This is a genomic window from Streptomyces sp. NPDC012769 (assembly GCF_042901205.1).
Classification (GTDB): Bacteria; Actinomycetota; Actinomycetes; order Streptomycetales; family Streptomycetaceae; genus Streptomyces.
Genome location: NZ_JBIBCP010000001.1, coordinates 308,842 through 363,415 on the forward strand (window position 1 = coordinate 308,842; position 54,574 = coordinate 363,415).

The 54,574-nt window shown below is 73.9% G+C and carries 56 protein-coding genes and 1 pseudogene (1 of these 57 cut by a window edge); 26 read left to right on the forward strand and 31 right to left on the reverse strand.

Annotation, left to right across the window (positions count from 1 at the left end):
• Positions 1-144 precede the first annotated feature (144 nt).
• From ACFY7C_RS01440 to ACFY7C_RS01455, 4 genes and pseudogenes are all read right to left on the reverse strand, one after another.
• Entirely contained in the window at positions 145-900 is a 756-nt protein-coding gene (locus ACFY7C_RS01440; protein WP_389645862.1) for a chitosanase, read from the reverse strand.
• Positions 901-948: 48 nt separating this feature from the next.
• Positions 949-1,377: pseudogene (locus ACFY7C_RS01445) on the reverse strand (discoidin domain-containing protein); the annotation flags it as partial.
• Between the two features lie 214 nt (positions 1,378-1,591).
• Positions 1,592-2,965: a carbohydrate-binding protein gene (locus ACFY7C_RS01450; RefSeq protein ID WP_389641987.1), complete on the reverse strand. Its 1,374-nt coding sequence runs from the start codon at positions 2,963-2,965 to the stop codon at positions 1,592-1,594.
• 194 nt (positions 2,966-3,159) lie between these two features.
• A complete protein-coding gene (locus ACFY7C_RS01455) occupies positions 3,160-4,095 on the reverse strand; it encodes a LysR family transcriptional regulator (protein ID WP_389641990.1) in 936 nt (311 codons plus the stop codon).
• Between the two features lie 176 nt (positions 4,096-4,271).
• Between ACFY7C_RS01455 and ACFY7C_RS01460 the strand changes: the two genes are divergently transcribed.
• Positions 4,272-5,174 carry an arginase family protein gene (locus ACFY7C_RS01460; RefSeq protein WP_389641993.1) on the forward strand — a complete coding sequence of 301 codons (903 nt, stop codon included), beginning with the start codon at positions 4,272-4,274 and terminating at the stop codon, positions 5,172-5,174.
• Between the two features lie 335 nt (positions 5,175-5,509).
• Here the strand turns inward: ACFY7C_RS01460 and ACFY7C_RS01465 are convergent, their stop codons facing one another.
• Together ACFY7C_RS01465 and rpmG are read right to left on the reverse strand one after the other, a co-directional pair.
• Complete coding sequence (locus ACFY7C_RS01465; protein ID WP_389641996.1) at positions 5,510-5,728, reverse strand: hypothetical protein; 219 nt, start codon at positions 5,726-5,728, stop codon at positions 5,510-5,512.
• A gap of 93 nt (positions 5,729-5,821) precedes the next feature.
• Complete coding sequence (gene rpmG / locus ACFY7C_RS01470) at positions 5,822-5,986, reverse strand: 50S ribosomal protein L33 (RefSeq protein WP_389641999.1); 165 nt, start codon at positions 5,984-5,986, stop codon at positions 5,822-5,824.
• 275 nt (positions 5,987-6,261) lie between these two features.
• Between rpmG and ACFY7C_RS01475 the strand changes: the two genes are divergently transcribed.
• Complete coding sequence (locus ACFY7C_RS01475; protein WP_389642002.1) at positions 6,262-6,726, forward strand: helix-turn-helix domain-containing protein; 465 nt, start codon at positions 6,262-6,264, stop codon at positions 6,724-6,726.
• Positions 6,723-7,085, forward strand: coding sequence for a DUF4180 domain-containing protein (locus ACFY7C_RS01480; protein WP_389642005.1), 363 nt, complete (start codon positions 6,723-6,725; stop codon positions 7,083-7,085). The genes ACFY7C_RS01475 and ACFY7C_RS01480 overlap by 4 nt, the downstream gene beginning before the upstream one ends.
• Here ACFY7C_RS01480 and ACFY7C_RS01485 read toward each other — a convergent pair.
• Both ACFY7C_RS01485 and ACFY7C_RS01490 read right to left on the reverse strand, forming a co-directional pair.
• A complete protein-coding gene (locus ACFY7C_RS01485; protein ID WP_389645865.1) occupies positions 7,075-8,067 on the reverse strand; it encodes a sigma-70 family RNA polymerase sigma factor in 993 nt (330 codons plus the stop codon). The two genes, ACFY7C_RS01480 and ACFY7C_RS01485, sit on opposite strands and share 11 nt — an antisense overlap.
• 90 nt (positions 8,068-8,157) lie before the next feature.
• Positions 8,158-8,544 (reverse strand): DUF4440 domain-containing protein, encoded by a 387-nt coding sequence (locus ACFY7C_RS01490; RefSeq protein WP_389642008.1) that lies wholly within the window; start codon positions 8,542-8,544, stop codon positions 8,158-8,160.
• Between the two features lie 159 nt (positions 8,545-8,703).
• Here ACFY7C_RS01490 and ACFY7C_RS01495 point away from each other — a divergent pair, with 159 nt between their 5' ends.
• The 4 genes from ACFY7C_RS01495 to ACFY7C_RS01510 all read left to right on the forward strand — a co-directional run bounded on the left by ACFY7C_RS01495 (position 8,704) and on the right by ACFY7C_RS01510 (position 13,052).
• A complete protein-coding gene (locus tag ACFY7C_RS01495) occupies positions 8,704-9,618 on the forward strand; it encodes a diiron oxygenase (protein ID WP_389642011.1) in 915 nt (304 codons plus the stop codon).
• Positions 9,619-9,713: 95 nt separating this feature from the next.
• On the forward strand, positions 9,714-11,354 hold the full coding sequence (locus tag ACFY7C_RS01500; RefSeq protein ID WP_389642014.1) for an FAD-dependent oxidoreductase: 1,641 nt from the start codon (positions 9,714-9,716) through the stop codon (positions 11,352-11,354).
• Between the two features lie 110 nt (positions 11,355-11,464).
• On the forward strand, positions 11,465-12,445 hold the full coding sequence (locus tag ACFY7C_RS01505; RefSeq protein ID WP_389642017.1) for a universal stress protein: 981 nt from the start codon (positions 11,465-11,467) through the stop codon (positions 12,443-12,445).
• A 193-nt stretch (positions 12,446-12,638) separates the two neighbouring features.
• The gene (locus ACFY7C_RS01510; protein ID WP_389642020.1) at positions 12,639-13,052 is read left to right on the forward strand and encodes an STAS domain-containing protein; all 414 of its coding nucleotides are present in this window, start codon (positions 12,639-12,641) and stop codon (positions 13,050-13,052) included.
• Positions 13,053-13,090: 38 nt separating this feature from the next.
• Here ACFY7C_RS01510 and ACFY7C_RS01515 read toward each other — a convergent pair whose 3' ends face one another.
• From ACFY7C_RS01515 to ACFY7C_RS01550, 8 genes are all read right to left on the reverse strand, one after another.
• Positions 13,091-13,816, reverse strand: a complete 726-nt coding sequence (locus tag ACFY7C_RS01515) for a GNAT family N-acetyltransferase (RefSeq protein WP_389642023.1) — start codon at positions 13,814-13,816, stop codon at positions 13,091-13,093.
• A 261-nt stretch (positions 13,817-14,077) separates the two neighbouring features.
• The gene (locus tag ACFY7C_RS01520) at positions 14,078-14,779 is read right to left on the reverse strand and encodes an RNase H family protein (RefSeq protein WP_389642026.1); all 702 of its coding nucleotides are present in this window, start codon (positions 14,777-14,779) and stop codon (positions 14,078-14,080) included.
• Positions 14,780-14,808: 29 nt separating this feature from the next.
• Complete coding sequence (locus ACFY7C_RS01525) at positions 14,809-15,780, reverse strand: adenosine kinase (RefSeq protein ID WP_389642029.1); 972 nt, start codon at positions 15,778-15,780, stop codon at positions 14,809-14,811.
• Positions 15,781-15,855: 75 nt separating this feature from the next.
• Positions 15,856-17,562, reverse strand: coding sequence for a serine/threonine-protein kinase (locus ACFY7C_RS01530; protein WP_389642032.1), 1,707 nt, complete (start codon positions 17,560-17,562; stop codon positions 15,856-15,858).
• Positions 17,563-17,608: 46 nt separating this feature from the next.
• Positions 17,609-18,925, reverse strand: a complete 1,317-nt coding sequence (locus tag ACFY7C_RS01535) for a radical SAM protein (protein ID WP_389642035.1) — start codon at positions 18,923-18,925, stop codon at positions 17,609-17,611.
• Positions 18,926-19,078: 153 nt separating this feature from the next.
• The gene (locus ACFY7C_RS01540) at positions 19,079-19,810 is read right to left on the reverse strand and encodes a DUF2993 domain-containing protein (RefSeq protein WP_389642038.1); all 732 of its coding nucleotides are present in this window, start codon (positions 19,808-19,810) and stop codon (positions 19,079-19,081) included.
• Between the two features lie 99 nt (positions 19,811-19,909).
• On the reverse strand, positions 19,910-20,824 hold the full coding sequence (locus ACFY7C_RS01545; RefSeq protein ID WP_389642041.1) for an AAA family ATPase: 915 nt from the start codon (positions 20,822-20,824) through the stop codon (positions 19,910-19,912).
• A 2-nt stretch (positions 20,825-20,826) separates the two neighbouring features.
• Entirely contained in the window at positions 20,827-22,044 is a 1,218-nt protein-coding gene (locus ACFY7C_RS01550; protein WP_389642044.1) for an RNA ligase, read from the reverse strand.
• A 263-nt stretch (positions 22,045-22,307) separates the two neighbouring features.
• Here ACFY7C_RS01550 and ACFY7C_RS01555 point away from each other — a divergent pair, with 263 nt between their 5' ends.
• Together ACFY7C_RS01555 and ACFY7C_RS01560 are read left to right on the forward strand one after the other, a co-directional pair.
• Positions 22,308-22,475 carry a hypothetical protein gene (locus tag ACFY7C_RS01555; RefSeq protein ID WP_345483793.1) on the forward strand — a complete coding sequence of 56 codons (168 nt, stop codon included), beginning with the start codon at positions 22,308-22,310 and terminating at the stop codon, positions 22,473-22,475.
• 16 nt (positions 22,476-22,491) lie between these two features.
• Positions 22,492-23,172, forward strand: a complete 681-nt coding sequence (locus ACFY7C_RS01560) for a class I SAM-dependent methyltransferase (protein WP_389642047.1) — start codon at positions 22,492-22,494, stop codon at positions 23,170-23,172.
• 82 nt (positions 23,173-23,254) lie between these two features.
• Here ACFY7C_RS01560 and ACFY7C_RS01565 read toward each other — a convergent pair whose 3' ends face one another.
• The gene (locus tag ACFY7C_RS01565) at positions 23,255-25,270 is read right to left on the reverse strand and encodes a prolyl oligopeptidase family protein (protein WP_389642050.1); all 2,016 of its coding nucleotides are present in this window, start codon (positions 25,268-25,270) and stop codon (positions 23,255-23,257) included.
• Positions 25,267-26,169, reverse strand: coding sequence for a hypothetical protein (locus ACFY7C_RS01570; protein WP_389642053.1), 903 nt, complete (start codon positions 26,167-26,169; stop codon positions 25,267-25,269). Before ACFY7C_RS01570 ends, ACFY7C_RS01565 begins: the two co-directional genes overlap by 4 nt.
• A 192-nt stretch (positions 26,170-26,361) precedes the next feature.
• Between ACFY7C_RS01570 and ACFY7C_RS01575 the strand changes: the two genes are divergently transcribed.
• From ACFY7C_RS01575 to ACFY7C_RS01585, 3 genes are all read left to right on the forward strand, one after another.
• Positions 26,362-27,243 carry a DUF2382 domain-containing protein gene (locus ACFY7C_RS01575; RefSeq protein ID WP_389642056.1) on the forward strand — a complete coding sequence of 294 codons (882 nt, stop codon included), beginning with the start codon at positions 26,362-26,364 and terminating at the stop codon, positions 27,241-27,243.
• A 236-nt stretch (positions 27,244-27,479) separates the two neighbouring features.
• Positions 27,480-28,484, forward strand: a complete 1,005-nt coding sequence (locus tag ACFY7C_RS01580; RefSeq protein ID WP_389642058.1) for an SGNH/GDSL hydrolase family protein — start codon at positions 27,480-27,482, stop codon at positions 28,482-28,484.
• 208 nt (positions 28,485-28,692) lie between these two features.
• Positions 28,693-30,060, forward strand: a complete 1,368-nt coding sequence (locus ACFY7C_RS01585) for an NAD(P)/FAD-dependent oxidoreductase (protein ID WP_389642061.1) — start codon at positions 28,693-28,695, stop codon at positions 30,058-30,060.
• On the opposite strand, the gene ACFY7C_RS01590 is transcribed toward ACFY7C_RS01585, so the two are convergent.
• Positions 30,005-31,249: an MFS transporter gene (locus ACFY7C_RS01590; RefSeq protein WP_389642064.1), complete on the reverse strand. Its 1,245-nt coding sequence runs from the start codon at positions 31,247-31,249 to the stop codon at positions 30,005-30,007. The two genes, ACFY7C_RS01585 and ACFY7C_RS01590, sit on opposite strands and share 56 nt — an antisense overlap.
• 56 nt (positions 31,250-31,305) lie before the next feature.
• Between ACFY7C_RS01590 and ACFY7C_RS01595 the strand changes: the two genes are divergently transcribed.
• Positions 31,306-31,926 (forward strand): CGNR zinc finger domain-containing protein, encoded by a 621-nt coding sequence (locus ACFY7C_RS01595; protein ID WP_389642067.1) that lies wholly within the window; start codon positions 31,306-31,308, stop codon positions 31,924-31,926.
• A 25-nt stretch (positions 31,927-31,951) separates the two neighbouring features.
• Here the strand turns inward: ACFY7C_RS01595 and ACFY7C_RS01600 are convergent, their stop codons facing one another.
• The 3 genes from ACFY7C_RS01600 to ACFY7C_RS01610 form a co-directional block, all read right to left on the reverse strand.
• Positions 31,952-32,419, reverse strand: coding sequence for a hypothetical protein (locus ACFY7C_RS01600; protein WP_389642071.1), 468 nt, complete (start codon positions 32,417-32,419; stop codon positions 31,952-31,954).
• Positions 32,420-32,586: 167 nt separating this feature from the next.
• Complete coding sequence (locus tag ACFY7C_RS01605) at positions 32,587-33,249, reverse strand: helix-turn-helix domain-containing protein (protein ID WP_389642073.1); 663 nt, start codon at positions 33,247-33,249, stop codon at positions 32,587-32,589.
• A 178-nt stretch (positions 33,250-33,427) separates the two neighbouring features.
• The gene (locus ACFY7C_RS01610) at positions 33,428-34,198 is read right to left on the reverse strand and encodes a hypothetical protein (RefSeq protein ID WP_389645867.1); all 771 of its coding nucleotides are present in this window, start codon (positions 34,196-34,198) and stop codon (positions 33,428-33,430) included.
• Positions 34,199-34,379: 181 nt separating this feature from the next.
• Here ACFY7C_RS01610 and ACFY7C_RS01615 point away from each other — a divergent pair, with 181 nt between their 5' ends.
• The 4 genes from ACFY7C_RS01615 to ACFY7C_RS01630 all read left to right on the forward strand — a co-directional run bounded on the left by ACFY7C_RS01615 (position 34,380) and on the right by ACFY7C_RS01630 (position 38,507).
• A complete protein-coding gene (locus tag ACFY7C_RS01615; protein ID WP_389642076.1) occupies positions 34,380-34,889 on the forward strand; it encodes a GNAT family N-acetyltransferase in 510 nt (169 codons plus the stop codon).
• A gap of 136 nt (positions 34,890-35,025) precedes the next feature.
• On the forward strand, positions 35,026-36,825 hold the full coding sequence (locus ACFY7C_RS01620; protein ID WP_389642079.1) for a hypothetical protein: 1,800 nt from the start codon (positions 35,026-35,028) through the stop codon (positions 36,823-36,825).
• A gap of 126 nt (positions 36,826-36,951) precedes the next feature.
• Positions 36,952-38,031, forward strand: coding sequence for a dihydrodipicolinate reductase (locus tag ACFY7C_RS01625; protein ID WP_389642082.1), 1,080 nt, complete (start codon positions 36,952-36,954; stop codon positions 38,029-38,031).
• Positions 38,028-38,507 (forward strand): carboxymuconolactone decarboxylase family protein, encoded by a 480-nt coding sequence (locus tag ACFY7C_RS01630; RefSeq protein ID WP_389642085.1) that lies wholly within the window; start codon positions 38,028-38,030, stop codon positions 38,505-38,507. Before ACFY7C_RS01625 ends, ACFY7C_RS01630 begins: the two co-directional genes overlap by 4 nt.
• Before the next feature lie 61 nt (positions 38,508-38,568).
• Here ACFY7C_RS01630 and ACFY7C_RS01635 read toward each other — a convergent pair whose 3' ends face one another.
• From ACFY7C_RS01635 to ACFY7C_RS01645, 3 genes are all read right to left on the reverse strand, one after another.
• Entirely contained in the window at positions 38,569-40,230 is a 1,662-nt protein-coding gene (locus ACFY7C_RS01635; protein ID WP_389642087.1) for a GMC oxidoreductase, read from the reverse strand.
• 219 nt (positions 40,231-40,449) lie between these two features.
• Entirely contained in the window at positions 40,450-40,698 is a 249-nt protein-coding gene (locus tag ACFY7C_RS01640; protein WP_389642090.1) for a hypothetical protein, read from the reverse strand.
• A gap of 89 nt (positions 40,699-40,787) precedes the next feature.
• Positions 40,788-41,552 (reverse strand): alpha/beta fold hydrolase, encoded by a 765-nt coding sequence (locus tag ACFY7C_RS01645; RefSeq protein WP_389642093.1) that lies wholly within the window; start codon positions 41,550-41,552, stop codon positions 40,788-40,790.
• 126 nt (positions 41,553-41,678) lie between these two features.
• Here ACFY7C_RS01645 and ACFY7C_RS01650 point away from each other — a divergent pair, with 126 nt between their 5' ends.
• From ACFY7C_RS01650 to ACFY7C_RS01660, 3 genes are all read left to right on the forward strand, one after another.
• On the forward strand, positions 41,679-44,243 hold the full coding sequence (locus ACFY7C_RS01650; RefSeq protein WP_389642096.1) for a SpoIIE family protein phosphatase: 2,565 nt from the start codon (positions 41,679-41,681) through the stop codon (positions 44,241-44,243).
• A gap of 110 nt (positions 44,244-44,353) precedes the next feature.
• Positions 44,354-44,605 carry a type B 50S ribosomal protein L31 gene (locus ACFY7C_RS01655; protein WP_389642099.1) on the forward strand — a complete coding sequence of 84 codons (252 nt, stop codon included), beginning with the start codon at positions 44,354-44,356 and terminating at the stop codon, positions 44,603-44,605.
• Positions 44,606-44,697: 92 nt separating this feature from the next.
• The gene (locus ACFY7C_RS01660; RefSeq protein ID WP_389642102.1) at positions 44,698-45,459 is read left to right on the forward strand and encodes an alpha/beta fold hydrolase; all 762 of its coding nucleotides are present in this window, start codon (positions 44,698-44,700) and stop codon (positions 45,457-45,459) included.
• An 86-nt stretch (positions 45,460-45,545) separates the two neighbouring features.
• Here the strand turns inward: ACFY7C_RS01660 and ACFY7C_RS01665 are convergent, their stop codons facing one another.
• Together ACFY7C_RS01665 and ACFY7C_RS01670 are read right to left on the reverse strand one after the other, a co-directional pair.
• Complete coding sequence (locus tag ACFY7C_RS01665) at positions 45,546-46,043, reverse strand: peptidylprolyl isomerase (RefSeq protein WP_389642105.1); 498 nt, start codon at positions 46,041-46,043, stop codon at positions 45,546-45,548.
• A gap of 104 nt (positions 46,044-46,147) precedes the next feature.
• The gene (locus ACFY7C_RS01670) at positions 46,148-46,369 is read right to left on the reverse strand and encodes a hypothetical protein (protein ID WP_389642108.1); all 222 of its coding nucleotides are present in this window, start codon (positions 46,367-46,369) and stop codon (positions 46,148-46,150) included.
• A 182-nt stretch (positions 46,370-46,551) separates the two neighbouring features.
• Here ACFY7C_RS01670 and ACFY7C_RS01675 point away from each other — a divergent pair, with 182 nt between their 5' ends.
• Entirely contained in the window at positions 46,552-47,082 is a 531-nt protein-coding gene (locus tag ACFY7C_RS01675) for a hypothetical protein (protein WP_389642111.1), read from the forward strand.
• A gap of 52 nt (positions 47,083-47,134) precedes the next feature.
• On the opposite strand, the gene ACFY7C_RS01680 is transcribed toward ACFY7C_RS01675, so the two are convergent.
• On the reverse strand, positions 47,135-48,025 hold the full coding sequence (locus ACFY7C_RS01680; protein ID WP_389642113.1) for a YhjD/YihY/BrkB family envelope integrity protein: 891 nt from the start codon (positions 48,023-48,025) through the stop codon (positions 47,135-47,137).
• Positions 48,026-48,122: 97 nt separating this feature from the next.
• On the reverse strand, positions 48,123-48,596 hold the full coding sequence (locus ACFY7C_RS01685; RefSeq protein WP_389642116.1) for a winged helix-turn-helix transcriptional regulator: 474 nt from the start codon (positions 48,594-48,596) through the stop codon (positions 48,123-48,125).
• 111 nt (positions 48,597-48,707) lie between these two features.
• Here ACFY7C_RS01685 and ACFY7C_RS01690 point away from each other — a divergent pair, with 111 nt between their 5' ends.
• Entirely contained in the window at positions 48,708-49,196 is a 489-nt protein-coding gene (locus ACFY7C_RS01690) for a PaaI family thioesterase (RefSeq protein ID WP_389642119.1), read from the forward strand.
• A 55-nt stretch (positions 49,197-49,251) separates the two neighbouring features.
• Here the strand turns inward: ACFY7C_RS01690 and ACFY7C_RS01695 are convergent, their stop codons facing one another.
• Together ACFY7C_RS01695 and ACFY7C_RS01700 are read right to left on the reverse strand one after the other, a co-directional pair.
• Positions 49,252-49,629, reverse strand: a complete 378-nt coding sequence (locus ACFY7C_RS01695) for a luciferase family protein (protein WP_389642122.1) — start codon at positions 49,627-49,629, stop codon at positions 49,252-49,254.
• 84 nt (positions 49,630-49,713) lie between these two features.
• On the reverse strand, positions 49,714-51,048 hold the full coding sequence (locus ACFY7C_RS01700) for a PP2C family protein-serine/threonine phosphatase (protein WP_389642124.1): 1,335 nt from the start codon (positions 51,046-51,048) through the stop codon (positions 49,714-49,716).
• 140 nt (positions 51,049-51,188) lie between these two features.
• On the opposite strand from ACFY7C_RS01700, the gene ACFY7C_RS01705 reads away from it, so the two are divergent.
• From ACFY7C_RS01705 to ACFY7C_RS01720, 4 genes are all read left to right on the forward strand, one after another.
• The gene (locus ACFY7C_RS01705; RefSeq protein ID WP_389642127.1) at positions 51,189-51,713 is read left to right on the forward strand and encodes an SMI1/KNR4 family protein; all 525 of its coding nucleotides are present in this window, start codon (positions 51,189-51,191) and stop codon (positions 51,711-51,713) included.
• Positions 51,714-51,822: 109 nt separating this feature from the next.
• Positions 51,823-52,692: an AAA family ATPase gene (locus ACFY7C_RS01710; protein ID WP_389642130.1), complete on the forward strand. Its 870-nt coding sequence runs from the start codon at positions 51,823-51,825 to the stop codon at positions 52,690-52,692.
• Positions 52,689-54,092: a VWA domain-containing protein gene (locus ACFY7C_RS01715; protein ID WP_389642133.1), complete on the forward strand. Its 1,404-nt coding sequence runs from the start codon at positions 52,689-52,691 to the stop codon at positions 54,090-54,092. The genes ACFY7C_RS01710 and ACFY7C_RS01715 overlap by 4 nt, the downstream gene beginning before the upstream one ends.
• Positions 54,093-54,175: 83 nt before the next feature.
• Positions 54,176-54,574: the 5' portion of a nucleosidase gene (locus tag ACFY7C_RS01720; protein WP_389642136.1), read on the forward strand. It continues 186 nt past the right edge of the window; the window shows 399 of its 585 coding nt (coding positions 1-399); its start codon is at positions 54,176-54,178; its stop codon lies beyond the right edge, outside the window.

Consider the following 54,574-nt stretch of genomic DNA (forward strand, 5'->3'; position numbering starts at 1 on the left):
GCCCCCCCCCGCGGGGGGGGGGGGGGGGGGGCGGCCCCCCCGGCGGCCGCCGGGGGGGGGGGGGGGGGGGGGGGGGGGGGGGGGGGGGGGGGGGGGGGGGGGGGGGGGGGGCCCCCCCCCCCCCCCCGCCGCAGGTGAGGCGATTCAGCCGGTGAGGGAGAAGGCGTCCCCGTACACGCTCCAGTACAGAGGCGTGTTGAGGTTGAAGTTGCCCTCGTTCAGGAAGCGGCGCTGGGCCGTGCTCACGCGGGTGGTGTCGCTGTGGGCCTCCTCCGTGCGCATCTCCTCCTCGCGCGCGTCGAGGAAGGCGTTGAGGTACGTCCGCTCGTCGCCGCCCCGGGACGGCGGGAGGGCCCGGGAGAGGGCGACCGCGCGGATGCTGCGGACGCCGGACTCGCCGTGCATCACGGCCGCGTCGTAGTAGGCGAACTGACCGAGCGCGCGCAGGCCGTCCGTCTTCGCCTGGGAGACGGCGGGGTTGAAGTAGACCCGGTCCCGCTCCTCCTCCTGGGTCTGCTGGAACACCGCGTCCTGGGCGGCGCGGCGCCAGGCGTCGGGGAAGCCCGGGTCCAGGCCCTCGTGCGAGTCCGTGCCGTTGACCCGGCGCAGCGCGGGCAGATACGTCGCGAGCGGGTTCGAGGGCTTCTTGGCGGTGTACCGCTCCACCAGGTCGAGCATGTCGCCCGTGCCGGAACAGAAGCCGATGATGCCGGCGGTGTAGCCGCGGCCGTCGTCGATGTCCTCGATGTAGGCGAACTGGGCCCGCCAGTCGAGGGAGGAGTTCTCGAAGGTGGAGACCAGCTTCATGGCGATCTCCTTCTTCGCCGGGTCGTCGAGGCCTGTCCCGGTGGACGGCGGCGGGGTGGTGGAGCCGGTGCCGTACGCCTCGACCTCCCACAGCGAGTAGCCGTACGGGGTGCCGCGCTGGGTGCCGTAGACGCGCAGGTAGCGGCCGGTGCCGTCGACGGTCAGGTCGTCGGTGCCGCCGTCGCCGGTCGTGGTGGAGTGGATCTGGCGCCAGGTCGAGCCGTCGTCGGAGAGCTCGACGCGGTACGCCTTGGCGTAGGCGGCCTCCCACTTGAGGACGACCCGCTTGACGGCGGTGCCCGCGCCGAGGTCGATCCGTATCCACTGGTTGTCGACGCCTTCGGCGCTCGCCCAGCGGGTGGTGAGGGAGCCGTCGACGGCCTTGGCGCCGGTGAGCGTGCTGCTCTCCGTCGAGGAGGTCGTGACGGCGCGGCCCTGGGCGAGGTTGCCGACCGCGGCCGTGGCGGGCGTGAGCACGACCATCGCGGGGAGCAGGGTTCCGGCGGTCGCGGCGGCGACGACCAGCGCGGCCGTGCGGTGGCGTCGGCGCGCGTTGATGGTGGGAGGCATGTCACTCCACTTCTCGGAAGAGACTAATAGGAAAGCTTCCTAACTTTCTCTGCCGCGAGACTAGGGCGCGCGTCGGCGCGGCGCAAGGGCAGCGTCGGCCAGGAGAGTTGACGCACCGTCGGGGCCACCACGGGGCCGAGGGCACGGGATCGGCTCCCGTGCCCTCGGTGTCGTCGCTCTCGCCGTCGCGGCCGCGCCGCACGGTCGCCGTTGGTCAGACGCGCTGCCAGAGGGCCGGGACGTTCGGGGGTTCCCAGCCGGTCTGGGCCTGGTGGCCCTGGAGGCAGCGGTAGGTGGAGCCGCCGTACGTGACGACCGCACCGGCGGCGTACACCGTGCCCGCCTTCCAGGTGCCGCCCGGCTCCGGGTCGCCCGGGCCCGGGCCGGGACCCGGGTCGGAGCCGGTGGTGCGCAGGGTCAGCCCGTAGTTCTGCAGGATCGGGTTGAGCGGCTGGAAGAAGGTCGTGCCGCCGCTGGAGCAGTTTCCGGAGCCGCCCGAGGTGACGCCCTGCGCCTGGCTGCCCGAGATGTACGAGCCGCCCGAGTCGCCCGGCTCGGCGCAGACCGTCGTCCGGGTCACGCCGGAGATGGTGCCCTCGGGGTAGGTGACGCTGGTGTTGTGCTGCTGGATGGTCCCGCAGTGCCAGCCGGTGGTCGAGCCGGAACGGCACACGGAGGCCCCGACGGGCTGCAGGACGGAACCCGTCACCTGCACGTTCGCACCGCCGGCACCCTTGACGTACGGCGTGGCGGTCCAGTTGGTGTTGGTGGCCACCCAGGCCATGTCGTTGCCGGGGAAGACGGAGGCCTGGAAGCTGCCCTGGGCGACCTGGTTGTAGCCGGTGGTGGCCGTCCCGGCGCGACCGCAGTGCCCGGCCGTGGCGAAGCCCTGCGTGGTGCCGCGGGTGATCGCGAAGCCGACCGAGCAGCGGCCGCCGCCCATGTGGTAGGCGTCGCCGCCCCGGATGTCGTAGAGCGGACGGGGCGCCTCGGCGGTGCGGACGACCCGCACCAGCTCGCGGGGCACGCCCGTCTCGGCGAGCAGCCGGGCCCCGGCGCCCGGGCGGGCCTCCTCGACGACGATCCGGTTGGCGCGGACGTCCACGTAACGGACGGGCGTCTCGGCGCCCGCGGAGCGGTCGAGGGCGCTCTTGGCCGTTTCCAGGGCGGTCAGACCGTGCGCCACCACCAGCGCCCGGGCGCCGGTGGCGCGTATCGCGGCCGCGTCGGCGGCGCGGGTGGTGGCCACGGTCAGAGTGGCGGACTCGGGTCCGTCGACCCAGGCACCGGCGTAGGCGCCGCCGAGCGCCTGTCGGACGCGGGCGGCGGTGGCGCCGGCCTCGGCCTCGTGGGCGAGGCGGGTGAGGGCCTGGGTACGGGTCAGGCCCAGGTCGCGTTCCATGGCGCGGAGCAGCTCGGGCGGGGCGGCGTCCGTGCGGAGGGCCGCGGCGGCGGACGCGGGCCGGGCCGACGGGTCCGGTGGGGCCGACTGGGGCGCCGCGGTGGCGGAGCCGGCTTGAAGGCCGGCCAGCACCAGTCCGGCGGCGGCCAGCGCGGTCCAGGCCGCGCGGGCGGGTCGTCGGAGCATGGGAAGTCTCCTCGGTGTCGTGGGGGAACTGCCGAAACCGTAGGAATCGCGGGGCGCCCGGCGGGAGTTGTCAGTCGGCCCTCTGCCTCGCGTTATGGCACCGGTCGTGGAGCGGGGAAGGAGACCGGCCGGTTCCCCTCCGGGGACCGGTCGGCTTCCCTCGGGGGACCGGTCGGCTTCCCCCGGGGGACCGATCAGGGCCCGGTGAAGGTGACCGGCGCGTGCGCCGCGCTGCGGGCCAGGGCATCGGTGTGGGCCGCCCGGGCGTGGGCGAGGACGGCCGGGGCGCGGTTCGCCGCGCGTCCCTCCGGGTGCCAGCCGAGCAGATGGCGCCAGATCAGCGGGGTGCCGGCGAGGGGCCGGGTGACCAGGCCGGGGGTCGCGGGGAAGGTGGCGCGGCACAGGCCGACCGCCCGGCCCACCTGGACCAGGTGCACACAGGAGGCGGTGTCCGTCTCGTACACACCGGTGGGGGTGAACCCGGCGCGGACGCAGGCGGCGGCGAAGCAGTCGCCGAAGCAGCCGTCACCCGGCACGTCGGTCCAGCTCTCCGCGGCGAGTTCGGCGAGCTCGATCTCGGTCCGGGGCGCGAGCGGATGGCCGGCGGCGAGCATCACGTAGACGGGGTCGCGGGCGACCTCGGTCCAGGCGAGCCGTCCGGCCTCGGGCGGACTGCTCTCGCCGCAGACCCCGACCAGGGCGAAGTCCAGCCGGCCGGCGACGACCCCGCCGGCGATCTCGCGTTCCGACCACGAGGTGTACGTGGTGACGGGGGCGCCCTCCCCGGCTCGGGCGAGCCGGTCGACCAGGCCGCCGAGCAGCGGTCCGTGGGTGCCGCCGAGGCGGAGTCCCGCCGCGCCCTCGCGGGCGAAGCGCACCGCCTCCTCCTGGAGCTCGCAGACGGCCGGCAGCACGACCCTGGCCCGGTCCAGGACGAGGTCGCCGAGCGCGGTGGCCCGCACGCCGTCCCGTCCACGCTCGAACAGCGTTCCGCCCAGGGTCCTTTCGATGCGCTTGAGCTGGGCGCTGAGGGCGGGCTGGGCCAGACCGAGGGCGGTGGCGGCCCGGGTGAGGCTGCCGGCGTCGGCGATGGCCCGGATCGTCTTCAGGTGCCGCAACTCCAAGTCCATGCGCAGAGCTTGACGCTCCACGCCCATAAGGTCCAGACCAACGGGCGAGACCGTGTCCCGTGGGCATGCCGGGCAGCACGCCGACGAGGGCGGGTCAACGCGTCGACGGGGGGCGGGGGGCCAGGGGGCGGGGCGGGACATTGCGGCCTGCCCCGGCGGCGGCCAGGATGATCCGCATGCGGAACATCGTGGTCGTCGACGCCCCTTCCAACCTCGGTCTGCGGCCGCCCGCCCCCGGCACCGTGCCCGGCTGCCACAAACTGGCCGGGGCGCTGCGCGAGAACGGGATCGTACGGCGGCTGGGGGCCCTCGAAGGCGGGGTCGTGGTGCCGCCCCGCTACGACCGGGGCGACTGGCAGGAGGGCGACGGGGTCTTCAACGCGGCCGCCCTCGCCCGGTACACCGTCCGGCTCGCCGACCGCGTCCGACACCACGTGGCCGCAGGGGACTTCGTCCTGCTCCTCGGCGGGGACTGCTCCATCCAGCTGGGCGCCGCCCTCGCGCTGCGCCGGCTCGGCCGTTACGGTCTGGCCTCCGTGGACGCCTCCCCCGACTTCCGCCATCCCGGCAACTCGGACCGGGTCGGTGCGGCCGGCGGCGAGGAGCTCGCCCTGGCGACCGGACGGGGCCAGGCGGACCTGACCGACCTCGAGGGCAGGCGGCCCTATGTGCGGGACGAGGACGTCCGGGTCCTCGGCACCCGGGACGCCTTTCTGGCGGACGCCGAGGTCGTGGAGCTGCGGGCCCTGAAGGTGCCCGTCACGACCGTCTCCGAGCTGCGGGAGTGGGGTCCGGGCGACCTGGGGGCCGCGACGGCCGTCAGCCTGGAGACACCGGTCCTGGACGGGTTCTGGGTACACCTGGACGCGGACGTCCTCGACCCGGCGGTGATGCCGGCCGTCGACAGTCCGGACCCGGACGGGCTGCTGCCGGACGAACTCGTCGCGCTGCTACGGCCGCTGGTGCGGTCCCCGCGCTGTGTCGGGCTCGACGTCACCGTCTACGACCCCGATCTCGACCCCGACGGCACCGCTGGCGCCCTCCTCACCGACCTCGTCGTGGCGGCCTTCGAAGCGTGAGTTCCCGTCGGCCCGGTCCGCCCTGCGGATCCGCTCCAGGAGGTGGGCGGCGTGCGGGCGTACGGCGGGACGGAGAGGCGCCCAGTCCTCGTCCGCCCGCCCCGCGTAGACGGCGCGCGCGTGGGCGAGGGCCGGTCGCTGCTCGGCGGGCGGCGGGCCGAACAGCGGGGCGTCGCCGGCGCGGACCAGGGTGAGCAGCGGTGCGAGGTCGGGAGGACTGGGCTCCGGCCGTGGCGGTCGGCCCCCTTCGTACTCCTCGCGCAGCCACTCCCCGTACAGGTAGTCGCAGACGGCCGGGTGACGCCAGGGCCGGATCTGTCCGGCGACCACGACGATCAGCTCGACGGGGCGGGCCGGTCCTCCGCGGGCGCGGGAGCCGGAGAGGGCGAGCAGTCCGTCCGTGAGGCCGCGGCGGGCGACGACGAGGACGTCGAGGTCGCCAGGGGTCGCAGTCCGCCGAGGACGGCGGAGCCGTGCGGATACGCGCCGAGCGCCTCGTCGCCGAGCACGGTGCGGACCAGGCGGACGACGGCGTCGGTCTGGGGCGTGCTCACAGGCGGTTGCTCTCCTGCGGCGGCGTGGCCGGGGAGCCCAACGCCGTGGGGCGCCGGTCCGCGTGCGGATTTCCGGCACCCCGGACGTGCCGGTCAGCGGGCCTCGCGGAACTCCACGTGGGCGCCGACGACGGGGTCGTATTTGCGCAGGACCAGGCGGTCGGGGTCGTTCCGGCGGTTCTTGCGGGTCACGTACGTGACGCCGGTGCCGGCCGTGGAACGGAGGGTGATCACGGGGCGGTGCGTGGTGCGTGGCATGGTGCTCCTTCCGGCTGCGCCCGCCATCGAGTCCGTTGACTCGGGCATGTCAGCCTCGCCCGGTGCAACAGTCCCCCTCACCGGCGCATTCCCGCCCGGAGCGATGCCCTGCGCCCGAGGGAGTGCGCATGGGTGGGGGCGTGGCTCGCGGTCTGCGATCTCACCGACCTCGACAGCAAGGTCGAGTGATCCTCAAACTTCCCTTACCTTCTCTATGCCGCCTTCACGGTGTACTTTAGAGAGCACTAGAGGAGGAAAGGGTAGGAGAGGGAGCAGTGCAGCAGTTCTACACGGTCGAGCAGGTCGCCGATCTGCTCGACCTGCACGTGAAGACCGTGCGCGGGTACGTGCGCGACGGGCGGCTGCCGGCGACGCGGGTCGGCAGGCAGTACCGGATCCGTCGGGAGGACCTGGACGCCTTCACCGGCACGTCGTCCACACCGGCACCCACCTCGGGACCGGCCCCCGTGAGCACGTCGCCGCACGCCGACGCGTCGAGCATCGTCCAGGTCGACGGGGTGGACCGGCGGACCGCCGACCGGCTCGCGAACGCCGTCATGGCCACCGCGCTCGGGCGCCACGGCCGCGCGGGCGAGACGACGGCGGGACGGAGCAGGCTGCGGGTCGAGACCGTCTTCGACGAGGAGCGCGAATCCCTCAAGTTCATCGTCCTCGGCGATCTGGACACCACCGCGGGCCTGCTCAAGGTGATCGACGCACTGATCGGAGACGCACGGTGAACACCCTTCAGGACATCCACGGCACGACCGTCATGGTGTGCCCGCCCGACGGCCCCCCGCTGCTCGGCGAGCGGGACGCGACCGACCTGATCGGCGAGGGCTCGTACAACGGCGCCGCGTGGGTGGCGGTGCCGGCCGAACGCTTGACCGAGGACTTCTTCCGGCTGAGCACGCGCGTGGCGGGCGACATCGTCCAGAAGTTCGCCCAGTACCGACTCGGACTCGTCGTCCTCGGCGACATCTCCGGCCACCTGGAGGCCAGTTCGGCACTCCGGGACTTCGTCCGCGAGTGCAACCGGGGCACCCAGGTCTGGTTCGTCCCCGACCCGGAGGCCCTCGCCGCCCGCCTCACTCCGTGACGTCGGCACCCGACCCGGACACCGGCCCCGACACCGGTCCTGCCTCCGGCACGGCCGGATCGGCCACGTCGATGTCCAGGGCGGCGAGCCGGGCCGGTTCCGCGACGACCTCGATCCCGGTGATGAGGCCGTCCGAGACGGCGAACGTCAGCACCAGGCGCAGACGGCCCCGAGGCGCCATCGCCAGGGCGCAGGCACCGTCGACGAGCGCGAGCCCGGTGAAACGGGCCCGGCCCATCGCCGCCATGGCGCCCTGCGCGACGGCCCGGCCGCCGGAGACCAGGATCGGTTCCGGCGTGGGGACGACCATCCGGTCGGCGTGGAGGACGACATCGGGGTGGAGCAGGGCGAGCAGGGCCTCGAAGTCGCCGCCGCGGGTCGCGGCAAGGAAGGCCTCCACCACCTGTCGCTGCCGGCTCGCGTCGGGCCGGACGGTCGCGGCGGCACCGCCCTTGACGCGCCGACGGGCACGGCTGGCGAGCTGACGGACGGCGGCCGGGGTGCGCTCCAGCATCGGCGCGATGTCCTCGAAGGGGACGGCGAACATGTCGTGCAGGACGAAGGCGAGCCGCTCGGCCGGGGCGAGCGTGTCGAGGACGACGAGCAGGGCGACACCGACGGAGTCGGCCATGAGGGCCTCCTCCTCCGGGTCGTGGCCGGACGGGTCGACGTCCGGTTCGCTCAGCCGGTCGTCGAGGGAGTCCTCGCGGCGGCGGTCGCGGGACCTGAGCATGTTCAGGCAGACCCGGGAGACGACGGTGGTGAGCCAGCCGCCGAGGTTCTCGACGCCCTCGATGCCGCTGCCGGCCGCCCGCAACCAGGCCTCCTGGAGGGCGTCGTCGGCCTCGGCGAGCGAGCCGAGCATGCGGTAGGCCACCGCCCGGAGGTGTACGCGGTCCTGTTCGAACCGCTCGGTCAGCAGCGCGCCCGTACCCGTCACGCCCCGGCCCGGCACGTCCCCCGCGCTCTCCACACCGCCCATGCCGTCCACGACCCCCGCGTTCACCACTCCGCCCCTCGATTCCCCCGGTCACCCCGCGGCGCCGCGAACGCCTCAGGGAATCACGGGCGTTCAGCCCTCGGGTACCGGGGTGCCCTGATGGTAGTAGAGGCGCCAGCCGGCCTCTCCCTCCCCCTTGCGCCAGATCGAGCTGCGGCGCGCCCTGCGGCCCTCGTAGAGGGTCTCGAACGTCAGGTGGACGAGGCCGGGGGCGAGCAGCACGCCCCGCATGGCGGACGCCTCGAAGCGCGGGCCGTCCGCCGCGCTGCCGTCGAGCTCGGGAAGCGCGGCGAGCATCTCGTCGTACGTCCAGCGCCGCCCCGAGGCGCCGACCTCGGTGAACTCGGGGTCATGGAGGCGCCGGGCCTCGGAGGGGTCGGCGCGGACGGCGGGGTCGAGGAGACGCAGCTCCCCGTCGATGGCCGCGGCGATCGCGGCGTTCTCACGGCTGTCGATCATGGAGGCATCCTCTCCCGGCCGGGAATCCGGGTCAACGAGATGGGTACCGACGGGTAGGCGAGCGGGCGGTCTTGTTATACCTTCCGTCCAACAGCTTGCTAGACACTGCGTCTAACAAGCCCCCGTTACCCGCCCCCGAGGTGACCGAGGAGCCGCACCATGGCAAGCAGCACCGTCCCGTCGGCGGACCAGGCCCCGCAGCCCGAGCGCGACGCGGCCCGCCGGCTGCTGGAGTCGTCCGCGAAGCTCTCCTACGACCCCGCGACCGAAGTGGACTGGGACACCCCGCTCGACGAGGACTTCCACGGGATGAGCCCGGAGTGGAGCACCCTCTACGGCACCCGCTACTGGCAGGAGCTCACCGAGGCCCAGCGCAAGGAACTGACCCGGCAGGAGTCCGCGTCGGTGGCCAGCACCGGCATCTGGTTCGAGATGATCCTGCAGCAGATGGTGCTCCGGGACATGTACGCCAAGGATCCGACCGACCCCCGCTTCCAGTGGGCCCTGACGGAGATCGCCGACGAGTGCCGGCACTCGATCATGTTCGGCCGCGGCGCGGCCAAGCTCGGCGCCCCCGCCTACCGCCCCCCGCGCTTCGTCCTCGAACTCGGCCGGGCGTTCAAGACGCTGGCGGTCGGCGAGGCCGCGTACGCCTCGATCCTCGTCGCCGAGGAGGTCCTGGACGTCATGCAGCGCGACTGGATGCGCGACGAGCGGGTCGTCCCCTTCGTCCGGACCATCAACAACATCCATGTCGTCGAGGAGTCGCGGCACATGAAGTTCGCGCGCGAGGAGACCCGCGCCCGGCTGCGGAAGGCGGGCCCGCTGCGCCGCCAGGTGCAGGCGCTCGTGGTCTCCATCGCCTCCTACTTCATCGTCACCAGCATGGTCAACCGCGAGGTGTACGCGAACGCCGGGCTGGACGTGGAGCGGGCGCTCGCCGAGGCGCGGGCCAACGAGCACCACAAGTCCCTGATGCGGTCGAGCTGTGCGGGCCTCATGGAGTTCCTGGCCTCGGCGCGGCTGCTCACCCGCCCCGCCGTCGCCGTCTACCGGCGCGCCCACCTCATCTGACCCACCGGCCGCACCCGAGCACCCGCTCCCCTTCCCCCCGACCCGCCGGACCCGCCCGAACCGCCCGCCCCGGAGCCCCGCGAGCTGACGACGACATGACCTACGCCATCACCCAGACCTGCTGCAACGACGCCACCTGCGTCGCCGTGTGCCCGGTCAACTGCATCCACCCGACGCCCGACGAGCCGGACTTCGGCCGCACCGAGATGCTGTACATCGACCCGAAGTCCTGCATCGACTGCGGCGCCTGCGCCGACGCCTGCCCGGTCGACGCGATCTTCCCCGCGGACTCCCTCTCCGCCGGGCAGAAGGAGTACGCCGCCGTCAACGCCGCCTTCTACGAGCAGCGCCCGCCGCGGCCCGCACCCGAGGGCGGCCCCGTCTTCCACGCCTGGGACGCACCGTCCTTCCGGCGCGTCCTGCCCGCCGACTTCGCGCCGATCCGGGTCGCCGTCGTCGGCACGGGGCCGGCCGGCATGTACGCCGCCGAGGACCTGCTCCTGCACACCAACGCCCAGGTGACCCTGGTCGACCGGCTGCCGGTGGCCGGCGGCCTCGTACGGTACGGAGTGGCGCCGGACCACCCCGCGACCAAGCGGATCGGCGACACCTTCGCCCGCTTCCACACCCACCCCCGGGTTCGGATGTACCTCGGCGTCGACGTCGGTACGGACGTCACCGCGGACGAACTGGCCGCGCACCACGACGCCGTCGTGTACGCGGTCGGCGCGGCGACCGACCGGCGCCTCGGCATCCCCGGCGAGGACCTGCCCGGCAGCGTCTCGGCCACGACGTTCGTCGCCTGGTACAACGCCCACCCCGAGGTCGCGCCCGACGCCGTCGACCTGTCGGGCACGGAGCGGGTCGTGGTGGTCGGCACGGGAAACGTCGCCCTGGACGTCGCCCGCATCCTGGTCGCGGACCCCGAGGCGCTGGCGGCGACGGACATCGCGGACCACGCGCTCGCCGCACTGCGGGCCTCCGCCGTACGCGAGGTGGTGCTGCTCGCCCGGCGGGGGCCCGAGGACATCTCCTGCACCGCGCCCGAACTCCTCGCCCTCGGGCGGCTCCCGGGCGTGCGCCTGGTCGTCGACGACCACGACCCGCGGGTCTGGGCGGCCGTGGCGGGCGCGGCGCCGCACGAGAAGGCGGCGCTCCTGCGGGACGCGGTGCGCGAGCGCGTGGAGTGGACCGCGCCGCCGGGGCCGGAGCGGCGCATCGTCTTCCGTTTCCACTCCGCGCCCGAGGAGATGCTCGGCGGTGCGGTGCGCGTGACGGGCCACGCCGGTCCGGTCGAGATCCCCGCCGGAGTGGTGCTGCGGGCGGTCGGCTACCGAGGGATCCCGCTGGCCGGGCTGCCGTTCGACGAGGCGACCGGCACGGTCCCGCACCGGGGCGGGCGGGTCGAGGGACGGCCGGGCAGTTACGTCGTCGGCTGGATCAAGCGCGGCCCGTCGGGCGGCATCGGCGCCAACCGCACCTGTGCGGCCGAGACCGTGGGCACGCTCCTGGCCGACGCCGTCGACGGCGCTCTGCCGGTGCCGAGCGGCACCTCCCGCGCCTTCGACCGGCTCGTCCGCGGCCGCGCCCGGCAGGTGGTCGACGCGCGGGGGCTCGCCGCCATCGAGCGGGCGGAGCGGGCGCGGGGCGAGGAGACGGGGCGGCCCCGCGTGAAGCTGGGGACGGTCCCCGAACTGGTCGCCGCCGCGCGGAGTCGGCGCCGGCTGCTGCGCTGACGCCGAGGGGGCGCGGGGGGGGTCGTCCCGCGCCCCTTCTCCGCTTCCCCTCTGGCACTCCCGGCGTGGCGTCCGGAAACGGCGGGTTGGTCCCGATATGAGTGCCATACATGAGCGAGGAAGCACACGAGGAAGCACCCGGGGCAGCACACGCAGAGGAACACGAGACGGCACACGAGAAAGCGGCCGTCGTGGTGGGCGTCGACGGTTCCGAGCACAGCCTGCGGGCCCTGGAGTGGGCGCTGAGGGCCGCCCGGAGCCTGGAGGCACCGCTCACCGTCGCCCATGTGCGCTCCGAGGCCCTGCAGCTCGGCAGCGCCCGGATCGCCTCCCTGGGCACGGAGCCCGAGCTGCCGGACACCGTCGTGGACGCCCTCGCCCGGGAGGTCGGGCCGCGCGCCGAGGGCCTCGACGTGCGGTACGCCTCGCTGGACGGCTCCGTCGTGGACGCCCTGGCCCAGGCGGCTCGCGACGCGCGACTCCTCGTGGTCGGTTCACGGGGGCGGGGCGGCTTCACGAGCCTGCTCCTCGGCTCGACCAGCCGGACCCTGGCCGCCTCGGCGCCCTGCCCGGTGGTCGTGGTGCCGCACGAGGCGCGGGCCGCCTCGCTGGAGAGCGGGTCCGGGGCGGGCCGGGTGCTGCTCGGTCTGCACCCCGAGGAGACGCCGGACGAGGTCGTCGACTTCGCCTTCCGGGCGGCACGGCGGCGCGGGGTGCCCCTGGAGGCGGTGACCGCCTATCCGGTGCCGCCCTTCCCCGCCCTGCTGATCGGCGCGCCCGCGCCCGCCGTTCAGGTGCCGCCGCCACTGCCCGACGAGACCCCGGAGCTGGTGGACACCGCGACCCGGCACCAGGAGGAGCGGCTGCGGCCCTTCACCGAGCGCTATCCGGAGGTCGAGGTGGTCACGGCCGTCACGCCCGCCGACGCGGCCGGCCGACTGGTCGAGGACTCCCACGACGCGGGCCTCCTCGTCGTGGGCCGCCACCGCAGGCACCGGGTCGAGGCGCTGCTGGTCGGCTCGGTCGCCCATGCCGTGCTGCACCACGCGGCCTGCCCCGTCGCCGTGGTGCCGCCCGGGCGGAAATCCTGAGCGCCCCCATGAGGGAACCTGGGTCCGCGCCCCTCCGTACGCCGTCGCACGCCCCCGAGCGACACCCGGGCACGAGCGGGCGGAAATGCGCCGTTTTCACCTCTTCGGGTGATGGCGGATGTGGAGAAACGTGTCTTCCTCCGAACCGGCCGCGAACCTCGATGCACGGGGACCGATCCAGTGGAGCGTGTCCATGCATCTGATCCGACGCGGCGATCCGCACCTTGCCGTCCGGTCGAGCGAGGGCCTGACCACGGTCGAGCTGTACGGAGAGCTCGACCTGGTGCTGGTGCAGCGCGTCCGGCCCGAACTCGACGTGCTGGCCCGCGAGGCGGCCGCACTCGCCGTCGACCTGCGCCACGTCACCTTCTGCGACGCGTCGGGGCTCGGGCTCCTGGTGCGCTGCGCGCAGCGCGTGCGGGAGCGGGGCGCGGTCTGGCGCCTGACGTGCGACCAGCCGATGATCCTTCGCCTGGTGCGGCTCGCCGGGCTCGACGACGTACTGCGGCCGTCGCCGCCCGGCGTGCCCGCCCCACCCGACCCGCCGCCCGAGGGCGACGGGCCTCCCGCGCCGCGCGCGGGACTGCCGGGACGGCTGCCGGTGTGACCGGCGGCGCCGTGGCCCCGGGCGGGGGCAGGACACGTTCAGGCGGGGAGCAGCTCGCCCGCGCCCCCGTGCTCGCGCGTCTCGCCGGGATAGGCGGACGCGTGTCCCGCCGGCGGGCGCAGGCCCGGCAGCCGGAGCTCGATGATGCCCCGGACGGCCGACCACTCCTCGTCGAGGACGGAGTAGAACGCGGTGTCGCGGACCACGCCGTCCAGGCCGCGCGAGTGGGCCCGGCGGACGCCTTCGCAGGTGGCGCCGAGCCGTTCGATCGCGACCCGGGAGCGGGTGTTGCGGGCGTCGGCGCGCATCGAGATCCGGCGGACGCCCCAGGTCTCGAAGGCGTGCCGCAGCATGAGGTACTTGGCCTCGGTGTTGACGCCGGTGCCGCGCGCCTCGGCGGAGATCCAGGTGTTCCCGATCTCGGCCGCGTCGGGCACGGCGGTGAGCGGATCCCCGTGCGGCACGCCGGTGGTCGGCGGCCACACGAGGGGCCCGCGCCAGTAGTCGAGTTCCAGGAAGCGGGTGGACCCGAGGACCCGGTCGGTCAGCGGATTCACCAGGGCGAAGGGCAGCGCCTTGCCCGCCGCCTGTTCGGCGAGGGCACGGGCGATGTAGTCGCAGGAGGCGTCAAGGCCGTGGGGCACGGCGGTGTAGGCGTAGGACGCACGATCCAGTGCGCCCGCCCAGGCGATGCCCTCGGCGTGGCGCATGGCCAGCGGCTCCAGGCGCACGGTGCGCCCGGCAAGGACTACAGGTACTGGCACGGAACCTCGGGTCTTTCACGGGCAGGGGTCATCGCACGCCGGATCGCGGCGGGATGAAGGGGTGAGGTTCTCGTCCGGTGCCGCCCCCTTCGCCGAAGGGCAGACAGGCGACTGAAACGGTTCGTCACCGGTGCGAGGAGGAACAGTATGCAGCCCCGAGCGCTCGGAGAACAGAACCCCACACGAACCCGCGTACACCGCTGGGTGAATGTCCGGTTCACCCCGATCCCGCGTTCGACCCGACGGGCCCCCGAGGGTGCCCTAGGAAGCGGTGTCCGCGCAGGTCGGATGGCCCCAGCCGTCAGGATTCTTCATGATCGTCTCGCCCTTCCCGTACGACTGTCCACAGCGGCACCTGCCGGGGAACCGGGCCTTGAGGGTGGGGCCCGAGGATCCCGAGCCCGCGCGTCGCGGCCGGGCGGCGCCGGCGGACGCCCTGGGGGCGCGCTTGGCGGCCGGGCGGGCCGAGCCCGGCTCGGGCGGCGGCAGCGGTGAGCCGGCGGCGGAACCGGCGGGCTCCTGGGTGCGGGCGCTGTGGCTGGCGGCCCGGTCGGCGGCGTCGTTGAGCGGGTCGCCGTCGACCTGGTGGGCGGGCGTGTAGACGAAGTCCACGCGCCGGTCGGCGAGCAGTTCGTCGATGGCCACCACGAGCTCCTTGTTGGCGACCGGAGTGCCCGCCGAGGTCTTCCAGCCCTTGCGGCGCCAGCCCGGGAGCCAGGTGGTGACGGCCTTCATCGCGTACTGCGAGTCCATCCGCACCTCGGCGGGGACGGCGGGGTCGAGGCGCTCCAGGAGCCGCAGGAGCGCGGTGAGTTCGGCCACGTTGTTGGTCGCCGTGCCGAGCGGTCCGGCCTCCCACTGGGCGACCTCGCCGCCCTCGGTCCCGATGACCCAGGCCCAGGCCGCGGGCCCGGGGTTCCCCTTGGAGGCGCCGTCACACGCCGCGATGATCTTCTCTGTCATCCCTCGATCCTGACATGCCCGGGAACCGGTCAGGGACCACCGTCGGCGGCGGCCGGCCGTGCCACCCCGGCGAGGAGGGCGTCGCGGCCGATGGCCTCGGTACGGGTGGAGGGCACGGTGCAGGCGTAGGCGCCGGCCACCGCGCCGTGCAGGGCGCACGTCCAGGGGTCCGCTCCGGCCAGCCAGGCGTAGAGGAAGCCGGCGGCGAAGGCGTCCCCGGCGCCGTTGCTGTCGACCACGAGGCCGGGCGGGGTGGCGGCGGGGACGTGGAGCAGCGCGTCGTCCGGGCCGGTGAGGAGGTGGGCGCCGGCGGCTCCCGCAGTGCCGACGACCACGGAGGCCCGGCCGCGGGCGGCGATGTCCCGCAGGGTGCGTTCGGGGTCGTCGAGGGCGGTGGTGGACAGGAACACGATGTCGGCCGCGAGGGCGAAGGGCTCGTGGTAGGCGGCGCTGCCGTCCCAGTCGTGCAGGTCGGTCGAGATCGTCACGCCCGCCTCGCGCAGCAGGGGCAGGGCATGGGCACAGGGCTGGGTGAGGGAGACGTGGGCGTGCCTGCTGCGGGCGGCGAGCGCCTTGACGGTCGGCGGGGGCAGCCGGTCGTCGTCGTGGCCGCGAGTGGCGTCGTACAGCGAGAGTCGGCGCCCGTCGGGACCGACGAGGTTGACGGCCCGTTTGGTGCCGGCGGGCTGCCGGACCTCGGTGAGCGGAATGCCCTGGTCACGGTGGAAGGCGCGCACGAGGTCGCCCTCGGGGTCGGCGCCGATCATGTCGAGGTGATGGGTGCGCAGCCCCAGGCGGTGCAGCCCGAGTGCGACGAAGTCCCCGGTCTGCCCGGCCCTGGTCTCGATGCCGGGCCGGATCATGTGGCTGTCGGCGTAGGGCAGGGGCAGTTCGGGGACGTACACGATGGTGTCGACGCCGGCTCCGCCGAGGACGAGGACGTCGATGTCGGCGCCGGGGCCGGAGTCCGGGCCGGGGCCGCTGTGACGGTCGCTGCTCATGCGGGTAGTCAACAGCGGCCGGCCGTCACGCTGCAAGGATTTTCATGGACTTGCAGCAAGTGACTCGCCTCGGCCTCAGGAGGCCGGGTGGCTGGCGACGACCTTCCCGTTCTGGTCGGCGGCCAGGTAGCCCGAGGCGCTGTACGCGTTGATGAGGTAGAAGCGCAAGGTGGGGCGGTCCCGGTTGAAGGTCCAGCGGTCGACGACGACGTAACGCATCGTCGGCTTGTCCACCTTGAGCTCGCGCTCGCCCCGCCGCATCAGGCCGGGGAGGGTGTCCCAGGGCATGGTCGCCGCGTCGAAGGGCTGCTCGTCCGGGTCGTCGCGGATCGTCCCGCCGGGGCCGGTGTTGCGTGCGACGCCGTTGCGGTACTCGTACCGGTCGTAGGTCTTCGCGCCGGGTCCGGTCGGGATGGAGGCGAGGGCGTACTCCTCGTACACGGTGAGTTCCACCATCGTGGTGCGGCCCGCGGCCTCGCCGAAGGCCTTGATGACGGATCGGACATGCGCCGGGGTCAGCAGGCCGCCGCTGGGCGCCGCGGTGGCGGCCTCGGCCCCGCCCCCGCCCCCTGTCTCGGTGGAGGCGTCGCCGGTGGAGCCGCCCGGTGCGCGGCTGGGCGTCGATGACGTCGGGCCGCGCTGGGCGCCGGTTCCCTTCTCCCCGCCGTCGCCGTCGCCGGGGAGCAGGTTGACCAAGCCCACCACGGCGACCGCCGACAGGGCCAGCGCCACCGCCATGGCCACCGTTCCGCCCCGCCGGCCGGACCGTACCGGGCTCGCGACGGTGAGGCCGGGCGGGACGGACGGCGCGTGCCAGGCGGGCTGGGCGGCGGGGGTCGCATAGGCGGGGTGCGCGTAGGGGGCACCGAAGCCGGCCGGAGGCGAGGACGTGCCCGCCACCGGAGGCGGCACCGGCACGGGCCGGGCGGCACCGGACACCTGTGCCTCGGCCTCGGCGAGCAACCGGTCGAGGTGCGCCCCGTCCGGCCGCACGGCGGGGTCACGGACGAGGACGCGTTCGAGGACGGGTGCCAGGGGGCCCGACCGCACGGGGGCGGGGATCGGGTCGTCGAGGACGGCGACCACGGTCGCCAGGCTGGTGGCGCGCCGCAGCGGATGATGCCCTTCCGCCGCCACGTAGAGGAGCATGCCCAGCGACCACAGGTCGGAGGCCGGGTTGCCCTCCTCGCCGCGCACCCGCTCGGGCGCGATGAAGTCGGCCGAGCCGATCAGGTCCCCGGTGGACGTGAGCCGCGAGGTGGCCTCGTTGAACGCGGCGATGCCGAAGTCCGTGAGGACGGCACCGCCGTCGGGACGGAGCAGCACATTGGCCGGCTTGACGTCCCGGTGCTGGATTCCGGCGGCGTGCGCGGCACGCAGCGCGGACAGCACCTGGCGCCCGAGGGTGACGACCTCGGCGACCGGCATCGGGCCCTCGGCGATCCGGTCGTGGAGGGAACGGCCCTCGACGAGTTCCATCACGATCCAGGGGTGCGAGCCGTCCCCGGGCTCCACGATGTGATGGACCGTCACGACGTGCGGGTGGGACAGCCGGGCCAGCGCCCGGGCCTCGCGGACCGCCCGCTCGCGCAGCTGCGCCGCGAAGCCGGGGTTGGCCTCCTCGACGGCCGGATCGGGCGGTCGCACCTCCTTGAGTGCGACGTCCCGGTCCAGCGCCACGTCCCGCGCCCGCCACACCGTGCCCATGCCGCCGCTGCCCAGCCTCGCGATCAGCCGGAAGCGGCCGTCGACCAGGGGTCTGCCACCCTCACTCGTACTCATGGGCGGCATGGTAGGCGCTGCCGGTGACAGTCCCGCCGGGGGCCCGTCAGTCCTCGCCCGGGAGGCTGTCCATGAAGGAGCTCACGGAGAAGACGGCGCGACCGGGGCCCGGCGGGCCGTAGCCGGGGGGCGAGCTCAGGCCGTGGGACTCCATCGTCGCCCGGTAGGCGTCGAGGAGCCGGATGTGGTACTCCAGGGGCGCTCCCGCCGGGTTGGCCTTGCCGAGCGGCGTGGTGGGCTCGGGACACCAGGTGGTGAAGCGGGGCGTGATGCCGCGGGACATGAAGTACTCGAGGCCCTCGGTGGTCGAGGCGATCGCCTCGTCGACCGTCGTGAAGCCGAAGGGCTCGGCCATCTCCACGCCCGCCACGAAGTTGGGGATGACGTTGCGCGGGCCGAAGACCTCGGCGGAGTCCAGGATGCGGCGGTGCCACTCGTCACGGCCCACGTACCGCTCCTTGCCGGGGCAGTACAGCTCGAAGAGGCGCCGGTCCCACACCTCGTAGTTGGGGTGGTAGATCTGGATGCCGTAGTCCTTGAAGCGCTGGACGTCGGCCTTGGGCAGGGCCTGGGCGACGACCTTGCCGATCCAGCGGCCGGGGAAGCGCTCCTCGATGGCCTGGGCGTACTGCCCGTAGAAGTCGGCCTCGTCCTTCCCGGCGACGCGGGAGGTGACGGCGCCGCCGGTCAGGGTGTACGCGGTCGAGGCGCCGGCCGTGTCGTACTTGTCGATGATCTCCAGCGCCTCCAGGACCTCCTCCACCGGCTTCACTCCGGTGTAGGGGCGTCCGGCGGCCTTGTGCTGGCGCCAGTTGTGGTTGATGTCGCAGTACTGGCACTCCTCCTTGGCGCCGAAGTACTGGCAGACCCGGAAGACGGTCAGGTAGATCAGATAGCCCCACTGGATGGTCGGGGCGACCTCCATCACGGACTTCCCGTTGGCGAGGGTGTGCCGGTAGTACTCCGGCATCGGCGGCAGGCCGACGTCGGCGATGCGGCGTCCGTCGAGGTAGAGCCCGAGCATGCCGTCCTCGCCCGCCGCGACCCGGTACGGCGAGGTGGGGTTGACGCGGACGGAGACCACGGTGCGGCGCAGCTCGTACGGGCCGCCGGTGAGGACGATCTCCTCCGGCGGGCGGCGCAGCGCGGCCTGGCCGAGCTCGGGCAGGGTGCGGTGGTCGAAGGAGAAGATGAAGTACGACTTGGGCTTGACCTCGCCGGAGGCCTCGTCGCCGGACTCGGTGAGCGCCGAGTCGTCGAAGGCGATGCCGCCGCGCAGGAGGTCTTCCTTGATCACCGCCTCCTTCGGGACGTGCGGGAAGCGGTGCATGAGGTCTTCGACCTCGTCGGTGCGGCGGATCATGCGCGAATACATCTCCTCGGTCGTGCGGTCGCGAGCCGTGGTGGGGCCACGGACCACCCTAGGACGGCGCGGCGGGGACCGGCATCCGACCCCGGTCGCAGCCGTGCTCGGTCGCTGGGCGGAGAGCCCGCCCCCGGGGTTCCGGCGGCCGGGTCAGCCGCCGAGGACGACCTGGTGGCCGGTCACCTCGAGCTCGACGCCGTCCGGCGTGGTCCGGGCGGCGGTGAAGTCGATGTTGCGGGGCAGGGGGACCCGCCAGGTGTAGGGGTCGCGGCCGAGCTCGGGGATGCGGATCTGGAACTCGTCGGCCGCCACGCTGATGCTCGCCGCGGTGTCGAGCCGGCGCCCGTCCCAGCTGCCGGACACACGCAGCGGCGCCTCCTGGCCGCCGGCCGACGAACCGGCCGACGAACCGGCGGCGCCCCCGGTGGCCGGCGCGACGGTGAGCGCGCCGCCCTTCCCGAGCAGCCGGGACACCACCCCGGACAGGTCCTCGTAGCCGATGGTCACCCGGCCGGTGACGAGGTTCGCGCCCGCGCTGCGGGCGGTGAGCGAGGGCGCGGTCAGGTCGCGCAGCTCCAGGCTGAGCTTCCGTATGTCGAGGTGGTCGCCCTGGGCGTTCACGGTGGTGTTGACGGAGAAGTTCCCCGCGGTGAGGGTGACGTGGTCGAGGCTGAGGTCCGCGGCCTGGGTGAGGAAGGGGAAGCCGTGGATCGAGACCTCGGTGAACCCGTTCGTCGATCCCGACCCGTAGCCGTACTTCTCCTCGGCGAGGGCGACGGCCTCCTTCTCCGCGTAGTGCACCGCGATCCGGTCGGCGGCGACGAACAGTCCCCCCAGTACCACGACCACGATGACGAGCACCTTCACCCAGCGCCGCTTCATCCCCGTACTCCCCCGTGTCTTCCGTGTCTTCCACGTCGTCCGTGCGTGCCTGGTGCGCGCCCGGATACGGAGTCGATCCTAGGGGCGTCTCCTCACCGTCTAGAAGTTGCCGTAGTTGACCTGCCAGGTGGGCAGGCCCATCCGGCGCCACACCGCCACCACCCGGTCGCGGTCGTCGAGCGAGACGCGGACCGCGTAGCGGTGGCGGACGTGCGCGTCGAAGAGCTCGGCCTTGACGAGGTCGTCGGAGCGGCCGTCGTCGGAGGCCCGCATCCACAGTTCGTCGTACGGCACCTCGTACCGCCGCAGCCAGGCCTCGGTCAGCGCGCGGTGGTCCTCGCTGCGGCCGGAGAGCAGCACGATCCGGTCCTGGTGGGAGCTCCGGAAGGCCCGCAGGGCGTCGCGGACCGCGACGTTCAGCAGGTCGAGGTCGCAGCGGGTGAAGTCGTACGGTCCGCGGTCGCCGCGCAGTGCGAGGGTGCCGTCGATGTCGCAGAGGACGGCGGAGGGCAGCGCGGTGTCGGGGACGTACGGGGTGGCGGCCGGGCGGTCGTTGAGCCAGTCGTCGGTGAGGCGCCAGCCGCCGCGGGTGGCCTTGGTGTGCTTGTCGGCGAGGATGCGGATGATCTCCTCGCCGACCGGCCGCGCGCGGGCGGCGTCACGGCGGACGCACTCGTCGACGGGCACGTCGGTGAAGTCGTGCACGACGAAGGTGGCCTCGCGGCCGGCGACGGCGGCCTTGAGGCGCCGGGGGATGTGCGGGGTGAGGTGGGTGTTGTCGACGACGACGTCGAAGCCGTCGTCGACGGCGGCGCGGATGGCGGCGTCCTGGATGCCGAGGACGGTCTGCTCGTGGGCGTGCGAGCGGCGGTCGCCGCCCGGCAGGTCGAGCATGGTGCGAAGGTCGTCGAGGTTGACGCGGCGCATCCGGCCCTCGGACCGCTCCTGGAGGGCGCGGGCGGCGGTCGTCTTGCCGGAGGCCGGCAGTCCGGTCATGACGTGGACCTGGGGCACGGTCAGTTCTCCTCGTCGGTGGTGAAGGGGTCGGCGGCCTCGGGGCGCAGCTCGCGCCAGACGAGGAGGTCGGTGGAGCGCCCGTCGAGGCGCAGGAAGAGGGCGGAGCGCAGCCGCGGGTCGGGCAGCTCCTTGGCGGCCCGCGCGAAGGCGCCGCGGTCGTCGGCGAGGTGGGCGAGGGAGGCGTAGGCCTCGTCGATGGCACGCGTACGGGCGGCGAACTCCTCCTCCAGGCGGGCGATGACCGAGCGTACCCAGGCGTCGAACTCGTCGGGCACCTGCTCGAGGAGCGCGTCGAGCGGACGTCCGCCCCGGGAGCGGATGCCGCCGAGTTCGGGCATGGACAGGCCGAGGCCCTGCGCGAGGGTCCTGGCGGACGTGCCGGCGAAGCGCTGGATGCCGTGGCCGCGCCAGATGTCGCGTTCGGTGACGCCGGTGAGGACCTTGTGGAGCCGTACGTACTCGGCGATCTTGGCCTTGGCGCGGACGCCGTTGGCGAAGCGGAGGACGAAGCCCTCGGCGTCGGTGCCGGTCGCGGGGTTGCCGTCGGGCAGTGTGTTCGACTCCGTGAGCTTCAGCAGGGCGTCGAGCGGCATGGGCGGGTGGACGGTGACGACCGAGCCGATGCCCTGCCAGGCGGTCGCGGCCTCGGCCAGCGGCGTCTCGGTGCCGTCGGGGCCGAACGCGGCGAGCAGGACGAGGTCCCGGCGGTCGCCGTAGTCCACGACGATACGATTCTGCGGGTAGACGATCTCCGCGAGGTACGTCGTCCCCGGCACCAGCGCCGATGTGTCGGCGCCGTCGAGGCGCCGCTGCGCCCAGGTGGCCTGGGTGCTGATGAAGGAGCCCTTCGAGGCGACCCGCCACCGGCCCTCGTAGTGGAAGACCACGCCGAGGCTGCCGTCCACCTTCTCGTACACCTCGAACGGCTCGTCGGGGAGCGCGGGCGCGTAGGGGCGGCCGGTCTCGTGCTCGGAGACGTTGAAGAACTTGGGCAGCGGCAGGGCGACGATCCGTCCGGTGCGGTCGTCGGCGACGAGTCCCCGGCAGCGGATGGTGACGCTGTTCCAGACGCCTTCGTACTGACAGGTCCGCGTGTACGTGTAGATCGACAGCGGCAGCTCGGGGTGTGACTTGCGGGTCACATGCCCGGCTTCGACCGCGGCGGCCAGCTCGTGCGGCGGCAGCAGCGCGTCGAGAGTCAGGTGCGCCTGGCTCATGGGGTTTCCCTCCCGGTTCGAGGCAGCCCATTCTTCTGCCCCGCGCCCGCTCCGACCAGCGAATTAGCTCGTGGGCCGGTGGAGTTGGCCGGTGCGGTTCCGGCGGGGTGCCGGTGCGGTGCCCGGCGGGGCGTCCGGGCGGAGGGCCGGGCGCGGCCGTCCGGGGCGGGGTCCGGCATCCGGGCCGGTGCCCGGCGGTGTCCGAGCGGCCCCGTAGACTCGCCGCCCGAAGAACGTCGCGGAAAGCCGAGGAAGCGAGCGCAATGAATTACGCGGACACCACCGCCCCCATCTACTCCGAGCTCATACGTGAGCAGGGGGACGTTCCCGGGGACGTACGCCGGACCGCCGAAGAAGTGCTGCGCGACCTCAGCCGTGTGATCCAGATGCCGCCGGCCGGCCTTGGCCCGACCGGCGCGCCGATGCAGTAGTGAGGGGGCCGTCGACATGACGGACACCGGCGTGGCCACGGGCGGGGTCGGCGCGGCGGGCACGCCCGGCCATGAGCGCGTGCGGCGCGGTTACGACACCGTGGCCGAGGAGTACCGCGCCCGCATCGGCGGGGAGCTCGACGGCAAGCCGCTCGACCGGGCGCTCCTCGCCGCGCTGTGCGAGCAGGCGGGCGACGGAACGGTGCTCGCCGATCTGGGCTGTGGCCCCGGGCATGTCGCCGCGTGGCTGGCCGGCCGGGGGCGGACGGTGGTCGGGGTGGACCTGTCCCCCGCCATGGTCACGATCGGGCGTGAGCGGCACCCCGAGGTCGAGTTCCGCGAGGGCGATCTGCTGCGGCTGCCGGCCCGGGACGGGGAGTTCGACGGGGCCGTCGCGCTCTACTCCCTCATTCACCTCTCCCCCGACGAGCTCGGCCCCGCCCGCGCCGAGATCCACCGGGTCCTGCGCCCCGGCGGCCCGCTGCTCGTCTCCTTCCACATCGGCACCGGGGTGAGAAACCTCACCGAGTGGTGGGGTCACGAGGTGGACGTCGACTTCCACCATCTGGAGCCCGCGGCCGTCGCCGCCGCCCTGCGTGAGGCCGGCTTCCGGATCGAGGCGCAACTGGAGCGGGCGCCGTACCCGCACGAGGCGGAGACCCGGCGCTGCTATCTGCTGGCCCGCCGCCCGGACTGACACGGCGGGACGAACGACACACACGCCAGACCCGGCCGCCGAACCCGGCCACCGTGCCCGGCGGGTGCGCCCGGCGGGTACGTCAGCCCTCGCGGGCGCCGAGCGTCCGCCAGAGGAAGGTGTGCTCCAGGGCGCTGTTGTAGGCGGTCTGTTCGTGGTCGGTGGCCCCGGCGTGACCGCCGGACAGGGTCTCGTGCAGCAGCACCCGGTGGCCGAGCTCGCGCAGTCGAGCGGCGGTCTTGCGGGCGTGCCCGGGGTGGACCCGGTCGTCCCGGGTCGAGGTGGTGAGCAGCACGGGCGGGTAGGGCCGGCCGGCGGCGAGCCGGTGGTAGGGCGAGAGCTCGGCCAGGTGCGGCCGGTCGGCCGGGTCGTCGGGGTCTCCGTATTCGGCGGTCCAGCTGGCTCCGGCGAGCAGCGTGTGGAAGCGCAGCATGTCGAGCAGCGGGACGTGCGCCACGATCGCGCCGAACAGTTCGGGACTGCGGACCAGCATCGCGCCCATGAGCAGGCCGCCGTTGCTGGCGCCGGTGATGCCGAGCCGGTCCGGGGTGGTGATGCCCCGCGCGACGAGGTCCCGGGCGACGGCCTCGAAGTCCTCGTAGGCGCGGTGCCGGTCGGCCTTGAGGGCGCTGCGGTGCCAGCGGGGGCCGTACTCGCCGCCGCCGCGGATGCCGGCCACCACGTACGTACCGCCGCGGGCGAGCCAGGCGCGGCCGCGCACGGTGTCGTACGCGGGGGTGAGGGAGACCTCGAAGCCGCCGTATCCGGTGAGCAGGGTGGGGCCGGGGTGGTCGGTGCCGCCGACGACGGTGTACGGGACGCGGGTGCCGTCGGCGGAGCGGGCGAAGTACTGGCGGGCGGTCAGGCCGGTCGCGTCGAAGCGCTCGGGCGCCTGCTTGATCGGCTCGCCGGGCCGGCCGATCTCGCCGCGGTGCAGGGTGGTCGGCTGGAGGTGGCCGGTGATGGAAAGGAAGTACTCGTCGCCGGTGTCCGGGTCGGTGTCGGTCAGGGCGGCGGAGGCGAGCGGCGGGACGTCGGCGAGCTCGCCGCGCTCCCAGCGTCCGGTGGAGGGGTCGGGCGTGAGCACGTATATGCGGCTGGCGACGTCCTCGAGGGTCTCCACGACCAGGTGGTTGCGGGTCCAGGCGTGGCCGGCGAGGGCCGTGCGCTCGTCGGGGGTGAACAGGACGTCGAGTTCCCGCCGTCCGGCGAGGAAGTCGTCGAGGCGGAAGGCGAGCAGGGCGCCGGCGGGCTGCCCGAGCCAGGGTCGCTTGGGGGTGACGAGGAGCCGGTCGCGGTGCACGGAGGTGTCGGCGTCGTCGGGGACGTCGATGCGGCGCAGCTCGCCGTCCGGGGTGAGCAGGTGGGTGTCGTGGTGCCAGAAGTCGCGGTAGCGGACGACGAAGTCGCGCTCGAAGCCCTCGGTCGGGTCGTGCCAGGCGGAGACGGCGAGGTCGGACTCGGCGACCTCGTGGACGAGTTCGGCCTCGGCGAGCGGGGTGCCCCGGCGCCAGCGGCGGACGGTGCGCGGATAGCCGGAGGCGGTCATGGAGCCGGGGCCCTGGTCGGTGCCGACGAAGACGTGGTCCTCGTCGATCCAGCCGATGTCGGTCTTCGCCTCGGGCAGTCGGAAGCCGTCCGCGACGAAGGCCCGGTCCTCCAGGTCGTACTCCCGCACCACGACGGCGTCGCCGCCGCCCCGCGCGAGGCTGATCAGCGCCCTCCGGAACGCGGGCCGCAGCACCTGTGCGCCGGCCCAGGTCCAGTCCTCGCCCTCCGCCTCGGCCAGCGCGTCGAGGTCGAGCAGCACGTCCCAGGAGGGCTCGTCGGTGCGGTACTCCTCCAGGGTGGTGCGCCGCCAGACGCCGCGGGTGTGTCCGGCGCCCTGCCAGAAGTTGTAGAGGTAGGGGCCGCGGCGCGTGGTGTACGGGATCCGGTCGGGCGCGTCGAGCACCTCGCGCAGCTCGGCCACGAGGCCGGCGAATCCTTCGCCCCGCGCGAGCTCGGCCTCGGTCTCGGCGTTGCGCTCCCGCACCCAGGCGAGCGCGCGCTCGCCCTCGACCTCTTCGAGCCACAGATAGGGGTCGGTGTCGCTCACGCCCGGTACTCCTCTTGTTCGTCCCGCTCGTCCCACTCGTCGTGGGGCGGGATGGTCCACCGCAGGACGGTACCGCCGTCGGCGGCGCGGTGGAGGGTGACCGGGTGGACCTGACCGGCGTCCCGCTCGCCGTGGTGCCGCATCGCGTGGTCCCCGGGGTTCCATCCGATGCCGAGGACCCGGCAGCCGGCCACCTCGATCCGCCCCGCTTCCAGGGGGTGGTCGCGTCCTGCCCGCTGGAAGCGGTGGAAGTCGGTGTGCGCGTCGACCGACCACACCAGGCCCCTGCCCTGGTGGTGTTCGCGGGTCCAGGCTTCGAGCGCGGCGGCCTTCCGTTCGGCTTCGGCGACGGGCAGGTCGAGCCAGCCGCACGGTCCGCCGTCGTCGCCCGGTGTCATCCGCTCGCCGCCGAAGTGGGCGTGCGCGGCGTCCACGTGCCGCCCCCAGTAGGCGAGGTCGGCGAGGCCGTCGTCGGACTCGTCCGCGAGCCCCGTCCAGGCGTCCAGCGCGACCGCGTCCCCGACGACCGTGCCGCAGCGGTCGACCGGCAGGTCGCCGAGCCGGACGGGGGCGTCGCCGGCGCCGTCGGGCCACGGCACGCCCAACTCGACCTCCAGGACCGAGATCACCGGCTCCTCGTCGAAGACGGAGGGCTCGGTGGCCGCCCGTACGGTCAGCGTCCCGTCGGCGCGGGCCGGCACGGCCACCGCCTCGCACAGCCCGTCGCGCAGATGCCCGCCTCCGGCGGCAGCGGCCTCGCGCGCCCGCTCGGACAGGGGCCGGCCGAGCTCGGGCCAGACGCCGATGCCCCCTGCCATGCCGAGCACGAGCACGCCCGAGGGCGCCGTGACCTCGCCGAGGCCCGTCCACGTCTCGGTCTCACCAGCGATCTCGCTCATGTCGACGATGGTGCACCACGCCTCTGACAAGCCGACCGCTCCGCGGGATCCACGGGCCGGTCCCTGGATCGCCCACCTTCGCTTCAACGGTCAACTGGTCGGAACTCAACCAAATCGGGGGCATTTCATACGTTTTCGCCCCTATGAGGTGGTAAGCCGCAGGGGGACCATGCCAACGCCAGGAGGGTAGACATGATCGCCCAGGAACAGATTCCCACTGTGCTGGACCATCCCGTGTACGACCAGGAAGGCAGGAAGATCGGAGACGCCAAGCACGTCTTCGTCGACGACGTCACCGGTCGCCCCGAGTGGGTCACCGTCAAGACCGGAATGTTCGGCACGAACGAGTCCTTCGTGCCGATCAAGGACGCTTCCCTGGTCGACGACCATCTGGAGGTCCCGTACCCCAAGGACCGCATCAAGGGCGCTCCGCACGTCGACATCGACGGCGGCGGCCACCTGGACGCGAGCGAGGAGCAGCGCCTCTACGAGTACTACGGCATCGCGTGGGACGAGGCCTGGCAGCGGGCGAACCAGCCCGGCGACGGAGGCTGGGCACACGGCACCGCCGGTACGGCGGGAGCGGCCGGAGCGGCCGGCCTGACCGATCGGGGCCGAGGCGACCTCGGAGCCGAGGACATGGGCACGGCGCGGACGGGGCGTTCGGTCGGCGACGACGCGATGACCCGGTCCGAGGAGCAGATGCACGTGGGGATCGAGCGGGTCGAGACCGGGCATGTGCGGCTGCGCAAGTACATCGTCACCGAGGACGTCCAGCAGACCGTGCCGGTGCGCCATGAGGAGGTTCGCGTGGAGCGCGAGCCGATCACGGAGGCCAACCGCGAACAGGCCCTCTCCGGGCCCGAGATCGCCGAGGCCGAGCACGAGGTGATCCTCCACGAGGAGCGTCCCGTGGTCGAGACCAAGGCCGTCCCCGTCGAGCGGGTCCGCCTCCGGACGGACGAGGTGACCGACGAGGAGACCGTCAGCGGGCGGATCCGCAAGGAACGCATCGAGGTCGAGGGCGACGAGACGGGCATCGCCCGGGACCGCGACGAGCGCGACGCCATGTGACGAGGCCGCACCGCCGGTACCGATCACCGACGTCGTCCACCGCGAAGACCTCCGGTGGGGTGCGGGCGCCGAGCCTGCACCCCACTCGGGGGCCTTCGCGCCGCCGTGCAGCGCCCTTGTGCTCGGCCCGCGCCCCAAACCCGACGCACCTCCGTGCGCCGCCGGATTCGCTCTCCCAGGTGGAGTCGGCGCCCCACGCCGCCACTGGGCCTGTCGGCAGCCGTTGAATGTCCCCCATGAGGCTGACGAGGACGCTCTGCGCGGCGGCGGTGCTCCTGGCGGCGACGGCCGCCGGACTCACCGCCCCCGCGGCCGGCGTGAACCCCCCGAAGATCCCCACCGTCTTCCTCGGCGACGCCTCCGTCGCCGGGTGGGGCATCGCTCCCGTCGACCCGAACGGGCTGCTCTGCGTGCGCGCCCAGGAGAACCTGCCGGACGTCATCGAGGACCAACTGGCCGACCAGGCCATCCTCCTGGACATCACGGCCGACGTGTCCTGCGCCGGAGCCGCCCTCCACCATGTGTGGGAGGAGCAGGAGCTGGGCGGCGGCGGGACCGCCGTACCGCAGAAGCGTGCCCTGACGAAGGAGACGAAGCTGGTCGTGGTCGGGCTCGGGGCCGGGACCGCAGGTTTCGGGCAGGTGCTCAAGCAGTGCTCGCAGCGGCTGCGGGGCACCGAGGGGTCGCACCTGCCGGACGTGCCGGTGGACGCGGGGTCGCCCGCCGCGCAGTGCGACGCGTACTTCTCGAAGGGTGCGGGTGCGGACTGGCTCGAGCGGCGGTTCGCGCAGACCGGCAAGGACCTCGACAAGCTGTTCTCCGAGATCGGCAGCGAGTCGCCCTCGGCCACGACGGTTCTCGTGGGTTATCCGCGGCTCGTCCCGAAGGATCGCAAGCGGTGCCGCACCGCCCTGCCCGGCGGCGAACGGCCGCTCGCCGATGTGCCGGAGGCCGCGTGGGGCTTCCTCGACACCAAGGTGCAGGCGCGGCTCAACTCCCTGATGGCGGCGAAGGCCAAGGAGCACAAGGCCCACTTCGTCGACCTCTACGCGACCACCGGTGCGGCCACCGCCTGCGACGGCTCGGACCGGGCGGTCGGCGGTCTGCTCGAACCGTCCGGGGTGACCCTCCTCCATCAGCGGCTGCCCTGGCTGCTCGCGGCCGACGAGACGGGCCGCGACGGCAACGGCGACACCGTCGCCCAGTCGATCGCGGCGATGTACGGACACGGCCCCGCCTGACCCGCCGTTGCGACGGCCGTGACGGCCGTGACGACTTCCTTGAGTGCTTCGCCCTCGGCCGGGTAGCCGGAGTCCTGGGCCCTCTCACCGCTTCTCGCCCTTTTGCCGGATATGAATGATTTCCGGATGATGGGTTCGGTTAGTCAGGCTGAGAGGGTCACTCATGGCCCGTACCGCAGGACAAGGCGTGGAAAGGCGGTCTTTCACCGTGTCTCGACCGAGAATCCTCGTGGTGGGCGCCGGTTTCGCCGGGGTCGCGTGCGTGCGGCGCCTCGAACGGCGGCTGACCGGGCGAGAGGCCGCGATCTCGCTCCTTTCGCCCTTCTCCTACCAGCTCTACCTGCCCCTGCTCCCCCAGGTGGCCTCCGGCGTGCTGACCCCTCAGTCGGTCGCGCTGTCCCTTCGGCGCAGCGAGCGGCACCGGACGCGGATCATCCCCGGCGGCGCGGTCGGCATCGACACGGACGCCAAGGTCTGCGTGGTGCGGACCATCAGCGGGGAACTGGAGACCGAGCCGTACGACCATCTGGTCCTCGCCCCCGGCAGCGTCACCCGCACCTTCGACATCCCGGGTCTCAAGGAGCACGCCCGCGGCATGAAGACCCTCGCCGAGGCGGTGTACATCCGCGACCACGTGATCGCCCAGCTGGACCTCGCCGACGCGAGCCAGGACGAGGCGGAGCGGGCCGCGCGGCTGCAGTTCGTGGTGGTCGGCGGCGGCTACGCGGGTACCGAGACGGCCGCGTGCCTGCAGATGCTCACCCACAACGCGGTCAAGCGCTATCCGCGGCTCGACCCCAAGCTCATCAAGTGGCACCTGGTGGACATCGCGCCGACGCTGATGCCCGAGCTCGGGCCCAAGCTGGGCGCGGCGGCGCTCGACATCCTGCGGCGGCGCGGGATCGAGGTGTCCCTCGGGGTCTCGGTGGCGTCCGTGGACGAGAAGACGGTGACGCTGACGGACGGCAGGGTGCTGCCGAGCCGGACCCTGATCTGGACGGCCGGGGTCGCGGCGAGCCCGCTGATCGGGACCCTCGGCGCCGAGACGCACCGGGGCCGGCTCGTGGTGGGCGCGGACATGGCGGTGCCGGGCATGCCCGGGGTGTACGCGCTGGGCGACGCGGCAGCGGTGCCCGACCTCGCCAAGGACGAGAAGGGCGCGGTCTGTCCGCCCACCGCCCAGCACGCCATGCGCCAGGGCAAGGTGGTCGCCGACAACCTGGTCGCGACCCTGCGGGGCGAGAAGACCCATCCGTACGTCCACAAGGACCTGGGGCTGGTGGTGGACCTCGGAGGTCTGGACGGCGTCTCCAAGCCGCTGGGCGTCGAGCTCCACGGCATGCCGGCCCAGGCGGTGGCCCGCGCCTATCACTGGGCGGCGCTGCGCACCAATGTGGCGAAGACCCGGGTGATGACGAACTGGCTGCTCAACGCCGTGGCCGGTGACGACTTCGTCCGCACCGGCTTCCTGGCCTCCAAGTCCGGCACACTGCGGGACTTCGAGTACACGGACGCCTATCTCACCCCCGAGCAGGTCCGCACCCACACCGCCTCCCTGCGCGCCTCCACGGCCTGACGCCCGCCCGGCCCACGACCGCCTGGGCCGCCGCGGCGAGCAGCTGCACCGCCGCGGCGGCCAGGAGGGCGCCCGCCGGCGTCCGTCCGGCGAGCGGCCCGGCCGCGGCGGCGCCCAGCGCGAACGCGGTGATCTTGACGCTGGCTCCCGTGGTGAACACCTGGGCCCGCAGCCGCTCCGGCGCCTCCCGGTGCCGCACCGCGAACAGGGCGGTCAGCTGCGGTCCTTCGGCGGCGCCGGCGAGCAGCGCGGCGGCCACGAGGACGTCGGCCCGGCCGCTCGCGGCCGCTGCGCAGGCCGCCGAGAAGGCCGCCGCCAGCGCCAGCGGCGCGACCCACAGGACCGTGTCGGGGTTCGGGGCGCGGCGGCGCCGGGCGAGCACCGCTCCGGCCCCGAGGGCCGCGAGGGCGACACAACCGAGCAGCAGAGCACCGTCGCCGGCGGTTCCGAGAACCCGTGCCCCGAGCAGGGGCACGCAGGCGACGAAGATTCCCTGCCCGAGGCAGGAGAGGGTGGAGCTGAGGGTCGCCCTGGCCAGCGGCACGGAGCGGGCCAGGCAGGCGAAGCCGCGTACGAGATCCCCCGCCACCGCCCGTACGGTCGGCGGACCGCCCGCGTCGGACCTGCGGGGCAGCCCCCGGGTCGCGGGCACCGCGAGCAGGATCAGCGCGGCGGAGGCCGCCACGGCGGCGGGAGCCCCGAGGAGGCGGCCGAGGAGTCCGGCGAGGGCCGGCCCCAGCAGGCTCGCGGCGTTGAAGGTCATGGCGTCGAGCGCGTGCGCCCGATGGAGCCGTTCCGCCGGTGCCGCGGTGGAGAGTTGTGCCGTCCAGCCGCCCGCGAGGGCCGGGGCGAGCGTCCCGGCGGCCAGCGCGACGAGCAGGGTGAGGGGGAACGGGACGCGCCCGAGGCTGAGCAGCACGGCGACGAGTCCTGCGGCGTAGAGGACGAGGGAGGCGGCGAGCAGCCGGCCCGGGCGGCGGGCACGGTCGAGGAGCGCGCCGAGGACCGGTCCGCCGAGCGCCGCCGCGGCCGTGATGCCGGCGAGCAGGGCGGCCCCCGTCGCCACCGATCCGGTGGAGCCGTAACCGAGCAGCAGGAGCGCGGGCCCGGACATCTCGTCACCGGTGCGCGCCGCCGTGGCGCCCGCGAGCAGGCGCCGTGTCCCGTGGTTCTTCTGGTCGTTCAGCACCGGCATGACGCTACGCAGGTAACTCAAAGCTCCACAACATGCGTTACATTCGCTCCATGCCTCCCGCCCCCGCGCCCGCGCCCCCGGACGACGGCGCCGCGCGTCACTCCGTCCTCGCCAACGCCCGGCGCGCCGCCGACCTGGTCAATGTGCTGAGCCGGCCCGACCCGCGTCCGTCGTGTCTGGACGAGGTCGCGGCGGTGCTGCGCGCGTACGGCGAGAGCGAGCCGCTCGGGCTCGCCGAGGCCGACCTTCCCGGGCTGCGGGAGGCGGCGGGCGCGCTGCGACCGGTGTTCGCCGCGGACGGCGTGGACGCGGCGGCGCGGGTGCTCAACGCGCTGCTCGCCGAGCGGACCGGTCCGCTGCGGCTCACCGCGCACGGCGGCGCGAGCCCGTGGCACCCGCACGTGGACCGGGACGACGAGGCCCCGTGGGCGGAGTGGTTCCTCGCCTCCTCCTGTCTCTCCCTCGCCGTGCTCCTGTGGGACCGGGGACGCGCACCGGGCGGAGTGTGCGCTTCGGGCACGTGCCAGGACGTCTTCGTCCCCCTGGGCAGCGGCCAGGAGCGCCGCTACTGCTCGCGCCGGTGCGCCACCCGCGAACGGGTCGCGGCGCACCGGCGGGCCAAGGGAGGCGCGGCGAGCGCGGCCGGTCGCCGGCGGTCCGGTCCCGGGTGACCGGGTCACCCGGGACCTGAGCGGCTCAGATGTCGATCACGCGGTAGGCGATCGTGTAGATGCCGCCGGAGCCTTCCAGGGAGCGGTACTGGACCTCGGCGCCGGCCTCGCTGCCGGTGACGAGCGTGGCGCCCAGCTTGTCGGCGCCGAAGGTGTCCTTGTCCCAGAGGGTGAGGGTGCGGGCCTGCTGGCGGCCGAGGACCAGCGCCGGGTTGCTGTTGCCGTCGGTCATGGAGCGGACGTAACCGGCGCCCATGGTCTGGTACGTGATGCCGGTGCCGGGCCACACCTTGACCTGGTTGCCGTTGGCGTCGGTGATGTTGAGGTAGGCCTCGTCGTGGTTGCCCTCGCTGTTCTTGTGGCAGGTCAGCTCCAGGAGCTCGATCTTCACGTAGTCGATCGGCTCGGCCTGGGCGGTGCCGGCGAAGACCCCGAGGCTGCCGAGTCCGAGCAGTGCGGCGGCGGCCATCCGGACGGTACGGCTCTTGCTCATGGTGGATCCCCCGTGTTCATGACGTCACGTCAGGTGACGTCCGGTGTGCGACCCCGCCGTCCCGGCCGGGCCGTTCGTGCCGTTCCCCCCGGCACGTCCCTCACTGTGCCCGCCCCGCCGCGGCCGGTTCTACGCGCGTTCCGCTGGCCGGAACAGCGTGGCCCGGGTCACACCGGAAGCCCCCGGGCGAGTCCGCGCGCGAGCGCGCCGGCGGCCTCGGCGACCGCGTCGGCCAGCGGTTCGAGGCGGCGCCCCGCGCGGACCATCGCGGCGAGCGCGGCCACGGTCCGGCCGTCCGGCGACCGTACGGGCAGGGCCGCGCAACACACCCCCGCCATCACGTCCTCCCGGTCGAGCACGGCGCCCGCGCCCCGGGGGCCGCGCAGCGCCAGGCCCGCGGCCGTGTCGAGGCGGAACGCGGTCCCGTCCCGCAGCGGCAGCACGGGCTCGAGCTCACCGGGCACCGAACTCATCGTCAGCGCCTGGTCCTCCCGCATCACCACGAGCAGCACGCTCGCCCCGGTCGAGGCGCGCAGCCGGTGCAGCGGCAGCCGGGCGGCGGCCCGCAGGCCCGGGTGCGGCTCCCAGGCGAGGCCGAGCCGGTAGAGCTGCGGGCCGACCCGGTAGCGCCGGTCGCGGCGTTCGACGGCGCCGACGGCCACGAGCTGGTCGAGCAGTCGGTGCGCGGTGCCCTTGGGGACGCCGCAGGCCTGGGCGAGTTCGGTGACGCCCGCCGCGTCGTCGCCGTGCCTTCGCAGCGCCTCCAGGAGGGCGAAGGCCCCTTCGAGGACTCCTCTGCCCCGGTCGACCATGCTCGCGTTCGCCACCATGTCCCCGTCTCCCCCTGGGCCTCTCCCGCCCGGCCGCCGTCCCCCGATGGCGCGGCCCCGGACGCCGGGGACACCTTGCGGCAGAACGGACGTACCGGCCAAGCCTTTGCGCGGCGTGGCGCGGGAGCACGGCAGGCACGGCACGGGTAAGGGGCCTCTCAGGGACCCTCAGGGACCCTCAGCGGGCGAGGACCGCGGCCGGGCCCATGACGACGACGGGCTCGCGCACCGGGTCCAGGGCACGCAGCAGTTCCGTCATGTCCTCGCGCGGCAGGGAGACGCAGGCCTGGGTGGGGCCGCCGTGGTCGACGTGGATCCAGACGCCGCCGCCCTTCTCCGGGCCGAGCGGGCGCTCCTTGTTGAGGGGGGTGGTGCCCGGTACGCGGTTGTAGTCGATGGCCACGACGTAGTCGAAGGAGCCCTCCAGGGGTTCACCGAGGAAACCGGTGCCGGAGACGGCGAACTCCTCGTCCTGGTCGTACGGGACGCGCGCACCGGGGTCGGGGAGCCGGCCGCCGGCGTCGCCGAGGCGGAAGACCCCGGTCGGCGAGCGCAGGTCACCGGCCACATGGTTCTCGGTCCAGCCGCGCAGGGCGTTGTGTCCGACCCAGGGGCCGGCGGTCCGGTGCCACCGGCCGGCCGGCTCCCGCTCGTACAGCACGGCGGTGGCCGTGTTGCCGTCGGCGCTCTCGCCGCTGACGACGAGGACCTGGGTGGTGCCGGCGGGGACGCGGGCCTGGGTGCGGGGGCCGACGCCGGGGATGCGCGAGGGGGCGCGGTCGGCGCCGCCGCGTACCTCCCGCGGCGGTGCCGCCGCCCCGGCGGGCGCCTTCGCGGGTCCCTTGGCGGGCGCGGCGGGCGGCGACGGGGCCGGGGTGCATCCGGCAAGCACCAGGACCGCGGACAGGGCGCAGGTCAGCACCGTTGCGGTGCCCGCGCGGACGGGCATGCGGACGGCCATGGGCGGGCCACCTCCGAGCTTCGGGGCAATGCCGCCATCCGTACCCGGTGCGTGCGCGTGCCTGTCGCCCCGGCCGGGTCCCCTCACCCGTCCGGGCCCAAGCGCGGATCCCTGGCCGGGCACGGCAAAGGAGTTGACGAGCCGTAGGGTGCGGCGATCTCCTGACCCGGTGAACGACTCGCCCGCGAACGCCCTTCGCATCGCCCGGATCGACCCCGCCAACCCGGCCGCGTCCGCCGCGCTCCTCGCGGACTGGCGGCTGATCCACAACGCGATCATCCCCACGGCCCCGCTCTCCGCCGACGAGGTGCGCGAGCGGGCCGCCCGCAACCGGCTCGAGGTGGCCTACGCGGACGGCACGGCCGTCGGCTGCTCCACCGTCCGCCCACCGGACGAGGAGACCCCCGCCGCCACCGTCATCTCCCGCGTCCTGCCCGCCTACCGCGGCCGGGGCTACGGGACGGCGCTGTACGAGCGGGGCCTGGCGCACGCCAGGACGCTGAGCGACGCGGGCGTGGAGACCGTCGTGCTCGCGAGCAACCAGGAGGGACTGCGCTTCGCGCTCGCCCGCGGCTTCGTGGAGGTCGAGCGGTACGTGCTGCCGGGTGACACCGTGCCGTTCGTGGCGCTGCGTCTCGCCGAGGGCATGGTGACGGCGGGGGTCACGGCGGGCTCGTAGCCGGCGCTGCGCCTCGCCGAGGACGTGACGACGGCGGGGGTCACGGCGGGCTCGTAGCGGAAATTCGCTGGACGGGACGCCGCCGGGCGGGGCACCCTCGAGGCATGATCGACAGAATCGAGCACACCTCCGCCCGGTGAGCGCCGCGGACGAGCGCGTGGCGCTCACCTCTCGGCCCTCCCTGTACGCCTTCGTCCTCGACCGCCTCGCGGCCGAAGGGGACGGCGGACCACCCGCCGGTGGCTATGCGGCTCCTGAGGAGCCGTCACTCCTCGGGACCGGACCATGGTTGCGTGGCGGGAAGGCCGCCGCTGCCGTGCGGGCGGCCCTCGGCCGGCTCCTCGCCGGACCCGACACCCCGGCCACGGCCGAGGCGATCGACCGGTCCCTCGCCGAACTCCCCGTCCGTACGGGCCCGCTGGTCGGCGCCGTCCTGTCCCTCCCGCTCGACGACGTGCCCGCGGCCCGCCGATCGGCCCGCCGTCTGGTCCGTACGGGCACGACGGTCCGTACCGTGAGCGTCGGGCTGGCGCTCCTGCTGCGGCTCGGTGAGCCCGAGGACGTGCCCGCTCTTGAAGCGCTGTCGCGTGTGCGGGATCTGTCGGACCTCGCCGTGACGGCCCTGGAGCGCCTGGACCCGCGACTGGCCGCGCTGCGCCGGCTGGACGTCCGGGTCAGCCGGCCCGAGCTGCGGCCGCTGGTGGACGGGATCCTGTACGGAACGGCGCGGGACGTCCGGCGACTGCTGCTCCGGCAGCCGCTGGACGTCCGTATCGTCAACGCGTCCCAGGCGCGGTGGATCGCCGAGGCGGCCGGTCTCGGCGGGCTGCTGCGCCGGGGCCCGGTCGATCCTCGGCTGCTCGCGCAGGCGGGGCGACTCCTGGTGCGGATGGCGAGTCCGCGCGAGGAGCGGGCGGAGATCCTCCGATACGGCGGGGCCGTCGACGTCCACGAGCTCGTGATCCGGCGTGCCTGCGCGCTGCGGCCGACCCTGGATCACGCCGCCGTGCTCCTCTCGCTCGCCGTCGACCTGCACAGCGGCCCGACGCGGATGCTGCCCTGGCGGGAAGGACAGCGGGAGCAACTGCTCGACGCGATCGGCGCCCTGCTCTCCTCGACGGCCTGGGAGGGGGTGTACGCGGAGGCCGGTGCGGACGCCCCGTCCGCCGTGCGCCGAAGGGTGGCCTGGCTGCGGTATACCGCCGGGCGCGTCTTCCGGGCGCCCGAGCCGCCGGGCCGGCTGCGGATCGAGGTCCTCTCGCGCGATCCGGCCGACGGGGAGCAGGTGGAGACCCGCATCCTCCTGGACGGGAGACCGCTCGTCCCCGAGGTCTTCGGGCGTGGCGCGGGAAACACCCCCGAGGACCTCCTCGACGCGGGCTGTCTCGTGGCCACCGAGGAGCCCCGCGAGGTGCGGCTCGCGGACGCCTGGTGCTGCGAGGGCTGTTGCGGCGCGCTGTCGGTGACCGTCGTCCGCGAGGGCGACGAGGTGGTGTGGCGGGACTGGCGGCACCCGGCCCGGCTGCCGTCCGGCGACCCGGCCCCCGAGCTTCCCGCGTACCGCTTCGACGCCGCCGCCTACGACGCCGAGCTCGCGCGGGCGACCGGGGACGACGGCTGGTCGTGGCCGGCCCGGACGACCGGGCGGCTGATCGGAGCCGCGCTGCGCGAACGCCCGGAGCCGCTCGCCCGCTGGGACTGCGTGCTCGTCCACGCGAGCGCGGACGGCCGGGATCCTGACACGGCGGTGCTGTGGTTCCACTATCGTCCGGGCACCTTCGAGGGTGAGCCGGCGGAGAAGGGGCCGTGGCTGCACTTCGTGTGGCGCCTGCCCGACGACGGCACTCCGCCGGCCGTGCGGGCGGCGGCCGCGCTGCACCGGATCGAGCGGGAGGACCCGAGGGCTTACGCGGAGTGCGCCGGGGGCAGCCGCTGAGGGCGCGCCGCCGCCGCGCGGCCGCCCGGAGTCCTCCCCCGGACCCGCCGGAGCATGCTGACGAGTCGTCAGATCCGCTCCGTCCCACCTCTGGGAACCTCGCGGTCGCGGCGCTACCCTCCGCGCATGATTCCGACCGTGGTGTGGGGAACCGGAAATGTCGGGCGCGCGGCCATCCGGGCCGTCGACGCCCACCCGGCGCTCGAACTCTCGGCCGTCCTCGTCGCGAACCCCGCCAAGGTCGGTCGTGACGCCGGCGAGCTCGCCGGCCTCGGGCGCGAGCTGGGGGTCGCGGCGCGGGACGACGTGGCGGCCGTCCTCGCGCGGGGCCCGGGCGCCGTCGTGTACGCGGCGTCCGGGGACCTGCGTCCCGACGAGGCGCTCGCCGACGTGGTGCGGGCGGTCCGGGCCGGGGCGGTGGTCGTGACGCCCTCGCTGTATCCGCTGTACGACCAGCGCGGCGCACCGCCGGAGTTCCGGGAGCCGGTCCTGGCGGCGGTCAAGGAGGGCGGCGGCTCCCTCTTCGCCTCGGGCGTGGACCCGGGGTGGGGCAACGACGTGCTGCCGCTGCTCGTGAGCGGGCTCGGCAGCACCGTGGAGGCGATCCGCTGCCAGGAGATCTTCGACTACTCGACGTACGAGCAGGAGGAGTCGGTCCGGCACCTCGTCGGCATGGGGCGGCCCATGACGTACGAGCCGCCGATGCTGCTGCCGTCGGTGCCGACGATGGTGTGGGGCGGTCAGCTGCGGCTGATGGCCCGGGCGCTCGGCGTCGAGCTGGACGAGATCCGCGAGACGCTGGAGCGGCGCCCGCTGGAGACGACGGTGCGGACCCGGACGATGGGCGAGTTCGCGGCGGGCACCCAGGGGGCGGTCCGCTTCGAGGTGCAGGGAGTCGTCGACGGGGAGCCGCTGCTCGTGATCGAGCACGTCACCCGGATCCATCCGGACTGCGCACCGGACTGGCCGGTGCCGCCGGACGGCTCTGGGGCGCACCGGGTGATCGTGGAGGGCCGGCCGCGGATCGAGGTCACCGTCGAGGCGACGGACGAGGGCGAGAACCGGTCCGCGGGCGGCAACGCGACCGCCGTGGGCCGCCTCGTGGGGGCGATCGACTGGCTCGTGGCGGCGGAGCCGGGACTGTACGACGCGCTGGACGTGCCGCTCAGGCCGGCGGTCGGGAAGCTGGGAAGGAGACCGCGGTGATCATCGACATTCCCGAGGGCCAGGAGCCGATCGGGTACGTATGGGGCGACATGGTGCCCGGGATCGGGATGGCGGCGGCGAACTTCTCGCTGTCGGTGTACGCGCACACGACGCTCGGGCTGCGCGAGTTCGAGGCGGCGCGCCTGCGGATCGCGCAGATCAACGGGTGCCGGTTCTGTCTGGACTGGCGGACCGACCGGGACGGGGAGACGGTCGAGGAGGAGTTCGCGGACGCGGTGCTCGCGTGGCGGACGACGGAGGCCTTCGACGACCGGACCCGGCTCGCGGCGGAGTACGCGGAGCGGTACGCGTTGGACCACCACAACCTGGACGAGGAGTTCTGGTCGCGGATGACGGCGGCGTACAGCCAGGTCGAGATCGTGGAGCTGACGATGAGTCTGGGTTCGTGGCTGGCGTTCGGGCGGCTCAACCGGGTGCTGGGCCTCGACACGGTGTGCGTGCTGCCCACGCACTGAGGCGGTCGTGACGGGGCCGGCCGGGTCGCCCGGCCGGCCCCTCGTGCCCGTCCCGCCGCCGTCACAGGTCGGTGGCGATGATCTTCTCGATGTTGCGTTCGGCGAGCGCGGTGATGGTGACGAACGGGTTGACGCTCGCGTTGCCGGGGATGAGCGCGCCGTCGATGACGTACAGACCGGCGTAGCCGTGCAGGCGGCCGTGGTTGTCGGTCGCGCGGCCGAGGACGGCGCCGCCGAGCGGGTGGTACGTGAGGTGGTCGCCCCAGATCCTGTTGCCGCCGAAGAGGTCGGTGCGGTAGATCGTGCCCTCCTTGGCGTTGATCTTGTCGAAGATGGTCTTCGCCGCGTCGATGGAGGCCTGCTTCCAGGCGCGGTCCCAGGTGAGGTCGACGTTTCCGGTGGCGGGGTTCCAGCGGAACTCGGCCCGGTGCGGGGTCTTGGTGATGGAGAGGTAGAAGGAGGCGTAGGTCTCGATGCCGGTGGGCAGGGGCGCGACCTCGGCGAAGGCGCCGCCCGCGTCCCAGTTGTCGATGCCGGCGGTCGGCATGGCCGACTGGAGCTTTCCGGTGGGGTCCCACATGTGGTTGGCCCGGCCGCACATGACGTTGCCGTTGTCGCCCCAGCCCTTGCCGATCTGGTCGTTGAGGGCCGGCAGGGCTCCGGTGGCCTTGAGCCGGGTCAGGAGCTTGCTGGTGCCGACGCTGCCGGCGGCGAAGAACACCCGGTCGGCGATGACGGTCTTGGTCTCGACGGTGGCGCCGGTGGTGTCGAGCCGGTCGAGGGAGACGGTGTAGCCACCGCCGGACGCCGGGGTGACGGTGGTGACCTTGTGGAGCGGGGAGACGGAGAGCCGTCCGGTCGCGGCGGCGCGGGCGAGATAGGTCTTCTGGAGGGTCTTCTTGCCGTGGTTGTTGCCGTAGATGACCTCGCCCTCCAGGGCTGACCTGGGCACGGCGCCGGCGGCCTCCTGCCGCATGTAGTCCCAGTCGTAGACGTTGGGCACGAAGACGAAGGGGAAGCCGGAGCGTTCGGCGTGCTTGCGGCCGACCCGGGCGTACTGGTAGCAGGCGGCGCCCTCCCACCAGGACGGGTCCACGGGGGTGACGCCGAGCCCCGCGTTGGCGCGGGGGTAGTAGGTGCCGTACATCTCGGCGGGGTCGACGGTCGGGAGGATGGCGGGGAAGAGGTCCCGTCGGGGCGTGACGGCCATGCCGCCGTTGACGAGGGATCCGCCGCCGACGCCGCGGCCCTGGTAGACGGTGATGCCGGCGAAGTCCTCGGCGTCGAGGATGCCGGTGTAGCGGGGCACGTCCTTGTCGAGCGGGAAGCCGAGGAAGTTGCTCAGCGGCTGTCTGGTGCGGGTGCGCAGCCAGAAGGAGCGGTAGTCGGGCTTGGTGGTGTTGGCGAAGATCTTCCCGTCGGATCCGGGGGTGTCCCAGGCCATGCCCATCTCGACCATGTGGACGGGGACGCCGGCGAGGGTGAGCCGGAGCGCGGCGACGGAGCCGCCGTATCCGGTGCCGATGACGAGGACGGGGACGCGGGCGCCGGAGGGGATCGGCGCGGTGAGGGGGGTCGTGGCGGTCCCGGCGAGGCCGGTGGCGCTCGCCGCGGTGGTGGGGCCGGCGAGCGCGAGGCCGCCCAGAAGAGAACCGGTTCCTGTGACGAACCGACGGCGGCTCAGGCCTCGGGAAGCCGAGGCCGAAAGGGATCTGTCAGTCACGTGATGTTCCTCACTCGAGGAATGAACGGGAACATGTTCTACTGGCGCGTTCGTGGGAAGTCACGCGAAACCGCCAGGTAACTTACGGTCGGAAATCAGCCGAATGCGATCACGCGCGAAGGGTCGGCGGGGTCGGAATCCGGACGTGATGCCAAGAGGACGCGATGTCGAGAGGACGTGGTGCCGAGAGGGGATCGCGTCGGCGGCTGCCGTGCGGCCTCAGCCGGTGGCCGTCAGACCGGCCACCAGGACGGCCGCGAGCGCGGCCCAGGCCACGGCGCCGGGACCGGCCGTGCGCCAGCCCAGGGCGGCGAGGAGGAGACCCGCGAGAAGGCCGGCGGCGAGGGCACGCCGGTCGCGGGTGAAGGAGAGGGCACGGCGGGCCGTGCCGGGGGCGCGCCGTTCCAGGAGGGCGAGCCGGCACACGAGCAGCGCCGCCGCCACGGCCGCCGTCAGGGCCAGGATCATGCCGCACCGCCTCTCCCCGCCGCCGGACCCGGGATCACCAGGGTCCCTGCTCTGCCGCAAGTGTCCCCGGGTACGGCGGCGGGCGCGCGTCAGGCGGCCAGGAAGGCCTCGATGGCGTCGGCGAGGGCCTTCGGGGTCTCCTCGGGCGCGTAGTGCCCGGCGTCGGGCAGGACCGTGAGCCGGGCGTTGGGGTACCAGCGCAGCCAGGTCGCCTCCATCGCCTCCGCGCCGAGCGCCGGGTCGTGGGCGCCGACGACGAGGAGGACGGGCGCCGGGTTGTCGCGGACGCGCTCGTGGAAGTCGGTGCGGGACCAGGAGTCGAGGTAGGCCCGGAAGGCGCCGGCCGAGGAGCGCCTCAGCGAGCGGTCCACGAGGCCGGAGAGCCAGTCGTCCCCGTAGCGCCCGCCGGTGGTGGTGTCGATGATGGCCCGGCGGTTGCCGGGGTTCTCGGCGGCCCCCGCGAAGAGCTCCCAGGTCTCCGCGTCGAGCGGGAAGCCGGCCGCCGACACCGGGGAGATGCCGATGATCGAGCGCACCCGCTCGGGCGCGTCGAGCAGCATCAGCTGGGCCGCCTTGCCGCCCATGGAGTGGCCCACGACGGAGAAGTCGTCCCAGCCGAGGTCGTCGGCGACGGCGAGCGCGTCCGCAGCGACCTCCTCCATGGTGTACGCGCCGTCGGCGTCGATCGCCTCCCCGTAGCCACGGCAGTCGAGGAAGGCGTAGGACCCGGTGTCCCCGTCCAGGTGTTCCCGCAGCGGTGCGAAGCTGGTCCGGTCGCCGAACCAGTTGTGCAGTACCAGGACGCGGTGCGGACCGCTGCCCTCTACGTCGTACGGAAGAACCCGGCCCGTCATCAAGCCCCCTGGTCGCGAGGTGGTGGGTGGGCCGCGCGGCGCGCGGCAGCCGACGTCCGAGTCTCGCCAGCGGCGCCGAGCCGGGTCAATGCCCCCGAGGGGTGGTTCACCGGGGCGCACTTCCGGATGCGTGGCCCTTCCGGGCGGGAGCATGCTGGCTGTGTGACCTCGTACGGCGCGGCAGGCCCCGTGCCGTCGGCCTCGACCGGGCCTCCGCGGGACGCCGGCGGCGCCGATCGGCCGGGGACGGACGCGCTGGCGGTGGTGCTCGCGGAGTCCGTGCTGCGGGCGGTCGAGGCGGCCGGCGGGTACGCGGGCGGGGTCTATCTGCGGTCGGGCACGCCGGGGCTGCTGCGGCTCGCCGTGCTCGCGGGCCTGCCCGCCTCGCTGTTCCGCCCCTGGTGGCGGATGCATGAGAACCGGCCGTTCCCGGTGGCGGAGGCCCACCGGTCGGGGCAGCCGGTGCACCTCGGGGACGTCGAGGAGGCCATGCGGCTCTTCCCGCAGCTGGTGGCGAGCCTGCCGTTCCCCTTCGCCTCCCTCTACACCCCCGTGATCCGCGGCCGGGAGCGCTACGGCGTGCTGGTGGTGCTGCGCCCGCCGACGCCCGGGATGCCGGTCGACGCCCGGGACCGCGGCCGCATGCGGGAGGAGGCGCGCCGCCTCGGCTCCGTCCTCGACGACCTCGCCGGGCACGGGACGCGGGTGGAGTGGCCGGCCGAACCGGAGTCCGTGCAGCTGCCCGTACGGACCGGCCCGCCGGTGCGGATCGGCTACTTCGACTGGAACCTGGACACCGGCACGGTCACGGCGGACGCCGGTCTGCGGGCGATCCTCGGGGAGGCCGCGCCGTCCCCCTGGACCGTCGAGGCGCTCACCGCCCGGCTCGTGCCCGAGGACACCTACGCCCTGTGGGCGCTGGCCCGGCAGGCGGCGGGATCGGGCGGGCCGGCCGCGCGCCGGATCAGGCTGAAGGGACCGGACGGGGGGCTGCACCTGCTGGAGGTGACCGCCCGGCCGCTCGCGCACGGCCGGGAGGGCAACGTGCTGACCGGCTCCCTCGTCGACCTCGGCACCGGGCTCCTCGGCTCCGACGCCACCGACCGGCTGCCCCGGGCGATCCTGGCCATGGACCGCCTCGGGCGGATCACCTACGTCAACGCGCGGACGGAGGCGCTGCTCGGCGTGCCGCGCGACGCCCTGGCCGGGCGGGCGTTGTGGGAGGCCCTGCCCTGGTTCGCCCACCCCTACCACGAGGAACAGCTGCGCGGAGCGCTCCTGTCCGACCAGCCGATCCACTTCCTCGCCCACCCAGGGCACGGCGAGTGGCTGTCGGTGTCCCTGTATCCGGGGCAGGACGGGGTGACGCTGGTGCTCGTCCCGGAGGGCGACCCGGCCGACCGCCCGGCCGGCACCGCGCCCCCCGCGCACGCCGATGACGCCGACGGGCTGTCCTCCCCCGAGGGGCAGGCCGCGGCCCTCTACCGCCCGGTGGCGCTCGCGATCGCGCTCTCCGAGGCGGTGACGGCGCGCCAGGTGTCGGCGGTGGTCACCGAGGAACTGCTGCCTGCCTTCGGCGGCCGACAGCTGGCGATCTACCTCCTCAGCGAACGGCATCTCTACCTGGCGTGGGAGACCGGTTTCCCGCCGGGCTTCCTGGAGCCCTTCGACGGGGTCGCCCTGGACGCGCGGGTCCCCGGGGTGGAGACGCTGACCTCGGGGCGGCCGCTCTTCTTCGAGTCGATGGAACAGCTGGGCACGGCCTATCCGGGGCTGCCGCTGGACGCGCACACGGGTGCGCGGGCGTTCCTGCCGCTGATCGCCTCGGGGCGGCCGGTGGGTTCGTGCATCCTCGGCTTCGACCAGCCGCGCGGCTTCACCACCGAGGAACGCACGGTGCTCACCGCGCTCGCCGGCCTGATCGCGCAGGCGCTGGAGCGGGCGCAGCGCTACGACTCGGAGTCGGCGCTCGCCCGGGGCCTGCAGGACGCCCTGCTCCCCCACCGGCTGCCGGTGCACGAGGGCGTGGAGACGGTCGGCCGCTATCTGCCGGGCACCCAGGGCATGGACGTGGGCGGCGACTGGTACGACGTGATCGAGACCGGCCACGGCCGGCTGGCCCTGGTCATCGGGGACGTACAGGGGCATGGCGTGGCCGCCGCGGCGACGATGGGTCAGCTGCGCAGCGCGGTCCGGGCGTTCGCGCTGAGCGGGCACTCCCCGCAGGAGGTGGTGCGGGGCACCAACCGGCTGCTCATCGACCTGGACCCGGGGCAGTTCGCGAGCTGCTGTTACGTCGTCCTGGACCCGGAGACCGGTGATCTGCGGGCGGCCCGGGCCGGCCATCCGCAGCCGCTGCTGCGCCGCACGGACGGCTCGGCGGTGGCCGTGGACCTGGCGGGCGGGGTGGTGCTCGGGGTGGATGACAGTGCCACCTACCCGGTGACCCGGCTGCGGCTCGAACCGGGTGAGGTCCTCGCCCTGTTCACGGACGGCCTGGTGGAGCGGCCGGGCACGGACATCGACGAGGGGATCGAGCGGCTGCGCCGGGCTTTGGCCGCCACCGGGTCGGCGCCGCTGCCGGAGACCGCCGACCGGCTGATTCGCGAGGCCCGTCAGGCCACCGACCGGCCGGACGACATCGCCGTGCTCCTGGCGGCCCGGTGGGGGCCGCACGCCCACCGTGCGTGACGGCGGTCCGCACCGTCACCCGGTCGGGTGTGCGGCGCTGGTCGTGCGGGCGGCGCGCGGGGAGGCTGGGCGCACCGGGGGAAGACTGGCAGGCCGTCCGAGGAGGACATGTGCAGCAGGACAAGCAGCCGGAGTACGGGCCCGTGGTGTTCCGCGACCGGTCCGCCGGGTTCGCGTTTCTGACCCGGTCCACGGCGACCAGCGACCAGACCATCGAGTGGGACGACGGCAACACCTATCCGGTGGTGGACGTCGAGATCTCCTCCGAGAGCCACCCGTTCTACACGGGCCAGGCGCGGACCGTGGACACCGAGGGACGGATCGCGAAGTTCGAGCGCCGCTTCGGCGGGGGCGAGGCCTGAGCCGCCCGGGGCCGTTGTCAGTGGTGCCTCGTAGGCTGGTCGGGACCGGTCGGGGAGCCGGTCCGACGGGGTGACAGGGGAGGCGAGGGGCCATGCGGGAGCTGTTTCTTGCGGAGGCGCCGGGGCATGTGCGGTGGATCGACCTGCCGGGCGGCGCGAAGGGACCCGCGCGGGTGTACGTGCACGGGCTCGGCTGCACCGGCGCGTCCGACTTCGCGCACATCGCGGCGCGTCCGGAGCTCGCCGGACGGCGCTCGCTCCTCGTCGACCTGCTGGGTTTCGGTCTGAGCGACCGGCCGCGCGGCTTCGACTACCGCATGGAGTCGCAGGCGGCGGTCGTCGCCCGGATCCTCGACCACGAGGGGCTGTCCGGGGTCGAGCTGATCGGGCATTCGATGGGCGGGGCCGTCGCGATCCATCTGGCGGCGTGCCGTCCCGATCTGGTGGACCGTCTGGTGGTGGCCGAGCCGAACCTGTATCCGGGCGGGGGCATGTTCTCCTCCCCCGTCGCCGCCCAGGAGGAGGAGTCCTTCGTGCGGGAGGGCTTCGCCGCGATGGTCGCGGGCCAGGACCGGGCGGACTACGCGGCGCGGCTGCGGCTCGCCGAGCCGGTGGCGGTGCACCGCAGCGCGGTGGCGCTGGTGGAGGGTTCGGTGCCGGCCGCGGGTGAGCTGTTGGCCGCCCTCCAGCGGCCTCGGGCGTTCCTGGTGGGCGAGTTCAGCCTGCCGGACGCCGACGCCGAGAAGGTCGCGGCCCAGGGCATACCGGTGTTCGAGGTCCCGGCCGCCGGGCACAACATGATGATCGACAACCCGGACGGCTTCGCCCGGGCCCTCGCGCGCGCCCTCGCCTGAGCGGTCGGGGCGTGCCGCCGCCCCCGGCCGGCGGTGCGGCACGGGGGCGGTGGGCGGTGTGCGGCGTGAGCCGTACCGGGGGGGGATCAGGCCCCGACGACGCCGGACGCGGCGACCCGGATGTCGGCGCTGGTGCGGCCGGAGGCGGAGCCCAGCTTCTCGATCTTGTCGACGATCTCCTGGCCCTTGACGACCTCGCCGAAGACGACGTGCTTGCCGTCGAGCCAGCTGGTGACGATGGTGGTGATGAAGAACTGGGAGCCGTTGGTGTTGCGGCCCGCGTTCGCCATGGACAGCAGGTACGGGCGGTCGTGCTTCAGCTGGAAGTTCTCGTCCTCGAACTTCTCGCCGTAGATGCTCTTGCCGCCGGTGCCGTTCTCGTTGGTGAAGTCACCGCCCTGGAGCATGAACTGCGGGATGACGCGGTGGAACGGGGAGCCGGCGTAGCCGTAGCCGTTCTGGCCGGTGCACAGCTCGCGGAAGTTGCGGGCGGTCTTCGGGACGACCTCGTCGAAGAGCTTGAACTCGATCCGGCCGGCCGCGTCGCCGTTGATGGTGATGTCGAAGTAGACGTTGTTGCTCATGGGGACATCCTGTCATTCCCGGTGCACTGCGCGCACACGGGCGTGCCCCGTGCGGCCGCGAGGGGCGCCGTACGGGGCACGGGGGTGGTCTCCGGGCGGTGCGGTCAGAGGAGCCCGCCGGCCTCCGGGGCCTGGAGGCCGCCACCGGCGCCCTCGACGGTCTCGCCCACGAGGGAGCCGACGCCCGCGTCCTCCTGAAGGAGGCCGGTGACACCGGCGGCCGGGCCGCCGGCCTCCGTGGCGGAGGCGTCCTGGGGCGGGCTGACGAGGGCGGTGACGACGCCTGCGGCGAGGGAGGCGATGGCGAGCATGCTGCGCTTCTTCATGCCCTGGTCAACTAGTGAGGGGCGTCGAGGTTACGGCGTCGGCGGCACCGATTCCGTATGCGCGCCGGACGCATAATGAATCGAGTCCGAAAATTCGCATTTCGGGCGGAACCATCCGGCCGAGGCGGATGTCTCTCCCAGTGACACCACTGTCCCCACCCAGAACGAGTCCGGGGGACGCCATGCTTCACCGTCAGACCCTCGCGGCCGCGGCCGCGGGAATCCTTCTCACCGCCGGGATCGGCGCCACGGTCCCCGCGGGTGCCACGGCCACCCCCTCCGCCACGACGACCACCACGACCGCCCCGGCCATGGCCCAGGTCGTCAACGTCCGCTGGGGCGGCCACTCCACCTTCGACCGGCTCGTGATCGACGTCCGGGGCACGGTGCCCCCGGTGAGCGTCAAGCAGGTCAAGGAGCTGCGCTACGACGGCTCGGGCAACAAGGTGCCGCTCGCCGGGAAGTACTTCCTGGAGATCAGGCTCTCGCCCGCCACCGCCCACGACGAGTCCGGCCGGTCCGTGTACCAGGGACCCCGGCTGCTCAAGATCTACCTCCCCACGCTCAAGGGCGTCGCCCTCACCGGCGACTTCGAGGGTGTGGTCACCATCGGAGCGGCCTTCGACACCAAGCCCGCCTACAAGACCTTCGTCCTGCACCACCCCGAGCGCCTCGTGCTCGATGTCGCCCACCCGGCACCCGTCTGCCGCTGACCCCACCCGCCCATGGGGCGGCGACCCCCCTCGGGGCGGTCGCCGCCCCTCCTCAGTGCGCCCCGGGGCGCGGGTGGCCGGTCTCGTGCGGGTCGCGGTCCAGCCGTCGCAGCACGAGCTGTTCGTGGACGAGACGTCCGACGAGGGCGGCCCCGTACACGACGAAGCCGACGCCGACGAGCCAGGACTGCAGGACGAGGACGGTGCCGAACTGGCCGTAGGTGACGGCGTTGGAGGCGATGAGGGGGGAGAAGACGAACTGCGAGAAGATCCGCAGCCCGAGGAGGCCGACGGCGGTGAGCAGGGATCCGGGCAGGAGGGCCCGCCAGCGGATGCGGCCGCAGAGCAGGAAGCGCTGCGACCACCAGAAGAAGAGGAAGGTGCCGGTGACGTCGCCGAGGGCGATGAGGACGGTGACCACGGCCGGGGAGCGCGCGGGGGCCGGGGTGGCGACGAAGAGGAGGAGGGCGGCGACCAGGACGGCGAGCCAGACGACGTGCCGCCACATGGTGTGCCAGCGGGCGGTGGGCAGGTCCCAGACGCGTTCGTAGCCGGTCTGGACGGCCGATCCGAAGGTGACGCCGAAGGCGGCGAGCGCGGCGAGGCCGAAGGCGGTGGTGCGCTGGAGTGCCTGCCCCGGCTTCCCGAAGAGCTGCTCGACCTCCTCCTGGGAGACCTCGGAGACGCCGAGGCCCTGGATGAGCCAGCGGGCGAAGCCCTGGCCGCTGGCGAGGTCGGCGGCGGCGACCACGATGAGGAGGGGCACGAGGGTGAGCAGGCTGAGCGCCGCGAACCCCATGGCGCGGTGCATGAGTTCCATCTCGCGCCCCCGGTTCCAGGTGAGTCCGACCGGTGAGGCCAGGACGCGCATGTGGAGCCGGTGGAACCAGTGTCCGTGCTCGGTAGGGGCACCGCCGTGCGGCGGCCCGGAAGTGGGGGGCATGCCTCGTCGAGTACCCGCCGGTGGGCCGAACCCGTCCGGCATGCCGCCGAACGGGTGCAGAGGCGGTCACGCTCCCCGCGTACGGGGTCGGGGCGCCTCAGCTCGCGCGGGGCCGGGCGCCGGGGCCGGAGCGGACGGTCACCTCGTAGGGGGTGAGGACCACGTGGTCCTCACCGCCGCAGACGACCTCGACCCTGACCGGGGCGCCACAGTCATCGTGGCGGATGTCGAGCGGGGTGCCGGCGGGATCCGCGGCATGGGTGTCCCCCCACTGCTTGAGGGCGAGGAGCACGGGCCAGAGGTCGCGGCCCTTGGAGGTGAGGCGGTACTGGGAGCGGGTCCGGGCGCCGGGTTCGCGGTAGGGCTCGACGCGCAGGATGCCGGCGGCGACGAGTTTGCGGAGCCGGTCGGCGAGGACGGCCTCGGAGAGCCCGAGGTGGCGGCGGAAGTCGTCGTAACGGCGCACCCCGTTGAAGGCGTCCCGCAGGATCAGCAGGGACCACTTCTCGCCCACCACATCGAGGGTGCGGCGGACCGGGCAGTTCTCGGTGTCCATCTCCAGGTACTGCATCGTCCCACTGTAGCCAGCTGGCTTCGGCGTTGACAGTCAGCCGACGAGCCATCTAGCTTCGATCTTCGAAGTCAGATCACGGGCACAGGGCCCCGGCGGAGGGAAGCGGCGATGGAGCGGTCACGGACGGTGCACTGGCAGGACGCGGCGGCCACCGCGGGCGCCGCGGGAACGATGGCGGGTCTGGACTTCCTCCGCGAGATCGCCGCGGGCCGGCTGCCCGGCGCCCCCATCGGCGCCCTGCTCGGTTTCACCCTGGACGAGGTGGAGGACGGCCGGGCCGTGTTCGGCTTCGAGCCGGGCGAGGAGCACTACAACCCGATCGGCAGCGTGCACGGCGGGATGTACGCGACGCTGCTGGACTCGGCGGCCGGGTGCGCGGTGCACTCGACCCTCCCGCAGGGCATGGCGTACACCTCGCTCGATCTGTCGACGCGCTTCCTCCGCCCGATCACCGTGGAGACGGGCAAGATCCGCGCGATCGGCACGGTCCTGAGCAGGGGACGCCGTACGGCACTCGCCGAGGCGGGACTGTACGACGCGCAGGACCGGCTGCTCGGCCACGCCACCAGCACCTGCATGCTCTTCCCCGTGGCCTGAACGGCCGACGGGACCAGGTGACCGCCCGGCGAGGGTCCGGTGGTGGCAGCGGGGGTCAGGAACAGACGAAGGGGCGCCCGGTGCGGGTGCAGTGGTCGGGGGCGAGGTCGTCGCCGGGGTACGGGTCGCCGGTGGCCTGGAGAGCGGCGCTCACCAGGGTCGCCAGCAGATCGATGTCCGAGCCCGTGTCCAGACGGACCGTCACCCAGCCCGAACCGGCGCGCAGTCTCAGCGCGCTCGATCCGAGGAGGGCCGGCCGGATCCGGGCGATCATGGCGCGGGTGAGGTGGACGTCGGCTTCGTGGTCACCGTGGAAGTGCACGATCTGCTGCGTCGCGGTGCGCAGTCCGAGCTCGGCGCCGCAGGCCGCGCGGTCGGCGATCAGCGAGGGCCAGCTCATCAGGCGTTCACTGGCGTGCCTGGCTGTGTTCATACCGAGGAGCCTGCCGCTCCTCGGGGACCTGCACAAGCGTCCTGCGGAAAGAATCCCGCCGAGGCGTGAAACCGTCGATTCGCTTCACGCCACGGGACGTTCGCGCACCCGCGCCGCGAGGACCGCGACGTCGTCCTCGGCCGTGTGCGCGTCGAGCCCGCGCAGCACCTCGTCGACGACCGCCTCCGGCCCGGATCCGGCCGGCAGCCGCAGCGCGGCGAGCCGGGCCAGCGAGTGGTCGATGTCCTCGCCGCGCCGCTCGACGAGCCCGTCGGTGAACAGCAGCAGGGTGTCGGCCGGGGTGAGGGTGCGCACCGCAGGTTCGTAGCCGCCGAGGCCGGTGCCGAGCGGCGGGCCGACGGGCAGGTCGACCAGTTCGGCGGAGCCGTCGGCGGCGAAGACGACCGGCGGCAGATGGCCCGCGCTGGCGAACGTCGCGGTCCGCCGCCCCGGGTCGATCTGGACCAGCAGACACGTGGCGGGGCGCCGGCCCTCGTCGTCGGCCACGACGGCGTCGAGGTGACGCAGCACCCGGTGCGGCGGCAGATCGGTGGCGGCCACCTCGCGCAGCGCGCCGCGATAGGCGTTCATGTCCACGGCGGCGTCCAGGCCATGGCCCATCACGTCACCGACCACCAGCAGGCTGCGTCCGAAGTGGAGCCGCACCGTCTCGAACCAGTCGCCGCCGACCAGGGTGCGCGGCCCGGCCGGGAGATAGCGGCCGGCGATCTCCAGATTGGGGTGCGGGCGCCCGGGCTCGGCGACCAGAGCGCGCTGCAGATGCAGGGCGGTGGCCTCGGTGGCGGCCAGCCGGCGCGCGTGTCCGAGGTGCAGGGCGGCGAGCCGCACGGCGTGGGCGGCCACGGCGGTGTCGTGCGCGGAGAAGCCCCCGGCGGCCCGGGCCATCCGTACCCGGCCCAGTTCCTTTCCGGTCCGGGTCAGGAGCGGCAGCGTCAGGACCTCGATCCCGTTCGGGCCGAGAGGGCCTCCCGTACCGCTGGAGCCGCTGGAGCCGGTGGGGTCGATGGGGCCGGTGGGGTCGATGGGGCCGGTGGGGTCGATGGAGCTGGTGGTCTCGATCGGCCCGCCCGTGTCCTCCGGGCCGCCGACGGCGTCCGATCCGGTCAGGAGCGCGCTCACGCCGGCCGCGGCGGACGTCCCGGCGCCAGGCGCGCCCGCGCCGGGCGGGCCGATACCGGGTGTGCCGATACCGGTTGTGCCGTCCTCCGCCGGATGGAGGTCGACGGCCGCGGCCTCGGCGACCCGGCGCACCAGGAACCCGACCAGTTCGGCGCAGATGACCCGTTCGTCGAGGCGGGTGCCGATCTCGGCTGCGGCGTGCTCCAGCGCGTCGAGCCGGGCGAGGACGGCCTCGTACTCCCCCTCCGGCCAGGACCGCTCCCCAGCTCGCTCCGCCACCGCGCCTCCACCGCCGTTCGCCTCACCCCCATTCCATCAGCGCCCCGCCCGCCCCGCGCGGGGCACCCCCCTGACCGGAGACGTGCGGGGACCGGGGCGGAGCCACCGCGTTGTCAGTGGGCGGCGCTACGGTTGCGGGCATGATCGACACGGACGACCGCACCTTCCCCGAGGCCCTCGCCGCCGTGGCCGGGATCTCCTTCGACCACGCCGGCGGTGACGGCGTGGACTACGAGCCGTACGCGGCCTTTCCGAGCGCCGAGGAGACCACGGAGTGGATACGCGCCTGGACGGGGAACCAGGAGCTCGACGGAGACGCGTTCCTCCCGTTCGGCATGGACGGCACCGGCGGCCAGGTGGCCTTCCGGCGGGTTCGTCCGGGCCGGCCCCTGGTGGAGCAGCCGGTGGTGTTCCTCGGCTCGGAGGGCGAGGCCGTGGTGCTCTCCCAGGACCTCACCGGGTTCCTCTGGCTGCTCGCGGACGGTTACGGGCCGACGGACTTCGTCTGGTCCGAGCGGCGCCCGCCGCGCCCGAGCGCGGATCTGGCCGCCGTCGCCGAAGCGCACGGGGGCGCCGCTTCACGCCGGTCGGCGGCGGAGGTCGTCAAGGCCGCGGCCGCCGAGTTCCCGGACTTCGAGGACGAGATCTTCGAGATGTGCCGGTAGCCCTCACGCAAGGCGGTCACGCGGAGCCGTGGCCGACCGGCGTACCGACCGGTACGCTGCGCCTACTGGCGAGTAACCGATGTGACCGCGCACCTCCGGGGGACCAGCAATGACGACCGGGTACTTCAGCTCCGTGGACGACGTCACCGCCCGTCTCGCCCGGACCGGCTATCTGGCCTCGCCCGCCGTCGCCACCGCGGTGTTCCTCGCCGACCGGCTGGGCAAGCCGCTGCTGGTCGAAGGGCCCGCCGGAGTGGGCAAGACGGAGCTGGCCAAGGCGGTCGCCGAGGTCGCGGGGGCGCGTCTGGTGCGGCTCCAGTGTTACGAGGGCGTCGACGAGGCCCGCGCGCTGTACGAGTGGAACCACGCCAAGCAGCTGCTGCGGATCACCGCGGGCCGGAACGAGAGCTGGGACGAGACCCGCACCGACATCTTCGGCGAGGAGTTCCTGCTCTCCCGCCCGCTGCTCACGGCGATCCGCTCCGAGGAGCCGACCGTGCTGCTCGTCGACGAGACCGACAAGGCCGACGTGGAGATCGAGGGGCTGCTCCTGGAGGTGCTCGGCGACTTCCAGGTGACCGTGCCCGAGCTGGGGACCATCACCGCCACCCGCCGTCCCTTCGTCGTGCTCACCTCCAACGCGAGCCGCGAGCTCTCCGAGGCGCTGCGCCGCCGCTGCCTCTTCCTCCACATCGGCTTTCCCGAGGAGGAGCTGGAGCGCCGGATCGTACGGAGCAAGGTGCCGGGCATCGACGAGGCCCTGGCCGCGTCGGTGGTGCGGGTCGTCGGCGCCCTGCGGGCGATGGACCTGCGGAAGGCGCCCTCGGTCGCGGAGACCGTCGACTGGGCCCGCACGCTGCTCGCGCTCGGCGCGGACACGCTGTCCGAGGCGGTCGTGCGGGACAGCCTCGGGGTGATCCTCAAGCACCAGGAGGACATCCACAAGGCCGCGGCCAAGCTCGACCTGGACACGGTGTGACCGCGGCTGTCGAGGGGGTCGCGGACCGGGTCACCGGTCTGGTGCGGGCGCTGCGGGCGCACGGCGTCGGCGTCGGCACGGGCGAGACCGTCGACGCCGGCCTCGCCCTGGAGGCCGTCGGCTTCGACGACCGGGAGCGGATGCGCGAGGCGCTCGCCGCGACCCTGCTGCACGGCGAGCCGCAGCGAAGGGTCTTCGACCGCGTCTTCGACCTCTATTTCCCGCTCGCCGAGGGGCGGGCGGAGGGGGCGGGGCCACCGTCGGGGCCGCCGTCCGGCGAGGATCCGGCGACCACCCTGGCCCGGCTGCGCGACCGGCTGGCCGCCGCGCTCGCCGCGGGTGACGACACGGCACTGAACCAGCTGGCGGGCGAGGCCGTCGGCGGGCTCGGCGGATACGGCTCGTCGCCCGGCTCGGACGGCTGGTCCTCGTACCGGACGCTGTCCCGGCTCCGGCCCGAGACGCTGCTCGCCCGGGTCCGCGCGCTGCTGCGGGAGGGCGCCGGGCCGGAGCCGGAGTTCACGGACCGGCTGACCGACGACGAGATACGGCGGCGCGTCGAGGACTTCCGGGAGCGGGTACGGACCGAGGCTCGGCGCCGGGTCGCCGAGCGGCAGGGTCGTGAGCGGGTGGCGCTGCGGGCCGTCGCCGCGACCCCGGACCGGGTGGACTTCCTGCTGGCCGGGCGGGCCCAGCTCGACGAGCTCCGGCGCACGGTGCGGCCGCTCGCCCGAAGGCTCGCGACCCGGCACGCGGCGCGGCGGCGCAGGGCCGCGCGCGGGGAGATCGACCTTCGGCGCACCCTGCGGCGATCGCTGTCGACCGGAGGCGTGCCGGTGCGGCCCGTGCTGCGGCGGCGCCGGCCGGGGCGGCCCGAGCTGGTCCTGCTCTGCGACGTGTCCGGCTCGGTGGCGGGCTTCGCCCACTTCACGATGCTGCTGGTGCGGGCGCTGCACGACCAGTTCAGCCGGGTGCGCGTCTTCGCCTTCGTCAACCGGGTCGACGAGGTGACGGACCTGGTGGCCCGGGACAGGTCCGCCGACCCGGCGGGACTCGGCGAGCGGATCCTCGCCGAGGCGACGCTCACCGGCTGGCACGGGCAGAGCGACTACGGGACGGCCCTCGGCGAGTTCGCCGAGCGGTACGCCGACGCGCTGGGCCCCCGGACCGTCGTGTTCGTGCTCGGCGACGCCCGCACCAATCACAGCGACCCCAACCTGCCGGCGCTGCGGCGGGTCGCGGACCGGGCCCGCCGGGTGTACTGGCTCAACCCGGAACAGCCCGCGCTGTGGTCCACCGGCGATTCCGTCGCCCACGCCTACGCGGAGCTGGTGGACATGCGCCCCTGCCGCAACGCACGGCAGCTCGCCGAGCTGATCGGCCGGCTGCTCCCGGTCTAGAGGGCGCCCGGCCATGGCGGGTTTCCGGTCGATCATGCCGCCTGATCAGGGCCGATCCCGGCGCACCGGGTAGCGTGGCCCGCATGGAACTCATGGGTGAGATCACCGCCGACCGTCCCCTGCTCGTCCTGGCGGTCAAGGAGGAGGCGCAGCACCTCGACACCGACCTGCCGGTGCTGCTGACCGGGATGGGCAAGGTCAACGCGGCGACGGCGCTCGCCACGGTCCTCGCCCGCGGGCCGCGCCCCCGCGAGGTCGTCAACCTGGGCACGGCGGGTGCGCTGCGCCCCGGCTGGACGGGGACGCATGTCGTCGGCACGGTGGTCCAGCACGATCTCGACGGCGAACTGCTCGCCACCCTCACCGGCGAGACCTACGGGGCGCCGCTCACCCTGCCGGCCGGCGGCGACGTGGTGCTCGCGACCGGTGACGCGTTCATCTCGGACGAGGCGGCGCGGGAGCGGCTCGCCCTGCGGGCCGCC

Coding starts and splice junctions, on each gene's coding strand:
- ACFY7C_RS01570 (WP_389642053.1), bottom strand. CDS start 26,169: ATGAGCGAGATCGCTGGTGAGACCGAGACGTGGACGGGCCTCGGCGAG.
- ACFY7C_RS01600 (WP_389642071.1), bottom strand. CDS start 32,419: ATGAGCAAGAGCCGTACCGTCCGGATGGCCGCCGCCGCACTGCTCGGA.
- ACFY7C_RS01495 (WP_389642011.1), top strand. CDS start 8,704: ATGGCAAGCAGCACCGTCCCGTCGGCGGACCAGGCCCCGCAGCCCGAG.
- ACFY7C_RS01660 (WP_389642102.1), top strand. CDS start 44,698: ATGCGGGAGCTGTTTCTTGCGGAGGCGCCGGGGCATGTGCGGTGGATC.
- ACFY7C_RS01645 (WP_389642093.1), bottom strand. CDS start 41,552: ATGACGGGCCGGGTTCTTCCGTACGACGTAGAGGGCAGCGGTCCGCAC.
- ACFY7C_RS01460 (WP_389641993.1), top strand. CDS start 4,272: ATGCGGAACATCGTGGTCGTCGACGCCCCTTCCAACCTCGGTCTGCGG.
- ACFY7C_RS01535 (WP_389642035.1), bottom strand. CDS start 18,925: ATGATCCGCCGCACCGACGAGGTCGAAGACCTCATGCACCGCTTCCCG.
- ACFY7C_RS01610 (WP_389645867.1), bottom strand. CDS start 34,198: ATGCCCGTCCGCGCGGGCACCGCAACGGTGCTGACCTGCGCCCTGTCC.
- ACFY7C_RS01580 (WP_389642058.1), top strand. CDS start 27,480: ATGAGGCTGACGAGGACGCTCTGCGCGGCGGCGGTGCTCCTGGCGGCG.
- ACFY7C_RS01625 (WP_389642082.1), top strand. CDS start 36,952: ATGATTCCGACCGTGGTGTGGGGAACCGGAAATGTCGGGCGCGCGGCC.
- ACFY7C_RS01685 (WP_389642116.1), bottom strand. CDS start 48,596: ATGCAGTACCTGGAGATGGACACCGAGAACTGCCCGGTCCGCCGCACC.
- ACFY7C_RS01485 (WP_389645865.1), bottom strand. CDS start 8,067: ATGGGCGGTGTGGAGAGCGCGGGGGACGTGCCGGGCCGGGGCGTGACG.
- ACFY7C_RS01640 (WP_389642090.1), bottom strand. CDS start 40,698: ATGATCCTGGCCCTGACGGCGGCCGTGGCGGCGGCGCTGCTCGTGTGC.
- ACFY7C_RS01710 (WP_389642130.1), top strand. CDS start 51,823: ATGACGACCGGGTACTTCAGCTCCGTGGACGACGTCACCGCCCGTCTC.
- ACFY7C_RS01455 (WP_389641990.1), bottom strand. CDS start 4,095: ATGGACTTGGAGTTGCGGCACCTGAAGACGATCCGGGCCATCGCCGAC.
- ACFY7C_RS01505 (WP_389642017.1), top strand. CDS start 11,465: ATGAGCGAGGAAGCACACGAGGAAGCACCCGGGGCAGCACACGCAGAG.
- ACFY7C_RS01490 (WP_389642008.1), bottom strand. CDS start 8,544: ATGATCGACAGCCGTGAGAACGCCGCGATCGCCGCGGCCATCGACGGG.
- rpmG (WP_389641999.1), bottom strand. CDS start 5,986: ATGCCACGCACCACGCACCGCCCCGTGATCACCCTCCGTTCCACGGCC.
- ACFY7C_RS01520 (WP_389642026.1), bottom strand. CDS start 14,779: ATGACAGAGAAGATCATCGCGGCGTGTGACGGCGCCTCCAAGGGGAAC.
- ACFY7C_RS01695 (WP_389642122.1), bottom strand. CDS start 49,629: ATGAACACAGCCAGGCACGCCAGTGAACGCCTGATGAGCTGGCCCTCG.
- ACFY7C_RS01555 (WP_345483793.1), top strand. CDS start 22,308: ATGAATTACGCGGACACCACCGCCCCCATCTACTCCGAGCTCATACGT.
- ACFY7C_RS01450 (WP_389641987.1), bottom strand. CDS start 2,965: ATGCTCCGACGACCCGCCCGCGCGGCCTGGACCGCGCTGGCCGCCGCC.
- ACFY7C_RS01670 (WP_389642108.1), bottom strand. CDS start 46,369: ATGAAGAAGCGCAGCATGCTCGCCATCGCCTCCCTCGCCGCAGGCGTC.
- ACFY7C_RS01575 (WP_389642056.1), top strand. CDS start 26,362: ATGATCGCCCAGGAACAGATTCCCACTGTGCTGGACCATCCCGTGTAC.
- ACFY7C_RS01595 (WP_389642067.1), top strand. CDS start 31,306: ATGCCTCCCGCCCCCGCGCCCGCGCCCCCGGACGACGGCGCCGCGCGT.
- ACFY7C_RS01605 (WP_389642073.1), bottom strand. CDS start 33,249: ATGGTGGCGAACGCGAGCATGGTCGACCGGGGCAGAGGAGTCCTCGAA.
- ACFY7C_RS01510 (WP_389642020.1), top strand. CDS start 12,639: ATGCATCTGATCCGACGCGGCGATCCGCACCTTGCCGTCCGGTCGAGC.
- ACFY7C_RS01705 (WP_389642127.1), top strand. CDS start 51,189: ATGATCGACACGGACGACCGCACCTTCCCCGAGGCCCTCGCCGCCGTG.
- ACFY7C_RS01530 (WP_389642032.1), bottom strand. CDS start 17,562: ATGAGTACGAGTGAGGGTGGCAGACCCCTGGTCGACGGCCGCTTCCGG.
- ACFY7C_RS01525 (WP_389642029.1), bottom strand. CDS start 15,780: ATGAGCAGCGACCGTCACAGCGGCCCCGGCCCGGACTCCGGCCCCGGC.
- ACFY7C_RS01650 (WP_389642096.1), top strand. CDS start 41,679: ATGCGTGGCCCTTCCGGGCGGGAGCATGCTGGCTGTGTGACCTCGTAC.
- ACFY7C_RS01680 (WP_389642113.1), bottom strand. CDS start 48,025: ATGCCCCCCACTTCCGGGCCGCCGCACGGCGGTGCCCCTACCGAGCAC.
- ACFY7C_RS01500 (WP_389642014.1), top strand. CDS start 9,714: ATGACCTACGCCATCACCCAGACCTGCTGCAACGACGCCACCTGCGTC.
- ACFY7C_RS01675 (WP_389642111.1), top strand. CDS start 46,552: ATGCTTCACCGTCAGACCCTCGCGGCCGCGGCCGCGGGAATCCTTCTC.
- ACFY7C_RS01560 (WP_389642047.1), top strand. CDS start 22,492: ATGACGGACACCGGCGTGGCCACGGGCGGGGTCGGCGCGGCGGGCACG.
- ACFY7C_RS01540 (WP_389642038.1), bottom strand. CDS start 19,810: ATGAAGCGGCGCTGGGTGAAGGTGCTCGTCATCGTGGTCGTGGTACTG.
- ACFY7C_RS01550 (WP_389642044.1), bottom strand. CDS start 22,044: ATGAGCCAGGCGCACCTGACTCTCGACGCGCTGCTGCCGCCGCACGAG.
- ACFY7C_RS01665 (WP_389642105.1), bottom strand. CDS start 46,043: ATGAGCAACAACGTCTACTTCGACATCACCATCAACGGCGACGCGGCC.
- ACFY7C_RS01690 (WP_389642119.1), top strand. CDS start 48,708: ATGGAGCGGTCACGGACGGTGCACTGGCAGGACGCGGCGGCCACCGCG.